Source organism: Citrobacter sp. Marseille-Q3906 (assembly GCF_916618775.1).
Lineage (GTDB): Bacteria > Pseudomonadota > Gammaproteobacteria > Enterobacterales > Enterobacteriaceae > Citrobacter > Citrobacter murliniae.
The window spans coordinates 864,642-913,327 of sequence record NZ_CAKAKA010000001.1 but is presented as its reverse complement, the minus strand read 5'-3'; the positions used below and the strand labels follow the sequence as shown (position 1 = coordinate 913,327).

The following is a 48,686-nucleotide window of genomic DNA, read 5'->3' as shown; positions in this document are numbered from 1 at the left end:
TGGATGTCAAGAGTAGGTAAGGTTCTTCGCGTTGCATCGAATTAAACCACATGCTCCACCGCTTGTGCGGGCCCCCGTCAATTCATTTGAGTTTTAACCTTGCGGCCGTACTCCCCAGGCGGTCGACTTAACGCGTTAGCTCCGGAAGCCACGCCTCAAGGGCACAACCTCCAAGTCGACATCGTTTACGGCGTGGACTACCAGGGTATCTAATCCTGTTTGCTCCCCACGCTTTCGCACCTGAGCGTCAGTCTTTGTCCAGGGGGCCGCCTTCGCCACCGGTATTCCTCCAGATCTCTACGCATTTCACCGCTACACCTGGAATTCTACCCCCCTCTACAAGACTCTAGCCTGCCAGTTTCGGATGCAGTTCCCAGGTTGAGCCCGGGGATTTCACATCCGACTTGACAGACCGCCTGCGTGCGCTTTACGCCCAGTAATTCCGATTAACGCTTGCACCCTCCGTATTACCGCGGCTGCTGGCACGGAGTTAGCCGGTGCTTCTTCTGCGAGTAACGTCAATCACTAAGGTTATTAACCTTAATGCCTTCCTCCTCGCTGAAAGTACTTTACAACCCGAAGGCCTTCTTCATACACGCGGCATGGCTGCATCAGGCTTGCGCCCATTGTGCAATATTCCCCACTGCTGCCTCCCGTAGGAGTCTGGACCGTGTCTCAGTTCCAGTGTGGCTGGTCATCCTCTCAGACCAGCTAGGGATCGTCGCCTAGGTGAGCCGTTACCCCACCTACTAGCTAATCCCATCTGGGCACATCCGATGGCAAGAGGCCCGAAGGTCCCCCTCTTTGGTCTTGCGACGTTATGCGGTATTAGCTACCGTTTCCAGTAGTTATCCCCCTCCATCGGGCAGTTTCCCAGACATTACTCACCCGTCCGCCACTCGTCACCCAAGGAGCAAGCTCCTCTGTGCTACCGTTCGACTTGCATGTGTTAGGCCTGCCGCCAGCGTTCAATCTGAGCCATGATCAAACTCTTCAATTTAAGTTTGATGCTCGTGAATTAAACTTCGTAATGAATTACGTGTTCACTCAGAGACTTGGTATTCATTTTTCGTCTTGCGACGTTAAGAATCCGTATCATTGAGTGCCCACACAGATTGTCTGATAAATTGTTAAAGAGCAGTTGCGACGCGCTTTGGCGCTCTGTCGCGAGGTGGCGTATATTACGCTTTCCTCTTTCAGAGTCAACCCTGAATATCAGGATTTTTCTCTTCAACCGGACCGGCTGTTTGTGTGAAGTGATTCACATCCGCCGTGTCGATGGAGGCGCATTATAGGGAGTCGCCTCAGGAAGACAAGCGGAAAAATGCATTTTTGTTTCAACCGCTCACCTTTTATCCACAACGCTTACTTTTGCTGCTTTTTTATCGCCGATGGCAGGTCAGCCAGACTATTTAGCACTATATCTGCCGCATTTTCTGCTTCCGGGGTGACAGGTTTGCCTGTACGCACTAATACTTTTGTCCCCACATTCGCCGCTGTCGCCGCCTGCATATCTTCTATTTTGTCGCCCACCATATAAGAAGCGGCCATATCAATGTGCAGAAAGTCTCGAGCAGAGATAAGCATGCCCGGATGCGGTTTACGGCAATCGCAGACCTGACGGTACTCTTCTACTGTTCCCTGCGGATGGTGAGGACAATAATAGATACCATCCAGATCAACATCACGATCGGCCAGCGACCAGTCCATCCATTCAGTGAGCGTTTCGAACTGCGCTTCGGTAAATTTACCGCGAGCGATACCAGACTGGTTCGTCACTACAATAAGTGCGTAACCCATACTTTTAAGCTCACGCATGGCATCAATGACACCTTCGATAAACTCGAACTCGTCGATCTCATGTACATAACCGTGGTCCACATTAATGGTGCCGTCACGGTCGAGAAAAATTGCGGGTACAGACTTTGCCACCTTTTATAGCTCCTGAATAAGGCATATCGCTCTAGTATCGCATGTTTCTGCGGGCAAGAAAGTGCTCATCGTGCAAACCCCGATTGATTTAGACGTCTGGATGCCTTAACATCCATCTTGTTAACGGCTTTGACCGTACCAGACAGACGAAAATGCCACGGCTAACTTAATTACGATAATAAATAACCAATGATTAAACTTTCGAATATCACCAAAGTGTTCCAACAGGGGACTCGCTCTATTCAGGCGCTGAACAATGTCAGCCTGCATGTTCCTGCCGGGCAGATTTATGGCGTTATTGGCGCTTCAGGCGCTGGTAAAAGCACGTTAATCCGCTGCGTTAACTTACTCGAACGCCCTACTGAAGGCAGCGTACAGGTCGGTGGCCAGGAGCTAACAACGCTTTCTGAATCCGAGCTGACCAAAGCTCGCCGTCAAATCGGCATGATTTTCCAGCACTTTAACCTGCTGTCGTCCCGTACTGTTTTTGGTAACGTCGCGCTTCCGCTGGAGCTGGATAACACCCCCAAAGAAGAGATTAAACGTCGCGTGTCGGAGCTGTTGGATTTAGTTGGCCTTGGCGATAAGCATGACAGCTTTCCCGCTAACCTTTCAGGTGGGCAGAAACAGCGCGTCGCCATTGCCCGTGCGTTGGCCAGCAATCCTAAGGTGTTGCTGTGCGATGAAGCCACCAGCGCACTCGATCCAGCAACCACTCGTTCGATACTGGAATTATTGAAAGACATTAACCGTCGTCTTGGATTAACCATTCTGCTGATTACCCATGAGATGGATGTCGTAAAACGTATTTGTGACTGCGTAGCCGTTATCAGTAATGGTGAACTGATTGAGCAGGACACCGTCAGCGAAGTGTTTTCACACCCGAAAACGCCGCTGGCGCAGAAATTTATCCAGTCCACGCTACATCTGGACATTCCGGAAGATTATCTGGAGCGCTTAAAAGCAGAGCCCGAAAACGACAGTGTTCCAATGCTGCGGATGGAATTCACAGGGCATTCGGTGGATGCGCCATTGCTCTCTGAAACAGCACGTCGCTTTAATGTGAATAACAATATTATCAGCGCGCAAATGGATTACGCCGGTGGCGTGAAGTTCGGCATCATGCTGACTGAAATGCACGGTACACAAGAAGATACGCAAGCGGCCATCAACTGGCTGCAGGAACACCATGTAAAAGTAGAGGTACTGGGTTATGTCTGAGCCGATGATGTGGCTGCTGGTTCGCGGCGTATGGGAAACGCTGGCAATGACCTTTGTGTCCGGTTTTTTTGGTTTTGTGATTGGCCTGCCCGTCGGCGTGCTGTTGTACGTGACGCGTCCCGGACAAATCATTGAGAACGCGAAACTTTACCGTACGCTGTCTGCACTGGTAAACATTTTCCGTTCCATCCCGTTCATTATTCTGTTGGTCTGGATGATTCCGTTTACCCGCATGATTGTTGGCACCTCTATTGGTTTGCAGGCAGCCATCGTCCCGTTAACCGTTGGCGCCGCACCATTTATTGCCCGTATGGTTGAGAATGCGCTGCTGGAAATCCCTACCGGACTGATCGAAGCATCGCGCGCAATGGGCGCTACACCATTGCAGATCGTACGTAAGGTGTTGCTGCCGGAAGCGTTGCCAGGTCTGGTAAATGCGGCGACTATCACACTGATCACCCTGGTCGGCTATTCTGCGATGGGCGGTGCCGTCGGTGCCGGTGGTCTTGGACAGATTGGCTATCAATACGGTTATATTGGATACAATGCTACCGTGATGAATACAGTACTGGTATTACTTGTAGTTCTGGTTTATTTAATTCAGTTATCCGGCGATCGCATCGTCCGGGCTGTCACGCACAAATAACGTTGCACACAACACAAAAAACTCATTAAGAAAAGGAAATAAGCATGGCGTTCAAATTCAAAACCTTTGCGGCAGTTGGAGCCCTGATCGGTTCTCTGGCACTTGTGGGTTGTGGTCAGGATGAAAAAGATCCTAACCACATCAAAGTGGGCGTTATTGTTGGCGCAGAGCAGCAGGTTGCAGAAGTTGCGCAGAAAGTCGCGAAAGAGAAATACGGTCTGGACGTTGAACTGGTAACTTTCAACGATTACGTTCTGCCTAACGAAGCGTTGAGCAAAGGTGATATCGATGCCAACGCCTTCCAGCACAAACCTTATCTGGATCAGCAGATCAAAGATCGTGGTTACAAACTGGTTGCCGTAGGCAATACATTCGTTTACCCGATTGCTGGTTATTCCAAAAAAATCAAATCACTGGATGAACTGCAGGAAGGTTCTCAGGTCGCAATTCCAAACGACCCGACTAACCTTGGTCGTTCCCTGCTGCTGCTGCAAAAAGTGGGTTTGATCAAACTGAAAGATGGTGTAGGTCTGTTGCCGACTGCCCTGGACGTTGTTGAAAACCCGAAAAACCTGAAGCTGGTTGAGCTGGAAGCACCTCAGTTACCACGCTCACTGGACGATGCGCAAATCGCTCTGGCCGTTATTAACACCACTTATGCCAGCCAGATTGGCCTGACACCGGCAAAAGATGGCATCTTTGTTGAAGATAAAGATTCCCCGTATGTAAACCTGATCGTCACTCGTGAAGACAATAAAGACGCTGAGAACGTGAAGAAATTCGTTGAGGCGTATCAGTCAGACGAAGTTTACGAAGCGGCAAACAAGGTCTTTAATGGCGGCGCTGTTAAGGGCTGGTAATTTTAGGCTGTTTCCAAAATTTGTAATATCATCAGGACGGGCGCTTGCCCGTCTTGTCATTTATGCAAGCACCTGATTCAATATCTGACGTTTAGATCATTCATTGAGGAAACATTATGCGTGCTTTACCGATCTGTTTATTAGCACTCATGCTGAGCGGCTGTTCTATGTTAAGCAGATCCCCTGTTGAACCCGTTCAAAGCACCGCAACCCCGCCTAAAGCGGAGCCGGAAAAACCGAAAGCACCACGCGCAGTGCCGGTGAGAATTTATACCAATGCAGAAGACTTAGTTGGCAAACCGTTCCGCGATCTCGGTGAAGTGAGCGGCGAGTCCTGCCAGGCATCAAACCAGGATTCCCCTCCGAGCATTCCAACCGCACGCAAACGCATGCAGATTAACGCATCTAAAATGAAAGCTAATGCCGTATTGCTGCACAGCTGTGAAGTCACCAGTGGTACACCTGGTTGCTATCGTCAGGCAGTTTGCATCGGTTCTGCACTGAATATTTCGACTAAATGAGTCATTTTCAGTTCGAGCAAATAGGCGTTATCCGCTCTCCTTATAAAGAAAAATTCGCCGTTCCACGCCAGCCTGGCCTGGTAAAAAGTGCCTGCGGCGAACTGCATTTGCTCGCACCGTATAACCAGGCCGATGCTGTTCGCGGCCTGGAAGCGTTCAGCCATTTATGGATTATTTTCGTCTTTCACCAGACGATGGACGGTGGGTGGCGCCCGACCGTACGCCCGCCCCGACTTGGTGGTAACGCCAGAATGGGCGTCTTTGCCACGCGTTCAACCTTTCGCCCTAACCCTGTCGGCATGTCGCTGGTCGAGTTGCAAGGGATTGTCTGCCAGAAAGAGAGCGTCATTCTGAAGCTGGGTAGTCTGGATCTGGTCGATGGTACACCGGTTGTAGATATCAAGCCCTACCTGCCGTTTGCCGAAGCATTACCCGATGCCACCGCCAGCTACGCGCAACATGCTCCAGTTGCCGAAATGGGCGTAAGTTTTACCGCCGAGGTTGAGCAGCAGCTTCTGGCTCTGGAAACACGTTATCCGCAGCTAAAAACATTTATTGGTGAAGTACTGGCACAGGACCCGCGTCCTGCGTATCGTAAGGGTGAAGAGACAGGCAAAACGTACGCCGTCTGGTTACACGATTTCAACGTGCGCTGGCGTGTGACGGAAGAGGGTTTCGAAGTCTTTGCGCTTGAACCCCGGTAATTTCGCGCCCTTCTCTTTTGACATCCCTTTCTCGCTGGTAAACTAAATCACTTTTTTTGTGTCAGGCTCGCATTGAGCCTGTTCGATCGTCCAACTGGAACCGTAACAACATGCGTACTAGCCAATATCTGCTCTCCACTCTGAAGGAGACACCTGCCGACGCCGAGGTTATCAGCCACCAGCTGATGCTGCGCGCCGGGATGATCCGCAAGCTGGCCTCCGGGTTATATACCTGGCTGCCGACCGGCGTGCGCGTCCTGAAAAAAGTCGAAAACATCGTGCGTGAAGAGATGAACAACGCCGGTGCGATCGAGGTGTTGATGCCAGTCGTTCAGCCCTCTGAACTGTGGCAAGAGAGTGGTCGTTGGGAACAGTACGGCCCGGAACTGCTGCGTATTGCTGACCGTGGCGATCGTTCATTCGTACTTGGCCCAACGCATGAAGAAGTCATCACCGACCTGATTCGTAACGAGCTCAGCTCTTACAAACAGCTGCCGCTGAACTTCTACCAAATCCAGACCAAATTCCGTGACGAAGTACGCCCACGTTTCGGCGTAATGCGTTCCCGCGAATTCCTGATGAAAGATGCTTACTCTTTCCATACTTCTCAGGAATCTCTGCAGGAAACCTACGATGCGATGTATGCCGCATACAGCAAAATCTTCAGCCGTATGGGGCTGGATTTCCGTGCTGTACAGGCTGATACCGGCTCTATCGGCGGCAGTGCTTCTCACGAATTCCAGGTGCTGGCACAGAGCGGCGAAGATGACGTCGTATTCTCTGACAGTTCCGATTTTGCCGCCAACATCGAGTTTGCTGAAGCCGTTGCGCCGAAAGAACCTCGTGCAGCAGCTACTCAGGAAATGACGCTGGTTGATACACCAAACGCGAAGACCATCGCGGAGCTGGTTGAGCAATTCAATCTGCCAATTGAAAAAACCGTTAAAACTCTGCTGGTAAAAGCCGTTGAAGGCAGTAGCTACCCGCTGGTTGCTCTGCTGGTTCGTGGTGATCACGAGCTAAACGAAGTCAAAGCAGAAAAACTGCCGCAGGTTGCCAGCCCGCTAACCTTCGCTACCGAAGAAGAAATTCGAGCCGTAGTGAAAGCAGGTCCAGGTTCTCTCGGTCCGGTGAATATGCCGATCCCGGTCGTTATCGATCGTACCGTTGCAGTAATGAGCGATTTCGCTGCCGGTGCCAACATCGACGGCAAACACTATTTCGGTATTAACTGGGATCGTGATGTAGCAACACCTGAAGTTGCAGACATCCGTAACGTAGTGGCAGGTGACCCAAGCCCGGACGGTAAAGGTACATTGCTGATTAAACGTGGTATCGAAGTCGGTCACATCTTCCAGTTGGGTACCAAATACTCTGAAGCGCTGAAAGCCGCAGTTCAGGGCGAAGATGGCCGTAATCAGATTCTGACTATGGGCTGCTACGGTATCGGGGTAACTCGCGTGGTCGCGGCAGCCATTGAGCAGAACTACGACGATCGCGGTATTGTATGGCCGGATGCCATTGCACCGTTCCAGGTAGCGATTCTGCCTATGAACATGCACAAATCCTACCGAGTGCAGGAACTGGCAGAGAAGCTGTACGCTGAACTGCGCGCACAGGGCATCGAAGTGCTGATGGACGATCGTAAAGAGCGTCCTGGCGTAATGTTTGCCGATATGGAGCTTATCGGTGTACCACACACTATCGTACTCGGCGACCGTAACCTCGATAACAATGATATCGAATACAAATACCGTCGTAACGGCGAGAAACAGCTGATTAAAACCGGCGACATCGTCGACTATCTGGTAAAAGCGATAAAAGGCTAATACCAGCAAAAGGCCCTGATTCTTCAGGGCCTTTTTACTTTATCGATTAATTACACGCTTTTCCTGGCACAAACTTCGCGTCTTTATCCGCCATCAGCGTTTTCACTTTCTCGCCTGTATCCGGGTTCGCCTCCAGCGTGAAATGCCCTTCCAGAGTCAACAGAACAGATTGTCCCGTTTCCGCGCGCGCGGCTAAATAGTCGCGTTCAAGCTGGGCATTATTCGCCACCGGCATACGTTTTCCCGTTGCGCAGTCGGTAAATACTGCCGCATCCGCCATGTAGAAATACATACCACGCATCGGCATTGGCGTAACCGGCAAACTGGCTGAAACCGGCTGAAGGGTATAGTTAAACTGCGACTCAATCGGATTACCTTCACGATCGAGCATCTCCAGCGCCTCACCTTTTGCCCGATAGTAAGATTTTTCGCCTTTGCTGTCTGTCAGCACCAGTTTATCGGCAGTACGGGCCCATGTCCCATATGAAGCAAACGAAGAGGGTTCATCCCGCACGCCCTGATAGCGTTCATTCATCACCCATGTTCCGTCTTTTTCGAGGAACAAAGAGGTTTCAATACCTTCGCAGTCCGCACAAGGTAATATACCGCGCCAGCTTTGCTGCATCGGTTTTAATTCTGCCGCCCGTGTCGGCTGTAGTACATCAACTTCAGTACGATTATTACAGCCGATCAAGGCAAAGAGCGTACATGCAGCCGCTACTGACAATATCGCTGTTTTCACCATGAATTCCTTATGATTTTTTTATTCCCGTTCGTCAGTCTTGCGAGCGACGAACCCTACCTCGCAGTGCCTTCACTGTGGATTTCTGCGCCTTTGATGACAACCTACGCTCTTTCGACGCACGCGTAGGGCGAGTTGCCTGTCGGCTTTTTTGCACTGCGGTTAACTCTTTAATGACCGCCACCAGTCGGGATATTGCCGCTTCCCGGTTAAGCTCCTGACTACGGTACTCCTGTGCCTTAATGATAATGACACCATCGCCGCTGATCAGATGATGACTGGCAGCCAGCAGACGTTCCTTATAATACTCTGGCAGGCCAGAGGCCCGAATGTCAAAGCGCAAATGGATAGCCGTCGAAGTCTTATTAACGTGCTGCCCACCTGCTCCCTGAGCCCGGATTGCCGTGATTTCCAGCTCATTATCAGGAATAGAGACATTTCGGGAGATAACAATCATGAAGGTTGCTGCCACGCGCTCAAATGAATTTCCAGATTGTTCTGAGAATCTGACAGCCAGATAGCCCCATCCTGGATAGTCGCCTGAAGCGTCATTGTACGGCCAGCAAAGTCACTCAGTTGCGCCAGTTGCTCATCATCCAGATACCACACGGATAAATTAGCAAACTGAGAGCACTTACTTTGGTTTTGCTGCCACCAGATTTGAGCCGCACGGCTGTTATAGGCAAACAAAGCAACTTCTGCAGACTGAGTACATGCTTTCTTGATACGGCGTTCATCCGGCAAACCGAGTTCAATCCATAAATCGATACCCAGATGATCATTACGCAACCACGCTTCCGGCTCATCTTCAGCGCTTAATCCCCGCGTAAACTGTAACCGTTCGTCAGCATATTTAATCCACGCCAGCAGGCGCAGCATCATGCGTTCCTGGGTTTCTGAGGGGTGACGCGCCAGCGTCAATGCCGCGTCAAGAAACTGGTTGCGGTCAAGATCCGCCACATTGACTACGGCTTTATATATTGTCGCTTTAAGCGCCATGAGAGAACTCCTTTCGAATCAGGCGTCCATTGTAGCGAAATCTGCGCCAAAAGGCTGCTAACCGGTAACGTGGGTGTCCTCTATCAAGGCGCTGATATTGCTTGAATGAGTATGGTATAGTCACCTTGCTAAACAGAGTTTATCTTCGTAGGCTTAGACTTGCATCCACGGTTAAGTCAGAGTGCTGACAGGAGGGCATGTGGAAAAATATTGTGAGTTAATACGCAAGCGGTACGCGGAAATTGCCAGCGGAGACTTAGGGTATGTCCCGGATGCGCTGGGTTGCGTATTGAAGGTACTGAATGAAGTGGCTGCAGACAGCGCCCTTTCAGAGTCGGTCAGGGAAAAGGCGGCATATGCGGCCGCGAACTTACTGGTGAGCGATTATGTCAATGAATGAAACGTATCAACCCATTAACTGTGATGATTACGACAATCTTGAGCTCGCCTGCCAGCACCATTTGTTACTGACGCTGGCGCTAAAAGATGGCGAAGTTCTGCAGGCGAAAGCGAATGACCTGGTTTCCCGCAAAAATGTGGAGTATCTGGTTGCAGAAGTCGCAGGTGAAACCCGTGAGCTTCGCCTCGACAAAATTGCCAGCTTCAGCCACCCGGAAATCGGTACCGTGGTGGTCAGCGAATCATAATCCCCTTTGCCAAATGGCGATGCACACACCTTATCTGGCCTACAATCCGTAGGCCAGATAAGTGCAGCGCCATCATCAGGCATGCCATAGCAGGCGCACACTCTCTTCTTCCTCAGCCATACCTTCACGCGTTACAAATACTCCCGCAGCTGCAATCAGCGTATCGCCGTAAAATAGCAACGGTGTGGTATCTCGTCGCCAGGGAGGGATCCCCTGCTCCTGCCAGATTTTTTTGAGCTTACGCCCGCCGTTACGCCCGACAATATGCAAGAGTCCAGGAGCTTTAAACCGAATACTGACTGTCTCATTCGCTCGCGGTTTTCGTAATTCGCCATCGGGAAGTAACTGCACCGTTCCCAGCCCGACAGGCAACACCAACGGCGTTTTCGTGCATGACCATGGAATCACCGTTTCACTTTGCCCGACAACAGATTTAACCCACCACAACTGTGACTGGTAACGACGAATTTCGTACCCGCCAAAGCACAAACGGGGTACAGCATCTTCCCGCGCCAGCGCGACTTCCTGCCAGATACGCTCCAAAGCATCCCGTGAGGGCATCGGTGCATTCAACCCAGCCAGCCAGCGACGAAGCAGCGCCGCACGCCGCACATCGCTCTTCATCATTAATGGTTCCAGTCGCAGCGCACCTTGAGCGGTGACACAGTCAGCTAAATCTTGAGCAAGTAACTCATCCAGTAAACTCTCCTGCTCGGCGCACAGCGAGGCGCTGCGGGCTGTAGCCTCCGCAAAATGCGGCCAGCGCTGTTGCAGGAGTGGAATAATGCGCAAGCGTAAGAAATTGCGGTCATAAGCATCGACCTGATTGCTTTCGTCTTCAATCCAGCTTAACGCATGCGTCCGCGCCCACTTTTCAAGTTCGTCTCGCGTTTGTGTTAGCAGTGGGCGAATAAGCCGGGTTCCGGCAAACGGCGAACTTTCACCCATCGCAGAAAGCCCAGCGGGGCCACTGCCACGTTTTAGTGCGAGCAAAAATGTTTCGCACTGGTCATCAAGATGCTGGGCGGTCATCAGTATTTCATTCGACAACAGTGTCTGTTCAAATGCCTGATAGCGTGCCCGTCGCGCCTGAGCTTCTATTCCTGACCCATCGTCCTGCAGTTGTACCCGCTCAACCACCAGTGGTACCTGCCATTGCGCACATATCGATTCACAGTGGGTCACCCATTCATCAGCGTGGGGACTTAACCCATGATGGATATGGATAGCGCGCAAGGAGACTTCAGGGTGCTGCGTTCGCCACTGCACCAGTTGATGCAACAGCACGGTAGAGTCCAGGCCGCCGCTAAAAGCGACGAGGATCTGGTTAGCGTTCAGAAGTGAAGTGTTCAGTGTGAGTGTCGTCATGATAGTTGCTTACAATGGCATTGCCCGGCACGTTACCGGGCTAAAGCCACAATAACAAGACTTACAGTTCATACAGTTCAAGAGGCAATCCGTCTGGATCGTTGAAAAACGTAAAGCGCTTACCAGTAAAAGGATCGACGCGTATCGGCTCGCATTTCACATTATGATCTTCCAGATGGGTTATTGCGGCTTCCACGTTCTCAACGCTAAACGCCAGGTGACGTAAACCGCAAGCCTCTGGTCGGCTGGGGCGGCCAGGCGGAAAAGGAAAGGAAAAAAGCTCAATCACATACTGCCCATTCAACGCGAGGTCACCTTTCCAGGAGTCACGCTCTTCACGGTAGGCTTCACTCATCAACGTAAAGCCCAGCACATTACAGTAAAATGCCTTACTGACCGCGTAATCCGTCGCAATAATGGCAATATGGTGAACCTGTTTTAATCCCAGCATAGCGTGTTTGCCTCTTTAGTTTTCTTTTCGCACATTACTCATCCGCAGTCGGTTCAGGCAAGTCGTTATGCCATTTTTAGGACTCTCACACGATACACACCGTCCTCGCCCAGTTTAGCGCCATGAATATCTGTTTCGAATCCGGGGTAATGATGGCCTACTGAACACAGCATCAGCAGGAAATCGAGTACAGCACGGCTTTCTTCAGTGATCATTTCCCCCGGCATCAGCAGCGGTACACCAGGTGGATAAGGCAGGATCATATTGGCAGAAACGCGCCCCACCAGTTGATCGAGCGTCACGGTCTCCACTTCGCCTTTAATTTGTCGCTGCCAGGCCTGATGCGGCGTCATTTTCATTTCCGGCAAGGTGTCAAATGCCCGTAGCATCAACCCGGAGAGATCATGCTGGCGGATCAAATTATGGATCCCTTGCGCCAGATCCTGAATACGCATATTGCGATAAAAATCAGGATCTTCAGCATACAGATCCGGCAGCATGTTTTTAACGCGCAAATTAAGGTCATATGAGCGTTTGAACTCAGTCAGTCCTCGCAGTAAGCCCATTGCCCGGGTTTTATCAATCCCAATGCTGAACAGGAACAACAGATTATACGGACCTGTTTTCTCCACCACGACACCGCGTTCATCGAGGAACTTTGCTACCAGCGCGGCAGGGATCCCTTCTTCGCTCATATTTCCTTGTTCATCCATTCCCGGCGTCAGAATAGTGACTTTTACCGGGTCGAGGAACATGTGGTCAGCGTCAGCATCATTAAACCCATGCCAGCCTTCACCAGGAGCAACGGGCCAGCATTCCGCTTGATCTACTCTTTCCGGCTGCCAGATATCGAAGAACCAACCGTCCGATTCTTCTCGCAGTCGCTGTACTTCTTTACGGAAATGGAGCGCGCGCTCCACCGAGCGGTTAATTAGCCGCTTACCGGGATTACCACGCAGCATCGCCGCCGCTGTTTCAATCGATGCCACAATGGGGTAGCTGGGTGAGGTCGAGGTGTGCATCATAAAGGCTTCATTAAAGGTATCTTCGTCATAATCCCCTTTAATGTGAATCAAAGACGCCTGCGACAACGCGGCCAACATCTTGTGGGTGGACTGCGTTTCAAAGATGACTTTACCTGGAACCCTCTCACCGCTCATGCCACTTTTCCCCTGGTAAATCGGATGGAAATGCGTGTAAGGCACCCAGGCAGAGTCAAAATGAATAGAAGGGACATCCAGCGTTTGTTTAATCCAGTTAGTGTTATACAACAGACCGTCGTAGGTCGAGTTAGTGATAACTGCATGCACCGGCCACTGTGCTTGCGTAGTCTCCTCTACCTTACGTGCAATACTCTCGCGGCAGAATTCGCGGCGCGGAATTCCCCCGAGGATCCCCAGCGCATTACGTGTGGGTTTCAGCCAAATGGGCACCACATCACTCATCATCAATAAATGCGCGAGAGATTTATGACAGTTGCGATCAATTAATAACGTACTTCCCGTAGGGGCGGCATACATCCCAACAATCTTATTCGACGTCGATGTGCCGTTGGTGACCATATAACTTTGCTCTGCGCCAAAGGTGCGAGCGATATACTCTTCTGCTTCCAGGTGTGGACCTGTATGGTCCAATAGCGACCCCAGCTCAGTCACAGAAATGGACACGTCAGCCTTTAACGTGTTGCCGCCAAAGAAATCATAGAACAGGCATCCCACCGGGCTTTTCTGGTACGCCGTTCCCGCCATATGCCCTGGCGTACAGAAGGTATACTTCCCTTCCTTCACATAAGTAAACAGCGCTTTGGTAAAGGGAGGCGTAATGTTATCGAGATATTCACTGGTGTACTGCCGAATACGCGTCGCTATATCTTCGGACTGACCAAGCGCATACTCAAAAAACCACAGCGCCATGCGCAGATCGTGGGCGCTGACATCCATCGTCGAATGGGTATTAATAAAAGCGTACAGTGGGAGATATTCATTTAGCTGATTGATATCGCTACATAGCTCCAGGCTGTATTCATCCCAGTCAAAAATAACACCGCAAATGCGCGGATTGTGTTCGATAAATTTCAGCAGGTCGACGCTATTCTGTGGCCAGATAATCTGAAACCCCTGCTGCTGCAGCGCACGTTCAAGTTCCTTGATGGGCTCATCTTTATAAAAGACGCCATGCGGTCCCATGATGGCAATAATGTTCATGCGTTCCTCCTGGAAAAACCTTAGTTAATCATAGCCTGGTCAAACCGCAGGTAAAAAAAAGGGCCACAGTGTTGTGGCCCTTTTCAGAATAAATACAGTTTACGCGTAACCGTAGTTCATCAGACGCTGGTAACGACGATTTTTGAGCTCTTCCGTACTTAACACGTCAAGATCGGCCAGATCGGCCAGCAATTGCGCCTTCAGCGACGCTGCCATTGCTTCCGGATTACGATGCGCACCACCCAGTGGTTCCGGAACGATGGAGTCGATAAGCTTCAGCTCTTTCAAACGCGTCGCAATAATGCCCATCGCTTCTGCCGCCAACGGCGCTTTGTCTGCGCTTTTCCACAGAATGGACGCGCAGCCTTCCGGGGAGATAACAGAATAGGTGCTGTATTGCAGCATATTCACTTTATCGCCCACGCCGATCGCCAGCGCACCACCGGAACCACCTTCACCGATAACGGTGCAGATAACCGGCACGCTCAGACGTGACATTTCACGCAGGTTGCGCGCAATCGCTTCAGACTGACCACGTTCTTCCGCGCCCACCCCCGGGTAAGCCCCAGGGGTGTCGATGAAGGTGATAATCGGCATCTTGAAGCGTTCGGCCATTTCCATCAGACGCAGCGCTTTGCGATAGCCTTCCGGCGCTGGCATGCCGAAGTTGCGACGAATTTTCTCTTTGGTCTCGCGGCCTTTCTGATGACCAATGATCATCACCGGACGCCCCTCAAGACGCGCAATACCGCCGACAATAGCTTTGTCATCCGCATAGGCACGATCGCCCGCCAGCTCATCAAATTCATCAAACGCCAGGCGGACATAATCCAGGGTATATGGACGCTGTGGATGGCGAGCCAGTTGGGCTACTTGCCATGCGCCAAGATCGGCGAAGATTTTGCGCGTCAGTTCTACGCTTTTTTCACGCAGACGATGCACTTCTTCATCGATGTTAATATCCAGTTTCTCATCCTGACGGCTAACCGCAGTCAGAGAATCGATTTTTGCTTCCAGCTCTGCAATCGGCTGTTCAAAATCAAGGAAATTCAGACTCATAGTATTCCTGTATTAGTCAAACTCCAGTTCCACCTGCTCCGAACCAATAAGGCCACGGAGATCGTTTAGCAAACGATCGCTCGGAGAGACACGCCACGTTGCGCCAAAACGCAATCGCGCACGTGCATCCGCCCTCTGATAGTAGAGATGTACTGGAATTGTCCCCGAGCGGTGGGGTTCCAGAGACTGACGGAGTCGGTTTAAAAGCTGGTCATCAATTTGCCTGTCCGTCAGCGAGATAGCAAGCCCGCGAGCATATTTTTCCCGGGCTTCGTCAATATCCATGACTTCACGGGCCATCATTTTAAGCCCGCCGTTGAAGTCATCAAAGCTGACCTGTCCGCTGACGATAAGTATGCGGTCTTTTTCCAGCAAATGCTGGTATTTATCCAGAGCATCGGTGAATAACATCACTTCCAGACGCCCGGAACGGTCATCCAGTGTGCAGATGCCGATACGATTACCGCGCTTGGTGACCATTACCCGCGCAGCAATAACGAGCCCCGCAGCAGTGGTAACTTTACCACGTTCTGTCGGATGCATGTCTTTCAGCCTGTGGCCTCCGACATAGCGCTCAATTTCTTTTAAATACTGATTGATAGGGTGTCCGGTCAGGTAAAGTCCTAACGTTTCACGTTCACCCTCTAATACCACCTGCTCCGGCCACGGCGTGCAGCTGGCGTAGGATTGTTCAATTTGTTCCGGCTCTTCCGCCAGTACACCAAACATATCGGCCTGACCGATAGCTTCAGCTTTCGCATGCTGATCGGCAGCTTTAAGCGCATCATTAAGCGAATTCATCAACGCAGCGCGATGCGGGCCAAGGCGGTCAAACGCCCCGGACATGATTAGCTTTTCCAACACCCGGCGATTAAGCTTCTTAATATCTGTGCGGGCGCAGAGATCAAACAGCTCGCGGAAGTAGCCACCTTTATTACGCGCTTCAATGATAGCTTCAATTGGCCCTTCACCCACGCCTTTTATCGCGCCGATGCCATACACAATTTCGCCGTCATCATTAACATGGAAATGATACAGCCCGGAGTTGATATCTGGCGGCAGGATTTTTAGCCCCATGCGCCAGCATTCGTCCACCAGCCCCACCACCTTTTCGGTGTTATCCATATCGGCGGTCATTACCGCTGCCATAAACTCAGCGGGGTAATGCGCTTTCAGCCACAGCGTCTGGTAAGAGACCAGCGCATAGGCCGCGGAGTGCGATTTGTTAAATCCGTAACCGGCGAATTTCTCCACCAGGTCAAAGATTTTCATCGCCAGCTCGCCATCTACACCACGCTTTTTCGCCCCTTCTTCGAAGGTGCCGCGCTGCTTGGCCATCTCTTCCGGTTTTTTCTTACCCATTGCACGACGCAACATGTCCGCGCCGCCAAGAGTATAGCCCGACAGCTCCTGGGCTATCTGCATGACCTGTTCCTGATACAGGATAATGCCATAGGTCGGCTCCAGCACCGGTTTCAGGCACTCATGCTGCCACTGTACGTCCGGGTAGGAAATCTCTTCGCGACCGTGTTTACGGTCGATAAAGTTATCTACCATCCCCGACTGGAGCGGGCCGGGACGGAACAGCGCCACCAGGGCGATCATGTCTTCGAAGCAGTCAGGCTGCAGGCGCTTGATCAGATCCTTCATACCGCGGGATTCAAGCTGGAATACCGCAGTGGTTTCCGAGCGTTGCAGCATGTCGAAACTTTTTTTATCATCCAGCGGGATGGCCGCAATGTCTAACGACGGCTCACCGTTGCGCTCACGGCGGGCGTTGATCATCTCCAGCGCCCAGTTGATGATAGTGAGCGTACGCAGGCCGAGGAAGTCGAACTTCACCAGCCCGGCGTATTCCACGTCGTTCTTATCAAACTGAGTAACCGGATGCAGCCCTTGTTCGTCGCAGTACAACGGCGCAAAGTCAGTAATTTTAGTTGGCGCGATGACCACACCACCAGCATGTTTACCGGCGTTACGTGTGACACCTTCCAGCTTACGCGCCATGTCGATCAGCGCCCTGACCTCTTCATCAGCCTCGTAAATTTCAGGCAGTTGCGGCTCAGCCTCAAAGGCCTTCGCCAGCGTCATCCCCGGATCGGGTGGTACCAGTTTAGAAATACGGTCAACAAAACCGTACGGATGCCCCAGCACGCGGCCTACGTCGCGGATAACCGCTTTTGCCGCCATCGTACCAAAGGTAATAATCTGCGATACCGCGTCACGGCCATACATATCCGCTACGTGTTCAATTACCTGGTCGCGCTTCTCCATACAGAAGTCAACGTCGAAGTCAGGCATCGAGACACGTTCCGGGTTGAGGAAACGTTCGAACAGCAGGTCGAATTCCAGCGGATCAAGATCGGTAATTTTTAAAGCATAAGCAACCAACGAGCCCGCACCGGAACCACGTCCCGGCCCAACGGGTACACCGTTATCTTTTGACCACTGGATAAACTCCATAACGATCAGGAAGTAACCCGGGAACCCCATTTGGTTAATAACCTGAAGTTCAATATCCAGGCGTTCATCATAGGGTGGGCGCTTCTCTTGACGCTCGGCTTCGTCCGGGAACAAAAATGCCAGACGCTCTTCCAGCCCCTCTTTGGATTTTTTGACCAGATAGTCTTCCGTGGTCATATCACCAGTCGGGAACTGCGGCAGAAAATATTCGCCCAAACGTACCGTCACATTACAGCGTTTGGCTATCTCGACAGTATTTTGCAGCGCTTCCGGGATGTCGGAGAACAGCTCGCACATCTCCTCTTCGCTGCGCATATACTGCTGCGGCGAATAGTTGCGCGGGCGTTTCGGATCATCGAGAGTGAAACCATCGTGGATCGCAACGCGAATTTCATGCGCGTCGAAATCTCCGCTTTCAAGGAAGCGAACATCGTTGGTCGCCACCACTGGCAGACCACGCGTTTCGGCCAGAGCCACTGCGGCATGCAGATAATTTTCTTCGTCTTGCCTGCCGGTGCGGATCAGTTCCAGGAAGTAGCAATTGGGAAAATGTTCTTCATAAAACGTCACGCACTCATCGACCAGTGCGCTGTTACCACGCAGCAGGCTGCGCCCGACGTCGCCCATGCGACCACCGGAAAGCAAAATTAATCCATCTTTTAAATCGACCAGCCAGTCTTTGTCGATAACCGGCCCTTCAGCACCATAGCCACGCTGATAGGCTTTCGATATCAACAATGTCAGGTTCTGGTAACCCGTGTTATTGGCCGCCAGCACGGTCAGTTGAGTGAGCTCATCACCAAACAGTTCACTACGAACATGAAAATCAGCGCCAACAATTGGCTTAATGCCCGCGCCATGACCCGCTCCGTAAAACTTCACCAGACCACACAGGTTGGTAAAATCGGTGATCGCCAGCGCAGGCATGCCTAATGCGGCCGCCTTTTTTACCAGCGGTCCGGTTTTTGCCAGCCCATCAATCATGGAGTAGTCGCTGTGCACCCGCAGGTGGACGAAACGTGGTTCAGACATCTTCAGATTCCGGTTTACTTATTCTCGACACAAGAATCAGGACGCGAGTCCCAGTGCGCGTTTGACAGGGCCAAAGCTGCGACGGTGGTACTCTGTAGCGCCATGCTCTGCCAGCTTTTCCAGATGAAAAGCGGTTGGGTAGCCTTTGTGCTGTGCAAAGCCATACTGCGGAAAAATAATATCCAGCGCCGCCATTTCAGCGTCACGTGTGACTTTCGCCAGGATAGACGCAGCGCTGATCTCTGCCACGCGGCTATCACCTTTCACTACCGCCATCGACGGCATCGGCAATGCCGGGCAACGATTTCCATCAATCAGTACGTATTCAGGCGTAATATGCAGACCTGCAACCGCACGCTGCATAGCCAGCATGGTGGCATGCAGGATATTCAGCTCGTCAATTTCATGCGGTTCCGCTCGCCCAAGGCTCCAGCTTAACGCCTTGTCCTTGATTTCATCGTAAAGTGCCAGACGACGCTTTTCCGACAATTTTTTGGAGTCGTTGAGCCCGACAATCGGACGAGCAGGATCAAGTATAACGGCCGCAGTCACAACGGCTCCCACCAAAGGACCGCGCCCCACTTCATCCACACCCGCCACTAAATGCGTATGTGGATAAACAAATTCAATCATTGTGCTAACTCCAGGACAGCATCCGCCGCTTGTTCATCGGCATTGCAACGGATCTGCTGGTGCAGTTCACGGAAAGTGTCATGCATCGCATGGCTGGTTTTACCATTGGCGAGCAACGGCAACAGCGCTTGCGCCAATGCATGCGGTTCGCATTCATCCTGCAGCAGCTCTTTAACCAGTTCTCTTCCCGCTAACAAGTTCGGCAGAGAAACATAATCGGTTTTCACCAGACGCTTCGCCAGCCAGAACGTGAAGGGTTTCATACGATAGCCGACAACCATCGGACACTTCGCCAGCATGCACTCCAGCGCAGCCGTACCAGAGGCCAGCAGCGCAGCATCGCTGGCAACCATGGCTTCACGTCCCATTCCATTAAGCATATGTACGGAAAGTTCTGGAGCCACTTCAGCCTTGATGCGTTCAAACTGCTCTCGGCGTTTGGTATTGACCAACGGAACCACAACTTCGAGATCCGGGTATTGTTGACGTAATAGCTGCGCTGTTTTCAGAAAATCAGCGCTGAGCATTTCCACTTCTGCACCACGACTTCCCGGTAGCAATGCCAGGCAGTGCGCATCATGAGGAATACCCAGAACATCACGAGCCGCATTTTTATCAGGATCCAACGGCATGGCATCCGCCATGGTGTGACCGATAAAGCGGCACGGGACGTTAAATTTGTCATAAAACGCTTTTTCGAAAGGCAGAAAGGCCAGCACCATATTGGTGGATCTGCCTATTTTGAAAACGCGTTTCTGTCGCCATGCCCACACGGAGGGGCTGACGTAATGAATGGTTTTAATGCCCTGCTTTTTCAAATTTCCTTCGAGGGTAATGTTGAAATCAGGCGCATCAATACCGACAAAAACATCCGGCTTGAGATCGGTGAAACGGCGAGTCAGATCAGCGCGGATATGCAGCAAACGGCGCAGACGTCCGAGCACTTCAACAATGCCCATTACCGCCAACTCTTCCATTTCGTACCAGGCTTCACAGCCTTCAGCCTGCATTAGCGGACCTGCAACGCCGACAAAACGCGCATTGGGGACGCGAGCCTTGAGTGCTCGAATTAATCCTGCACCAAGAATATCGCCGGAGGTTTCTCCGGCGACGAGGGCAATCGTTAAAGGACGCTGCTCAGTCATTAACGAATCAGACCACGCGTTGAGCGCTCAAAGAAATCGCTAAAGGCCTGAACATCGGGGTACTGCTTCGCCAGTTCGGCGATTTCCGGTTTCGCTTCGTCAAGCGTTTTGCCGCTGCGGTACAACGCTTTATAGGCATTGCGGATCGCAGTAATCGCTTCGCGAGTGAATCCACGACGCTTCAAACCTTCAATGTTGACGCCAAACGGCGTCGCATGGTTGCCCTGGGCAATAACGTATGGAGGAACATCCTGGGCAACGCCAGAACAGCCACCAACCATCACGTGCGCGCCAATGATGCAGAACTGATGCACCGCTGTCATGCCACCGATGATAACAAAATCATCCAGCGAAACATGCCCGGCAAGCGTGGCGTTATTTGCCAGAATGCAGCGGTTACCCACCGTACAATCGTGCGCGACGTGCGCGTTGATCATCAGTAAGTTATCACTGCCCACCTTCGTCAACCCACCGCCCTGCACTGTGCCACGATGAATGGTGACGCTCTCGCGGATGCGGTTACGATCGCCAATTTCCACACGGGTCGGTTCGCCAGCATATTTCAGGTCCTGGTTCACTTCACCGATGGAGGCAAACTGATAGATCTCGTTATCGCGACCAATCTTGGTATGACCATTCACGACTACGTGAGACTTCAGTACGGTACCCTCACCAATTTCAACATGGGGTCCAACAATACAAAATGGGCCAATGTGAGCATTAGCGCCAATGCTGGCACCATCTTCTACAATGGCAGTTGGGTGAATAAAGGCGGATTTATCAATCACGTATCAGGCCTCCCGGCTACGGGCACACATCATTGTTGCTTCGCACACAACTTTACCGTCGACCAACGCAACCCCTTTAAAACGGGTCAGGCCGCGGCGCGTTTTCTCGAAAGTCACTTCCATGATCATCTGATCGCCTGGCACGACAGGACGCTTAAAGCGTGCCTCATCAATTCCTGCGAAGTAATACAGTTCGCCCGGCTCCAGTTTTCCTACGCTTTTAAACGCCAGAATACCCGTTGCCTGTGCCATCGCTTCCAGAATCAGCACACCAGGGAAAATCGGTTTACCCGGGAAGTGGCCCTGAAAGAAAGGCTCGTTAACGGATACATTTTTCACTGCGCGCAGAAAACGACCTTCTTCAAAATCCAGCACACGGTCAACCAGCAGAAACGGAAAACGGTGCGGCAGAAGTTCTAAAATCTCTTCAATATGCAGAGTATGAGTGTTAGTAGTCAAAATACTCTTCCTGTCAAAATATACTAAAAGGCAATAATAACACGGCCTGTCGCAATCGCATGAATGTGACAGGCCGTAAAAGGATGGCACGTACATACACTTTATCTTTCAAGCTGCCGCTTTGTTGGCTGCCTTGGCTCACTCCAGTCACTTACCTGCGCAAGCTCCCGGGATTTCACTCAATTGCCGCTTCAATGCAGCTTGAACGATGTTGTGTACAGGTGGAACGTTAGTCTTGTTGATTAACCTTGCGCTCAATTGCTTTGAGACGCTTGCTCATATCATCAATATTCATCACCAGTGCAGCTGTTTTACGCCATACCTTGTTGGGTTGTAGCGGAATGCCTGAGGAGTAGACGCCAGGTTCAGTAATAGGACGCATCACCATACCCATGCCAGTTACCGTGACTTTGTCGCATATTTCCATATGCCCATTGATCACGCTGGCGCCGCCAATCATGCAGTAACGGCCAATCTTCAGGCTACCCGCCATAATGACGCCACCGGCTACAGCCGTATTGTCGCCAATCACAACGTTATGCGCAATCTGGCACTGGTTATCAATGATAACACCATTGCCGATCACGGTATCGTCCAGTGCGCCACGATCGATTGTCGTACAGGCACCAATCTCGACGCGATCGCCAATAATGACGCGACCAAGCTGCGGGATCTTCACCCAATTACCACGATCGTTTGCATAGCCAAAGCCGTCAGATCCGACGACTGTGCTTGACTGGATCAGGCAATTCTCACCGATCTGAATATCGTGGTAAATCGTCACATTGGCCCACAAGCGTGAACCTGCACCGATTTTTGTGTTTTTTCCGACGAAGCAACCTGCGCCGATAACCACGTTATCGCCCAGCTCTACGCCTGACTCGATGACCGCATTTGCGCCAACAGAGACATTATTACCCAGCTTCGCCGTCGCATCGATCACTGCACTGGGTGCAATATTTTGTGCAGGCTGAGGCGTGGTATCTAAAATTTGTGCCATTCGTGCATAGGTCAGGTAGGGATTCTTCACTACCAGCGCGGCACTCTTAGCAAAAGGAAGATCGTCCTGCGTCATCACAACGGCAGAAGCCTGGCATACGCCTAAATGTTCACGGTATTTAGGGTTTACCATGAATGTGATATTGCCAGTTTGCGCAGATTGCATGGACGCTACGCCGGTGATGACGATATCGCCATCACCGTGTAATTCTGCATCCAACTGCTCTGCTAAATCAGCCAGTCGAATTGAAGGCATTACTTATTTAACCTGTTTCAGTACGTCGGCGGTGATGTCTTTTACATCGCTGCTGTTGTATGCAACGGTGTTCGCGTCAACGACCAGATCGATGCTCTGGCTGCTAGCGACAGATTTCACAGCAGTCTGGATACGAGTAACCAGTTTGCCACGTTCTTCGTTGGAACGACGTTGACGATCCTGCTCAAAAGCCTGCGCTTTCTGAGAGAAAGTCTGGCGCTGTGCCATAACGTCTTTTTCCAGCTTAGTACGATCGGCACCCGCTTTCATAGATTGCAGACGCTGCATTTTAGATTGCAGATCGGATTCCATACGCTGCAGTTCGCTGGCGCGGCCTTTGAACTCGTTTTCCAGCGTATTAGAAACACCAGTCTTCTGTGCAACCTGTTGGAACAGGCTACCCATATTGACGATTGCAATTTTGTCGGCAGCCTGTGCAGACGTTGCCATCGCTAAACCGAGACCTGCAGCTAATAACCACTTTTTCACAATTAACTCCTTACCATCCCATTTGCATCCGAAGATGCAGTTCTTTGCGTGGCCAGGCGATCCCATGCAAGATCGCCTAAAGTCATCGCTACACAACTCTTACATTCCTTTGTGAAGAACAATTACCAGGTTTTACCAATGTTAAACTGGAACTGCTCTTTTTTGTCTCCCTCATAATCCTTAAACGGCTGGGCGTAGGAGAAGACCAACGGCCCCAATGGGGACATCCATTGTAATGCGATACCTGCAGACATACGGATGTTGCTCGGATCGCTGTAGTCTGGATAACCAGAATACTTCGCGGAATCCCAGTTAGTATCCCAAACGGTACCCATATCCCAGAAGAAGGAAGTACGGACCGAGTTGGCATACTTGTCGCTAATAAACGGCGTCGGAGTAATAAACTCCAGGCTGGCGACAGCCATGGCGTTACCGCCCACAGCATCATCCGATTTACACGGTGCAGTATTGGTAGTGTCACACTCGTTGTCATAATCGTCATCATTATTATAACGATTAGCCGGTAAATAGACGGCTTTCGGACCGATAGTGTTCGACTGGAAGCCACGCACAGTGCTGGAACCACCGGCATAGAAGTTCTCATAGAACGGCATCTCTTTGCCGCCTATACCGTCACCGTAACCCCACTTAGTACGACCCAGAACAACCCATTTATGGTCGTCATCGATCGGCACATAGGTCGCAGTATCCAACGTCGCTTTGTAGTATTCGTTATCAGAACCAGGAACCGTCACTTTACCGTTCAGGTTGACACGCGTACCTTCCGTTGGGAAGTACCCACGGTCCAGCTTGTTGTATGTCCAACCGTAGTTGAAGGTGAAATCGTCCGATTTGAAGCTATCAGCGTCAGGATTCTCACCCATGGAAACCAGATATCGCTGCATCGCAACCTGTGGATCCATGTTAGACAGGGAGTTATGCACATAACCCAGACCCGCACGCAACGTATTGTATTCGTTGATCGGGAAGCCCAGCGTTACGTCTGTACCATAACTTTTGTTGGTATAGTCGGACAGATCCGCATCATCCGCTTCAAAGTCGTTATAGAAGACGCGACCACCAAGGCTGACACCATCAACGGTGAAATACGGGTTGGTAACAGACAACTCAGTATAGGTCTGATAGTCGTTTTTGGTGCCGTTAATACCGACCGAATAACCGGTACCTAACCAGTTATCCTGCTGAACGCCCGCCTGGAAGCTAACGCCGCTCTCTGTACCGTAACCGACGCCGAAGTTGAAGCTACCGGTGTTACGTTCTTTCACCTTATAGACCACATCAACCTGATCCGGACTACCCGGAATACGCTGAGTATCAGTGTCCACGGTTTCGAAGTAGCCCAGACGATTCAGACGTTCTTTACCCTGATCGACCAGATCGCTACCCAACCACGCGCCTTCCATCTGGCGCATTTCGCGACGCAGCACGGAATCTTTAGAGGTGTCGTTACCTTCAAAACGGATCTTACGAACATAGAAACGGTTACCCGCATCCACATTTACACGTAATTTTACGGTTTTGTCTGCATCGTTGATTTCAGGTTGCGACTGTACACGCGGGTAGGCATAGCCATAGCGACCCAGAAGCTTCTTGATATCATCTTCCATTTTGGTCACTTTGGTGCCGTTATAGAGTTCGCCCGGCTCGATTTTCGTCAGGGTCTCAATCTCGGCAGAGTGTCCGGCAAGGTTACCGCTCACTTGCACCCCAGAAAGTTTGTACTGCTCGCCTTCTGTGATGTTGACAGTGATATAGATACCTTTCTTATCCGGCGTCAGGCTGACCTGCGTGGAGTCAATGTTGAAACGAGCGTAACCGCGATCCAGATAGTAGCTGCGCAGGGTTTCGAGATCGCCCGCCAGTTTCTGTTTCTGATATTTACGATCGCCTACGACGTTCCACCACGGCACTTCATCACGCAGTTGGAAGTGAGAGATAAGCTCGTCGGTTGTAAAGGCGTGGTTACCGACGATATTGATCTGTTGGATCTTCGCCGATACACCTTCCTGGAACACCAGTTTGAGATCAACGCGGTTACGCGGCAACGGTGTTACCACCGCTTTCACACTGGCGCTGTACTTACCGACGCTATAGTAGAAATCTTCCAGGCCTTTTTCGATATCGGCAAGGGTTGTGCGATCAAGAGATTCGCCAACACGCACGCCAGACGCCTCGAGGTTCTGCTTAAGCATGTCGTCTTTCACCGATTTGTTACCGGAGAAAGTAATGCTGGCAATCGTCGGACGTTCTTTTACCTGAACCAGAAGGGTATCACCATCGCGCAGGACGCGGACATCCTCAAAGTTTCCGGTGGCGAACAGGGCGCGAATGGTATTACTGATGTCTTCATCATTAACCGTGTCGCCTGTACGCACCGGCATACTAAGGAGAGCCGCACCAACGGCGACTCGCTGTAGGCCTTCGAAATGAATGTCCTTCACTACGAACCCTTCAGCACCGTATACGGTGGCGCTGCTAAACAGCAGCGACGCTATGAGCAACTTTTTCATCGCCATCGTTATTATGCGTTCTTCCTAACACTCTCTTACAACCGAGAGAAATCATTGAAAAGTGCAAGCCCCATTAACAACACCAGCAAAATAGAGCCAATGCGATAACTAAAGTCTTGAACCCGCTCGGATACCGGACCGCCCTTCAGCTTTTCAATCGCCAGGAACAGCAGATGCCCCCCGTCAAGAACGGGCAACGGAAACAGGTTGATTATCCCTAAGTTCACGCTGATAAGCGCAAGGAACATCAGGTAATAAATTACCCCGAACTCCGCTGACATCCCAGCCCCCTGGGCGATAGAAATCGGCCCACTGAGGTTGTTCAGTTTTACATCACCGGTAATCAATTTTCCCAGCATACTGACCGTCAGCTTCATCAACTGCCACGTTTTATCCGTGGCTTCGAGGATGGCGCTGAACGGCCCATACTGGCGTACAGTCTTGTACTCATCAGGCAGAGGGATAATTTTAGGCACAACGCCTGCAAAACCTTCCGCCTTTCCATTACCCGGTTTGGTATCCGGGATTAATGTTAAAGACAAGGGACTCCCCTGCCTTTCAATTTCGAGCGCTAACGGCTTACCTGGATTATCGCGCACCAACATCACGAACGTCATCCATTGCGTTAGCGGTTGACCATCGACTTTAACGATCCTGTCGCCAGCTTGCAAACCCGCCTTGCTTGCAGCGGAGTTAACCTGCACTTCTGACAGCACCGGTTCAATCTGCGGACCGCGCGGGCGAATCCCCAGACTAGAGACAGGATCCTCTTTATCCGGCTCAAATGCCCAATCGCGCAGATCCAGCGTTTTGTCCTGTCGCTGGTTGCTGCCAAACTGCGCCACGCTGATGGTCGTATGCTCATCGCCGATTTTGGAGACCAGCTGCAACCGCACAGTATCCCAATCTGGGGTTTCGATGCCATCAACAGCTTTTAGTTCCGTACCAGGCAAAATTTGCGCCTGAGCGGCGATCGAATTAGGTGTGATCTCACCAACAACCGGACGCACACCAGGGACACCGATGATAAAGACCAACCAGTAGGCAAAAATAGCAAAGATGAAGTTTGCAATTGGGCCTGCAGCGATAATGGCAGCACGTTGCCCAACTGTTTTATTGTTGAAGGCGTGGTGGCGCAGCTCCGGTATAACCGGCTCAGCACGCTCATCCAGCATTTTGACGTAGCCGCCGAGTGGGATCAGGGCGATGACGTATTCAGTACCCAGTTTATCGGTACGACGCCAAAGCGCTTTTCCAAAGCCAATGGAAAAGCGCTCGACACGGACTCCACAGCGCCGGGCAACCCAGAAATGACCAAATTCATGCACAGTGATAAGCACACCGAGTGCGACGATGAATGCAGCCAGATTCCAGAGAATACTCAGCATAAGACCATCCGTTAGAGTGTCCTGAATACCAGTAACAACAGGCAAGCAAAGACCGGTACTGCAGCCGTCAGGCTATCAATGCGATCCAGAATACCACCGTGCCCTGGGATTAAGTGACCACTGTCCTTAATACCTGCTTCACGCTTAAACATACTCTCGGTCAAGTCACCCAACACGGAGGCCAGGGCTGCAACGATAGAGCAAATGAGCAAGGTGACAGGCGCAACATCAAGATTCGCCCACATACCATAACCCCATGAGATCACAGCAGCAGTGGCGAGTCCGCCAATAAAACCTTGCCAGGTTTTACCAGGAGAGACCTTCGGCGCCAGTTTATGCTTGCCAAACAGCTTTCCAAACATATACGCACCAGAATCCGCTCCCCAGACGAGGATCATGACATAGAGCAGCCATACCGCGCCACTATAATGATTCTCATCATAATGCCAGGCTCGTAGCGCCAGCATTCCCCAAAAGAAAGGGACAATGGTTAAGATGCCGAAAATTATGCGTAATACCTTTGAATTACGCCAGACTGCCGCTGAACCGGGGTAAAATAACACCAGTAATAGCGCTACAGCCCACCAGCCTAACGACGCCCAAAGCGACAATTCAACCAGCGGCTGGTGAATATTGTGATGATATTCAGGCAGCAAAAACAGCATCAGTGCCAGCAGTAGCCCACACAGAACCGCCAGCCAGACTCGCTGCGTGCGAGTGGCAAAACCGCTTAACTGTCCCCATTCCCAGGCTGCCAGCATACAAACGACCAGCGTAACAATGGCGAACCCCACCGGCGGCAACAAAAACAGCGCCGCGATGACCACGGGTATTAAAACAAAAGCAGAAATCAGGCGATACTTCAGCAAAAGCGACCCCCATCAGGCTTTTTCATCACCGGGTTCGGTGCCGCCGAAACGACGCTCTCGATTAGCAAAGGCATGCAGCGCACCTTCAAAGTCTTGTTCATCGAAATCGGGCCAGAGAACATCCGTAAAGTAAAGCTCGGCATAGGCAATTTGCCACAGCAGAAAATTACTAATGCGGTGCTCTCCCCCAGTCCTTATTACTAAATCCACCGGAGCCAGCTCATGCATGCAAATTTGTTGACCAAGCTTCTCTTCATCAATTTGCTCAGGACGCAGCAGACCTTCCTGCACCTGTTGTGCCAGTTGTCTGACTCCCTGGACAATATCCCACCGTCCACCGTAATTCGCAGCAATATTCAGCGTTAACCCGGTATTTTGGGCGGTAAGCGCTTCCGATTTGCGGATCCGTTCTTGCAAACGTGAGTTAAATCGACTGATATCCCCGATAATACGCAGACGAACGTTATGGCGGTGCAGGTTTTTCACTTCGCTATCAAGCGCCCACACGAACAATTCCATTAACGCGCTCACTTCCTGCGCAGGTCGGTTCCAGTTCTCACTGCTAAAGGCATACAGCGTTAACGCATCAATACCGTTATTGGCAGCAAAAGAGACAGCCCGGCGGACGGATTTTGCTCCGGCCTTATGCCCAAAGGCGCGAATCTTCCCTTGCTTTTTCGCCCAGCGGCCATTGCCATCCATAATAATGGCTACATGGCGGCAGCCATGTGCTGGCAAATTTTCGCTTAATGGTTGAGTTGCAGACAACATAACGCGTTTTTAGTCCCTGAAAGGATTTTACGGTACTCAGGAATACTGAAGCCTTTTGCTCTTCATCCTTCAGGCTGCCTCTTTGTTAGCTGCGCTCATTCGCCCCAGCCACATACTGATTGTATGCTCCTGGGAACTCATTCACTTGCCGTCTTGATGCAACCTGAATGATTTTGTGTATCCACAAAAAAGCCGTGTCAAACCACGGCTTACCCGACCGAAAAAAAGCAAATACCCACAATCGGGTGGCGCAGACTATATCACTGAAGCCCAACGCTAACAAATAGCACGATCCCCCGTAGAGGGATTATCATCAGCTTGAGAGTCGCGTCACTTGTTTTGTGGCAACTTCCCTGGCGATGGCATCGACCCTCAGCACGTCATCAACGCTCTGCGGTTCCTGCAAATCCATCTTATCCAGTACGGATAAATTTAGACGTGCGATATCAGTAAATCGAATCTGCTGCGCCAGGAATGCGGCAACGGTAATTTCATTCGCGGCGTTCAGCGCGGTTGTCGCGGCCTGCCCTTGCTCAAACGCGTCCATTGCCAATTTCAGGCACGGATAACGCTGGTAATCAGGTGCGGAAAAAGTCAACGCACTGAGTTTGCAAAAGTCGACAGGCTTAGCGCCAGACGTCACACGTTCCGGCCATGCCATCGTATGAGCAATCGGTGTACGCATATCAGGCTCACCCAACTGGGCCAGCACACTACCATCCTGATAACGCACCATCGAGTGAATCACCGACTGCGGATGAATCAGCACTTCCATCTGGCTTGCACTGGCATTAAATAACCAACGCGCTTCAATGTATTCCAGACCTTTATTCATCATGGTGGCGGAATCGACTGAGATTTTTCTTCCCATCGACCAGTTCGGATGACGGCATGCTTGATCGGGCGTCATTGAAACCAGATCCTGCAATGGCGTTTCACGGAAAGGGCCACCAGACCCGGTAAGCAGAACGGACATTACGCCATTTTGCTCAAGGTCAGCGTATCCCAGATTGTGTTGGATAGGTTGAGGTAAACTCTGAAAAATCGCATTATGTTCGCTATCTACCGGCAAAAGCTGCGCTTTGTTGCGTTTCACGTCGTCCATAAACAGACGTCCGCAGGTCACTAAAGACTCTTTATTTGCCAACAGAATACTTTTGCCCGCACGGATTGCCGCCAGCGTCGGTAATAACCCCGCTGCGCCGACAATCGCCGCCATCACCTGATCGACGTCATCCAGCGCAGCCATATCACAGGCTGCCTGTTGCCCACTCATCACCTCAGTGCGACTTCCGTACTCCTGAAGTGCGGCTTTCACCAGCACTGCGCTTTTTTCATCGTCCATCACCGCATAGCGGGGAGAAAACTCCAGGCATTGCTCTACCATGCGGGTGACATTTTTACCCGCAACCAACGCAGCAACTCGAAACTTTTCCGGGTTATGGCGTACTACATCCAGCGTACTGCAACCAATAGAGCCGGTTGAGCCCAGAACGGTTAATTGCTTCATCAGACATCCAGAAGAATTGAGACAGGATAAAAAGCAAAACGCCGCCAGTTGATCCTCACAGATCCCCCAAGCGGCGTTTTAAACGTACAGGCGAATCAGAACTGCATCAGTTCCGCTTCTTTCTCTGCCAGCGCCGCATCAACTTTCTTGATTGCTGCGTCAGTCAGTTTCTGTACGTCGTCCTGAGAACGGCGATCGTCATCTTCGCTGATCTCTTTATCTTTCAACAGAGCTTTTACTTTATCGTTGGCATCACGGCGTACGTTACGTACAGCAACACGAGCCTGTTCAGCTTCACCACGCACAACTTTCGTCAGATCTTTACGACGCTCTTCGGTCAGCGGAGGCAGCGGAACGCGGATATCGGTACCCGCAGAACTTGGGTTCAGACCGAGGTCGGAAGCCATAATCGCCTTCTCAACAGCCGGCCCCATTGAACGGTCAAACACGTTGATTTTAAGAGTACGGGAATCTTCAACCGTTACGCTTGCCAGCTGACGCAGCGGAGTTGGTGTGCCGTAATATTCTACGACAATACCGTCCAGCAGGCTGGGAGAAGCACGACCCGTGCGAATTTTGCTGATTTGGTTTTTGAACGCTTCTACGCATTTATCCATGCGCACTTCAGCATCTTTTCTGATATCGCTAATCACGTTACGAATCCTTGAAAACTTGTCTCAGACAGACCAGACGGAAGCACTGATGCGCTAAGTATAGTCTTGTTTAAAATATGCCACCGGGTAAGTGACCCGCTTGATTAAAGCGGAATCTTACCCGTATTTGGCCTCGACGGAAATTATTCCGTGATTAAAGTGCCTTCTTTTTCACCCATAACAACACGGCGCAAGGCACCTGGTTTGTTCATGTTGAAGACACGAATCGGTAATTTGTGGTCACGAGCCAGCGTGAACGCAGCCAGATCCATCACTTTCAGTTCTTTATCCAGTACTTCACTGTAGGTCAGTTGTTCGTACATGGTAGCGGTTGGATCCTGAGCCGGATCGGCGGTAAATACGCCATCAACTTTAGTGGCTTTCAGAACCACATCCGCTTCGATTTCAATACCGCGCAGACAGGCTGCAGAGTCAGTAGTGAAGAACGGGTTACCGGTACCCGCGGACAAAATAACAACGCGGTTGTTACGCAGCAGGCTGATAGCCTCTGCCCAGCTGTAGTTGTCGCACACGCCGTTCAGCGGAATAGCAGACATCAGGCGAGCGTTCACATAGGCGCGATGCAGTGCGTCACGCATTGCCAGGCCGTTCATAACTGTTGCCAGCATGCCCATGTGGTCGCCCACAACGCGGTTCATACCCGCTTTTGCCAAACCTGCACCGCGGAACAGGTTACCACCGCCAATCACTACGCCAACCTGAATGCCCAGTTCAACAAGTTCTTTAATCTCTTGCGCCATACGGTCAAGGATGCTTGCGTCAATACCGAAACCTTCAGTCCCCTGCAATGCTTCGCCGCTCAGTTTAAGCAGAATGCGTTTGTAGACGGGTTTTGCGTTGGTAGCCATTTTCTTTCCTGCGAGTGTCACGAATGGGATGATTTAAATCGGGTGACATCATGTGTTTCCTGCCGTTTGTTGCCTACTGGAACTGGCTGATTTTCACATGACGGGTACAAAAAGGAGCCGCCCTGAGGCGGCTCCGGACAGTACAATTAAGACTGTTTAGACATTGCAGCAACTTCTGCTGCGAAGTCAGCTTCAACTTTCTCGATGCCTTCGCCCACTTCAAAGCGGATGAAGCCAGTCACGTCAGCGTTGTGCTCTTTCAGCAGCTGGCCAACGTTTTTGCTCGGGTCCATTACGAAAGGCTGACCAGTCAGAGAAACTTCACCGGTGAATTTCTTCATACGGCCTTCAACCATTTTCTCTGCGATTTCTTTCGGCTTACCAGACTGCATCGCGATGTCCAGCTGTACCTGGTATTCTTTCTCTACCACTTCAGCAGACACGTCTTCTGGTTTAACGAATTCTGGTTTGCTTGCAGCAACGTGCATCGCCAGGTGTTTAACCAGCTCTTCATCAGCGCCTTTAGCCGCAACCAGAACACCGATGCGCGCACCGTGTTGGTAGTTGCCCAGAACGTCGCCTTCCAGGATTGCAACGCGACGGATGTTGATGTTTTCACCGATTTTAGCAACCAGCGCAACACGCTCTTCTTCGAACTGTGCTTTCAGGACTTCAACATCAGTCACTTTACCTGCTACAGCCGCGTCCAGAACTTTGTCTGCGAACGCCTGGAAACCACCGTCTTTAGCAACGAAGTCAGTCTGGCAGTTAACTTCCAGAATCACACCGAAGTTGCCTTCGATTTTGGTTTTGATCACGCCGTCAGCAGCAACGTTGCCTGCTTTTTTCGCAGCTTTGATCGCACCAGATTTACGCATGTTTTCGATTGCCAGCTCGATGTCGCCATTAGCTTCAGTCAGTGCTTTTTTGCAATCCATCATGCCTGCGCCAGTACGCTCACGCAGCTCTTTTACCAGGGATGCGGTAATTTCAGCCATTCTAAAATCCTCGGAAGATTTGATCTGCCCGGCATTAAACCGCACAGATTTAAAAGTGAAAAAGGGGGCCTAATACAGGCCCCCTAACCAAACGTGATACTACCTGGTCTATAAGGGCTCTAACGAGCGTGCCTTATTATTCAGCTTCTACGAAGCTTTCTTCCGCCTGGGAAGCCAGATCCTGAGAACGGCCTTCACGAACGGTTGTAGCTACAGCGCCCAGGTACAGGGTCACAGCACGGATTGCGTCGTCGTTACCCGGGATAACGAAGTCAACACCGTCCGGATCAGAGTTGGTATCAACGATAGCAAATACCGGGATACCCAGGTTGTTTGCTTCTTTGATAGCAATGTGCTCGTGGTCAGCATCGATTACGAACAGAGCGTCCGGCAGACCGCCCATGTCTTTGATACCGCCCAGGCTGTTTTCCAGTTTCTCAAGCTCACGGGTGCGCATCAGCGCTTCTTTCTTGGTCAGCTTTTCGAAAGTACCGTCCTGAGACTGAGTTTCCAGATCTTTCAGACGTTTGATGGACTGACGAACAGTTTTCCAGTTAGTCAGCATACCGCCCAGCCAGCGATGGTTCACGAAGAACTGGTCGCAGCTGTTAGCAGCTTCTTTCACCGCTTCGCTTGCAGCGCGTTTAGTACCAACGAAAAGGATTTTACCTTTACGAGCAGAGATCTTGTTCAGTTCAGCCAGAGCTTCGTTGAACATCGGTACAGTTTTCTCAAGGTTGATGATGTGAACTTTGTTACGCGCACCGAAGATGAACGGCTTCATTTTCGGGTTCCAGTAACGGGTCTGGTGACCGAAGTGAACACCAGCCTTGAGCATGTCGCGCATGGAAACAGTTGCCATGATTAAAACCTCTATATATAAAAGTTGGGGTTAAGCCTCCACGCATCCCATATTACCGACCCCAAAGGGCACCCCGGAATATGTGCCGATACGTGTGTGTTGTTACACAAAGTGAGATTTGTCGCTTCAGTCCATCTTGTGTATCTGAGAATGGAACGGAAGTCCGGCGCGCTTTATACCACAAATACGCCGCAGACACCAATAATTGTTGGCGGTCTGTGCTGTTAATGATTCTCAATTTGGCAGCAAGTACGCCGGACTGTTACCATTGGCAGCACTTACACAATTATTGTCGAAATCATCGACACTGATGGACAGAATTCATGGCTATCTCAATCAAGACCCCTGAAGAAATCGAAAAAATGCGCGTCGCTGGTCGTCTGGCCGCTGAAGTGCTGGAAATGATCGAACCGTTTATCAAACCGGGTGTCAGCACCGGCGAACTGGATCGCATCTGTAATGACTACATAGTGAATGAGCAGCAGGCTATATCCGCCTGCCTGGGTTATCACGGTTATCCGAAGTCTGTGTGCATCTCTATTAACGAAGTGGTATGCCACGGGATCCCGGATGATGCCAAACATCTGAAAGATGGCGATATCGTCAATATCGACGTGACTGTCATTAAAGACGAGTTCCATGGCGACACCTCAAAAATGTTTATTGTCGGCAAACCGACAATTCTCGGCGAGCGTCTGTGCCGCGTTACGCAGGAAAGCCTGTATCTGGCGCTGCGGATGGTAAAACCAGGCATTCGTCTGCGCACGCTGGGCGCTGCGATTCAGAAATACGCGGAAGGAGAAGGCTTCTCTGTGGTTCGCGAATACTGTGGTCACGGTATTGGCCGCGGCTTCCATGAAGAACCTCAGGTTCTGCACTACGATGCTGACGATGGCGGTGTAGTACTTCAGCCGGGCATGACCTTTACCGTGGAACCGATGCTGAATGCGGGGGATTATCGCATTCGTACCATGAAAGACGGTTGGACGGTGAAAACCAAAGACCGTAGCTTGTCTGCACAGTACGAGCATACTATTGTAGTTACCGAAAACGGCTGTGAAATTCTGACGTTACGCAAGGATGACACCATCCCGGCGATCATCAAACACGACGAATAATTTTTTGCCTGATGGCGATGTCCCCGCATCTTATCAGGCCTACAAATTGCTCTACTTCGTAGGCCGGATAAGACGTTAGCGCCGTCATCCGGCTTTTTAATGGGTGGCGCACAATGAATACTCTTCCTGAACAGCACGCAAATACTGCCCTCCCCACCCTGCCTGGCCAACCGCAAAATCCTGGAACCTGGCCACAGCATGATCTCAACTGTACCGGGATTAAAACGCATATCGATACTTTCCAGCACTGGTTAGGCGAAGCGTTTGACAGCGGTATTTCTGCCGAACAGTTGATTGAAGCCCGCACCGAATTTATTGACCAGTTGCTGCAACGCCTGTGGATTGAAGCTGGCTTCGGCCAGATCGCCGATCTGGCGCTGGTTGCCGTCGGTGGCTATGGGCGCGGTGAACTGCATCCGCTTTCCGATATTGACCTGCTGATCCTGAGTCGTAAAAAGCTGCCTGACGCCCAAGCTGAGAAAGTCGGCGAGCTGTTAACGTTACTGTGGGACGTCAGGCTGGAGGTCGGGCACAGCGTGCGTACGCTGGAAGAGTGTCTGCTGGAGGGGTTGTCAGATTTAACCGTCGCCACCAACCTGATTGAAACGCGCCTGCTGATCGGCGACGTAGCGCTGTTTCTTGAGCTACAGAAACATATTTTTAGCGAAGGTTTCTGGCCGTCTGATAAATTTTACGCCGCCAAGGTGGAAGAGCAAAATCAGCGCCACCAGCGCTATCACGGTACCAGCTACAATCTGGAGCCGGATATCAAAAGCAGCCCGGGCGGCCTGCGCGATATCCACACCCTGCAATGGGTTGCCCGACGCCATTTTGGCGCAACCTCGCTTGATGAAATGGTCGGGTTCGGTTTTCTGACGCTGGCGGAGCGCGCCGAACTCAACGAATGTCTGCACATCCTTTGGCGCATTCGCTTCGCACTGCATCTGGTGGTCAGTCGTTATGATAACCGTCTGCTGTTCGACCGTCAGTTGAGCGTAGCCCAACGGCTTAACTACAGCGGCGATGGCAACGAGCCGGTCGAACGGATGATGAAAGACTATTTTCGCGTCACGCGTCGGGTGAGTGAACTAAACAACATGCTGCTACAGCTGTTTGACGAGGCTATCCTCGCCCTGCCTGCGGATGAAAAACCACGCCCGATTGATGATGACTTTCAACTGCGCGGTACACTGATTGACCTGCGCAACGATGATCTGTTCATCCGTGAACCAGAGGCGATTCTGCGAATGTTTTACACTATGGTGCGTAACAGCGCGATCACTGGAATTTATTCCACAACGTTGCGTCATCTGCGCCATGCCCGCCGCCATTTAACGCAACCGCTGTGCTACATCCCGGAGGCCCGCTCGCTGTTTCTCAGCATGTTGCGACATCCAGGCGCAGTGAGTCGCGGTCTGCTGCCAATGCACCGCCACAGTGTTTTGTGGGCCTATATGCCGCAATGGTCGCACATCGTCGGCCAAATGCAGTTTGACCTGTTTCATGCCTACACGGTGGATGAACACACCATCCGAGTGATGCTAAAGCTGGAAAGTTTTGCCAAGGAAGAGACTCGTCAGCGCCACCCGTTGTGTGTGGATCTCTGGCCGCGCCTGCGCCAGCCGGAGCTGATTCTGATTGCCGCGCTGTTCCACGATATCGCCAAAGGACGCGGCGGCGACCACTCAATTCTTGGTGCCCAGGACGTTCTAAAATTCGCCGAATTGCACGGACTAAATTCCCGCGAAACACAACTGGTCGCCTGGCTTGTACGCCAGCATCTGCTGATGTCAGTTACCGCTCAGCGTCGTGATATTCAGGATCCTGAGGTGATTAAGCAATTCGCAGAGGAGGTGCAAACAGAACATCGTCTGCGCTTCCTGGTCTGCCTGACGGTAGCGGATATTTGCGCCACTAACGAAACCCTATGGAACAGCTGGAAGCAAAGTCTGTTGCGAGAACTGTACTTCGCCACAGAAAAACAGCTACGTCGTGGAATGCAAAACACGCCGGATATGCGCGAGCGCGTACGCCACCACCAACTTCAGGCACTGGCGCTGCTGCGTATGGATAATATTGATGAGGAAGCGCTACACCATATCTGGTCGCGCTGTCGCGCCAACTATTTCGTGCGCCACAGTCCAAACCAGTTGGCTTGGCACGCACGTCATCTGCTACAGCATGATCTGAACGATCCCTTGATTTTACTCAGCCCACAGGCAACACGAGGCGGGACAGAAATTTTCATCTGGAGCCCGGACCGTCCTTACCTGTTTGCTGCGGTCTGTGCAGAACTGGATCGTCGTAATCTTAGCGTCCACGATGCGCAGATTTTCACTACACGTGATGGAATGGCGATGGATACGTTTATCGTGCTGGAACCGGATGGTAGCCCGCTGTCATCAGACAGACACGAAGCGATCCGTTTTGGGCTGGAGCAAGCGATCACTCAGCGTAGCTGGCAGCCGCCGCAGCCACGTCGTCAACCGGCAAAATTACGTCACTTTACCGTCGACACCGAGGTCACTTTTCTGCCGACACATACTGACCGTAAATCATTCCTGGAGCTTATCGCGCTCGACCAGCCTGGACTGCTGGCGCGGGTCGGACAGATTTTTGCCGATCTGGGAATTTCGCTGCATGGCGCCCGAATTACAACCATTGGCGAGCGAGTAGAAGATTTATTCATAATCGCAACAGCCGACCGGCGTGCCCTTAATAATGAGCTGCAACAGGAAGTGCATCAACGGTTGACAGAGGCCCTCAATCCAAACGATAAAGGGTAATGTTTTTTATTTATATGGAAAGAGTTTAACAATGCAGCAGTTACAGAACGTTATTGAGTCCGCTTTCGAGCGCCGTGCCGACATCACTCCGGCAAATGTGGATACCGTAACCCGTGAAGCGGTTAATCAGGTTATTTCTCTGCTGGATTCCGGTGCACTGCGCGTCGCAGAAAAGATTGAGGGTCAGTGGGTCACTCATCAGTGGCTGAAAAAAGCGGTACTGCTCTCTTTTCGTATTAACGATAACCAGGTTATCGATGGTGCGGAAAGCCGCTACTTCGATAAAGTACCAATGAAATTCGCCAACTATGACGAAGCGCGCTTCCAGAAGGAAGGCTTTCGCGTAGTGCCGCCTGCGGCTGTGCGTCAGGGTGCATTTATCGCCCGTAATACGGTTCTGATGCCGTCATACGTCAATATCGGCGCATACGTTGACGAAGGTACCATGGTTGATACCTGGGCTACCGTAGGTTCGTGTGCCCAGATTGGTAAAAACGTCCACTTGTCTGGCGGTGTTGGCATCGGTGGTGTACTGGAGCCATTACAGGCTAACCCAACCATCATCGAAGATAACTGCTTCATTGGCGCACGCTCTGAAGTCGTAGAAGGCGTAATTGTCGAAGAAGGTTCCGTTATCTCTATGGGCGTTTACATCGGCCAGAGTACGCGTATTTATGACCGCGAAACGGGTGAAGTACATTATGGACGTGTCCCGGCCGGCTCCGTTGTAGTATCAGGCAACCTGCCGTCGAAAGATGGTAAGTACAGCCTTTACTGTGCGGTGATCGTGAAGAAAGTTGATGCTAAGACGCGGGGAAAAGTCGGTATTAACGAGCTGTTACGCACCATCGACTAACGGTATTTTGAAAAAGCGGGCCTGGCCCGCTTTTTTTACATCTGCGAGTGGCATAAACAAGGCTTTTCGTTAATTATTCAATGGTTATAGTGAGCTTAAGGGTACCGCTATGTATGACAATCTGAAAAGTCTGGGCATTACCAATCCTGAAGAGATCGATCGTTACAGCCTGCGGCAAGAAGCCAATAACGATATCCTGAAAATCTATTTCCAGAAGGATAAAGGCGAGTTTTTTGCCAAGAGCGTAAAGTTTAAATATCCCCGTCAGCGTAAAACCGTGGTCGCCGATGGCGTTGGCCAGGGTTACAAAGAAGTGCAGGAGATAAGCCCGAACCTGCGCTACGTGATCGACGAACTGGATCAGATCTGTCTGCGCGATCGTAGTGAAGTCGATCTTAAACGCAAGATCCTTGATGATTTACGTCATCTGGAAAGCGTCGTCACCAACAAGATCAGCGAGATTGAAGCCGATCTGGAAAAACTAACGCGTAAGTAAGCAGTTTATTGCCGGATGGCGGCGTCTTACGCCTTATCCGGCCTACAGGTATATCCTCGTAGGCCTGATAAGCGTAGCGCCATCAGGCAACCAATCAATGCTGCTCATCCAGTTGTAACGCCACATACAGCAACAACCTGTCATCAAAATTTCCCAAATCCAACCCGGTCAGCTCAGAGATACGATTCAGGCGATATTCCAGCGTATTACGATGGATAAACAATGCCTTAGATGTCGCCAGCGGCTGCACGTTATGACGAAACCACGCCGCTAATGTCCGCCGCAGCAAGCCGTTGTTATCCATCGCTTTCAGCCTTACCAGTGGGCGCGCCAGCTCATTAGCCTGCCAGCCGCCGCGCAGGCTGTCCAGCAGCACCGGCAGCATCAAATCCTGGTAGAAATAGCTGCGACTTTCCGGCATACGTTGCTTTCCGACCATCATGGTCGTACGTGCCGTTCGATATGAACGGGCAATACTGCCTGGTCCGGTAAAGTAGTTACCCAGAGAAACGCGAAAGCGCAACTGCCCATTCTCTTTCATCCGGGCAATTAACTGCTCGACGCGCTTACGGTGATCTTCCGCATCCCAGCGACCAAACTGATTAAGCGCAGGCTTCAGCACCACCATCTCGGTAAGAGAAACAATCGCAATCAGGTTATTACGCTCAGGCGTAGTCAGGGCATTTTGTAGCTGCTGCAGTTCTGCCATGGCACTGTCAACGCCAAGCTGCCCACTGTCAACTTCCACCACCGCCACCACGCGCGGCTGGTTCAAATCAATGCCTAAACGTTGTGCCCACTCCATCAGCGCCGGAGTATTTTCTTCGGCCTGAATCAGGTTCATCACCAACTCTTCACGCAGACGACTGTCCTGCGCGAGCAGATGCATCAGACGCGACTGTTCCAGCATCATTTCCGCGGTCATACAAACCAGTTCACCATACTTGCGCAGATGTTCCGGTTCGCCGGTTAAACCAATAACGCCAACAATTTCACCTTCGAGCCGTAGTGGCAGGTTTATCCCCTGGCGCACACCGTGCAGATGCCTGGCGACGGCATCATCGATATCCACCACGCGCCCCTGCGAAAGCACCAACAGTGCGCCTTCGTGCAATTCACCAATACGCTCGCGATCGCCGCTGCCGATAATCCGCCCACGGGCATCCATTACGTTGATATTGGTATCAATGATGCGCATCGTGCGTGCCACGATATCCTGCGCCATTTTGGTATCAAGATGCCAGCCAGCCATAAACCCTCCTGTGAGCAGAGCTCAAGCATAAGGAAGATCATACGCAGCAACATTGTGCAAATGCACAAAGCGAAGAAGAGAAGTATGGAGTTGTGGTAAGTATCACAAAAAGAAACCCCTCCCTGGTAACAGGAAGGGGTTTGAGAGGATTACTGCATCAACAGATAGATTGAGGTGTCACCACGCTGAATATTCAGCGCCAGAACAGACGGTTTGCTGTCGAGGATTTTGCGCAGTTCCGCGATATTTTTCACCGGTTGCTGATTGGCACCGATAATTACATCCCCTTTCTTCAGGCCAATCTGAGCCGCCGGAGTATTCGGTTTCACATCGCTTACCACGACCCCTTTGTCCTGGCCTTTGTTGCTCATATCCGCACCTTCAATACCTTTGAAGATGGAGCTGGAATCTACCTGAGTCTGGCTACTCTGCTGCAGTTCCAGGTTCACCGTGACCGGTTTACCGTCGCGCAACAGACCAAGGCTGATTTTGCTACCTACGGGCATCGTGCCGACCTGCGCACGCAGCGCGGCAAAACTGCTGATAGGCTTACCGTTCAGCGAGGTAATCACATCCCCGGCTTTGATACCGGCTTTCGCTGCGGATGAATTCGGCATGACCTGACTGACGAATGCGCCACGCTGTGCGTCAACCTTCATGGCTTTGGCCAGCTCAGAGTTCAGTTCAGTGCCCAGAATACCCAACTCACCACGTTTAACCTGGCCAAACTCAACCATCTGCGAGGTCAGGTTTTTCACCATGTTGCTTGGGATAGCAAAACCGATACCGATATTACCGCCGTCAGGCGCGAGGATCGCGGTGTTAATCCCAATCAGCTCACCGTTCAGGTTGACCAGTGCGCCACCGGAGTTACCCCGGTTAATCGCGGCGTCCGTCTGGATAAAGTTCTCGTAGTTTTCCGCATTCAGACCGCTACGCCCCAGCGCAGAAACGATACCCGAAGTTACCGTTTCACCGAGGCCAAACGGGTTACCAATGGCGACAGTGTAATCACCCACGCGCAGCGCATCAGAGTCTGCCAGCTTGATCGCTGTCAGGTTCTTCGGATCCTGAATCTGGATTAACGCAATGTCAGAGCGCGGATCTTTGCCGACGATCTTCGCGTCAAATTTACGCCCATCGCTCAGTTGTACTTTAATCACCGTGGCGTTATCGACCACGTGGTTGTTGGTAACGACATAACCTTTAGCGGCATCAATAATAACGCCGGAACCCAGCGCCATAAATTTCTGCTGCTGCCCGCCACCATTACCTGCGCCCGGCGCACCGCCCTGGCAGAATGGTGAGCTCTGGAACGGAGAACCATCCTGGCAGAACGGGGAATTATCACCGAAGAACTGCTGGAAATTACGCGGCATACGCGGCGTATTCACCGTCGTGCTCCCCTCGACGTTAATACTCACCACCGATGGCATCACTTTTTCGAGCATCGGGGCCAGGCTTGGCATCTGCTGGGCCGTCACTGCTGAAGACGCTGTCTCAGCCGCCGTTGCAGACAGGGGGGACAACGCCAAACCTAAACTCAGAGCCAGTGCACTCATTGCTAATGTGGTTTTTTTCATGTGTTTCGTTCTCGATTAACAGATAACGCAAAATTGCTGTATACGTCAGAGTCGTTTTATAGCGCGAAGTTCCAGAGTAAAGTTTCAGGAAAAAGTAAAATTTTATTGTCAGTCTTTACAAATGAGTATTTATTGTTCTACCGCCATCAGTCGTCGGTATTCATCCCAGGCATACAAATCCGTCATCCCGCTGATATAATCCTGGATCAGGCGACAGCGATAATAATATTCAAAAACCGGATACTCTGCAGAAACAGACGATATTTTACTAACAGCCTCAACGTAAGCCAACCGATGGCGCGTAGACAGCTTTTGAAATAATCGCGACTCAATCGGAAAGTGTTTTAATCTTTCATTTTCAACCAGCGCGCTAAAGTCTGATTGCGTCATTTTTAATAACGGCTGATAGATTTCCAGTAGCCCACTGATAACCCGATACCCCTGTAATTCCAGTTGTTCAACATCGGGATGGCTAAACACATGTTTCATCGCCACATTTTTATAAACCCCGAGCAATTGGCTGAAGCTACTGGCGTCTTCCAACAGCGCGTGATTAAAGCTACCCTCAAAAATCTGCGGCAAGTTATCAATAAAACGCTGGGCCGCATACGGTACTAGTTTATTCAGCGTGTTGACTCGCAAATACATAAAAAACTGATCTTCCGTACTGCGACTTAATGTATTTGAGCGCGATTTCTCCCAGGCATTCTCAACAACCTGGGTAAACAGGGAACCTTTTTCGTGCTGTCCCCATGCCTCGTACAGATGGTGATAAAGTTGTTCGACACTGAAGATTCTTTTCTCAACGGCATCTTCCAGGTCGGCCACACAATAAGAGATATCATCGGCCGCCTCCATAATCCAGGTTAATGGAAAGCGACTGTAAGGTGCTAAAGATAATTCTTTACGCAACCTCTCAATATACGGCTCCTCGGAAAGGTAATATCCCGGTTTTTTCATTAAATAGTTATGTGTTGTCGGGGCAGCTCCGCGCCACCATGCCGGACGCGTATATTTTAAAATACCCCCAACCTGCGCCCAGGTAAGATTCATTCGCATCAAGGTATGTACCAACCGAATCCCCTGCGCATTACCTTCAAAGTGGCACAAATCCTGCCGCACTTTACGGCGGATATCATTGAGAGACTCTTCGCCTTCACGCAAACGCAGCGCCGCCACCAGGCAGCGGTCATCGCTTAAGGGCTGGCTTTCCGCATCCGCGGGAAAAAGTCGCTGGCGGAACCAGTCGTTAATCGCCGCTTCACCGAAGTGCCCAAACGGTGGATTACCAATGTCATGCATCAGACAGGACATTTCGACAACACTTTCAAAAGGGCCTGTCAGCTCATCCAGGCCATATTGTTCCAGCAACTTTAGCTCTTTTAGTCGGCTGAGGATCTCTTTTGCGATATAGCGTCCCACCTGCTGAACTTCCATCGAATGCGTCAGACGTGTGCGCACCGCTGCATTACGCTCCAGCGGAAAAACCTGGGTTTTTTGCTGCAGCCGGCGGATTGCCGGGGAGTTGATAATACGTCCGCGATCGCTTTCAAAAATTCGCAGGATCTCATGCTCAGATTTCACGCCCTGCGGCGAACGGTAACGACGATGCCAGTTTATTTTTTTTCGGAAATCGATCTGTGCCATGTCCTCTCCCGCCTGAGAAATGCGCTACCCCTTAAGCGCATGATAGACTATGCCCTCAAATCTGGCTTATCGCGAGTAAATCTATGAAAATCGGCATCATTGGTGCAATGGAAGAAGAAGTTACGCTCCTGCGTGACAAAATCGAAAACCGTCAGACTATCTCCCTCGGCGGTTGTGAAATTTACACCGGCCAACTGAACGGTACTGAGGTTGCGCTACTGAAATCTGGTATCGGTAAAGTGGCTGCGGCACTGGGCGCAACGCTTTTGCTCGAACGCTGCAAGCCGGATGCCATCATTAATACCGGTTCTGCGGGCGGCCTGGCCTCTACGCTGACAGTCGGCGATATCGTAGTTTCTGATGAAGCACGTTATCACGATGCTGACGTTACCGCATTTGGCTATGAATTTGGCCAGTTGCCGGGCTGTCCGGCAGGCTTTAAAGCCGATCCCGCACTGATCACAGCGGCTGAGTCCTGCATCGCAGAACTCAACCTGAACGCCGTTCGTGGGCTGATTGTCAGCGGTGACGCCTTCATTAATGGATCTGTTGGCCTGGCAAAAATTAAACATAATTTCCCGCAGGCAGTTGCTGTAGAAATGGAAGCCACGGCAATTGCGCACGTTTGCCACAACTTTAAAGTCCCGTTCGTGGTGGTTCGTGCCATCTCTGATGTCGCCGATCAGCAGTCCCATCTCAGCTTTGACGAATTCCTGGTTGTTGCCGCGAAACAGTCGAGCCTGATGGTTGAAACGCTGGTACAGAAACTGGCGCATGGCTAAATTAATGCCCAGGGCGCTGGCCGCCCTGCTTTTCACTCTTCCGGTGTGGCTCTGTGCCGCACCGCGTGTAGTTTCACTCTCCCCTGCTAACACCGAACTGGCCTTTGCCGCCGGCATTACCCCGGTCGGCGTCAGCAGCTACTCAAACTACCCGCCCGAGGCCAAAAATATTGAAGAGGTCTCAACCTGGCAAGGCATGAATCTGGAACGCATCGTGGCGCTCAAACCAGATTTAGTTATCGCCTGGCGCGGAGGGAACGCCGAACGGCAGGTGAATCAACTGACCGCCCTGGGAATTAAAGTTATTTGGGTGGATGCGGTAACCATTGAGCAAGTCGCAGACGCGCTGCGCCAACTGGCGGCGTGGAGTCCCAGACCTGAACAGGCAAAACAGGCCGCGAAAACCTTGCTTGATGAGTATGCTTCACTAAAATCACAGTATGCCAACAAACCGAAAAAACGTGTGTTTCTTCAGTTTGGCGCAAATCCGTTGTTTACCAGTGGGAAAGGCTCCATTCAGCACCAGGTTCTTGAGGTCTGTGGCGGAGAAAACATCTTTGCCGGCAGCCGGGTCCCCTGGCCGCAGGTCAGCCGCGAACAGGTTCTGGCAAGAGCGCCTCAGGCTATCGTTACCACCGGAAATTCGGGCGAAAATCTTAAAATCGAACAATACTGGGGAAATCAGCTAAAAATCCCGGTTATTACCCTTAATAGTGACTGGTTCGAACGCGCGAGCCCGCGTATTATCCTCGCCGCAAAACAACTCTGTAATGCGCTTTCACAGATAAATGAGACACAAAATCATTCATGATGCCTCGAGGCAGCAAGTTAATGAATCCCCGGAAGCGTACAAATAATACGTGACAGGGGTAACTAACGCAGCCAACAAAGAGGCAGCCTGAAGGGTGATGTGTATTGGGGATTCGACAATGCTCGTCTATTGGCTCGATATTGTAGGCACTGCGGTATTTGCTATCTCTGGCGTATTACTGGCCGGGAAATTGCGTATGGACCCCTTTGGTGTCCTGGTCCTCGGCGTTGTTACCGCAGTAGGCGGCGGCACGATCCGCGATATGGCACTGGATAACGGGCCGGTATTTTGGGTTAAAGATCCTACCGATCTGGTTGTTGCCATGATCACCAGCATGCTCACGATCTTACTGGTGCGCCAGCCAAGACGATTACCCAAGTGGATCCTTCCGGCACTGGATGCTGTCGGTCTGGCGGTGTTCGTCGGCATTGGCGTTAATAAAGCATTTCTCGCCGGAACCGGACCACTGGTGGCAATTTGTATGGGAGTGATCACCGGCGTAGGTGGCGGGATTATTCGCGACGTGTTAGCACGTGAAGTACCGATGATTTTACGTACAGAAATCTACGCAACTGCCTGTATTATTGGCGGGATTGTTCACGCCACGGCGTTTTATACTTTTTCAGTACCGCTGGAAAACGCCAGCATGATGGGGATGATCGTCACATTGCTGATTCGGCTTGCCGCTATTCGCTGGCATTTAAAGCTACCGACGTTTGCGTTAGATGATAATGGTCGATAATTTGACGACGCGGGATACACAGGCCGGATAAGACGTTTACGCCGTTATCCGACAAATTGCCCGGCGGCGCGACGCTTACCGGGCAGACAGAATCAGCTCATCAAATGCTGAAGGAAGAGCCACACCCGCAGGTGCTTTTAGCGTTCGGGTTCGTCACAACGAAGCGGGAACCTTCCAGACCTTCGGTATAGTCAACCGCACCACCCACCAGATATTGCAGGCTCATTGGATCAACCACCAGACCAACGCCTTGTTTCTCAATGGTCATATCACCTTCGTTAACTTGATCATCAAAGGTGAAACCATACTGGAAACCGCTGCAACCACCACCGGTGATATACACGCGTAATTTCAGATTCGGGTTATCTTCGTCAGCGATCAGGCTTTTTACTTTATTGGCTGCTGCTTCTGTAAATTGCAGTGGCAGCGCTACGTCATCACTCATATTTTGCTCCAAACGACATTGGCAATTGGATAAATTTCAACCCAATATTTTGGGCCATTATCTAATACCCTGGTATTTCGTTCAAGTATTCTCGCCAGCAGCTGTACTCTGGCTTTTCGCCGCCTGCTCCGCTTCCTGTTTTGCCAGCGTACGTGCAAGAATAGTCGAGTATAGCGGCTTTCCGCCCATAAATTGGGCTAATAGTGTTGCGCCAAGACAGGTAATAATCATTGGCAAAATGAGCTGGTAGTTATCAGTCATTTCCAGAACCAGCACAATGCCCGTTAATGGTGCACGTACTGAAGCCGCCAGCAACGCCCCCATTCCGGCAATAGCAAACGTCCCGGCTTCCAGATGATACTGCGGAAAAGACGCCGCTGCAGCCATGCCAAATGCGGTGCCGAGCAATGTACCCAGCGCCAGCATCGGTGCAAATATCCCACCGGGCGCACCGGAGGAGAAGCACAGCAGCGTGGTGATGACCCTGGCAACAAAAATAAACAGCAGTATTCCAACACTGAAATTGCCCGCTGCTGCGATAGGGATCAGGTTAAACCCACCACCTGCCGCTTCAGGTTTTATTAAACCGAGGATCCCACACAGACCGCCGATAGCGCCCCCCATCAGCACCCACTTTTTAATTTCGCCGCCGTGGAAGCGTTGAAACATATCCTGGGTCCGCAACACCATCGTATTGAATAACGGTCCGACACAACCAAAAATAATTCCAAGGACGAGATATAACCACAGCGTATTAACCGGTGCATTGGAGAGCTTCCCGACTTCAATGATCGGGGCCTCGCCGTTAAAAATACGGAACACAATGCTGGACATAATAACGCCGGTAAATACGGCTTTAATCGATACGAGGTTGTAACGGAACTGCGGACGCATCTCTTCAAGAATGAACAGGATACCCGCCAGAGGCGCATTAAAAGCGGCCGACAGACCGGCTGCAGCACCGGTAGCCAGCAGAGTATGGCGCGCTTCAGCGCTACGCATACGGAAAACATCAAGCACCATGCGTCCGATATTGCCGCCAATTTGCACCGTCGGCCCTTCTCGTCCAAGCACCATCCCGGCACCCAGCGTTCCCATACCGCCGATAAACTTCACCGGCAATACACGCCACCAACGCACCGGGCGCAACTCTTCCAGTGCACCTTCGATCTCTGGAATCCCCGAACCACCCGCTTCCGGCGCAAATTTACGCACCAGGAAATAACCGACCATTGCCAGCAGCGCAGAGAGAATAAACGCCAGCGGCCACACCAAAATGGCATGATCGGCGACCTGTGCCAGCGTGCCTATACGCAGGTTCTGTACCCAGGACACAGCTTTCTCAAAAGCAACACCAACAAGTCCAGTCACGGTACCGACAACAGCCGCCATAAAGAGGATCGCCAGCGGCGTCTTGTCCCGATCAAGTAGTCGACGGATCTGATCCCTGCGCCGTAAACGCACAATTTGCTGTGCTTCAAAAGAGGGAGAGTCTGTTTTCATTAGATGATCATTAATTGGTAATACAAATACGGAATCGGCATTCTACTCGCACATTTCGTGAAAATCCCCTGCAAATCGTATTGTTTCAAATGCGCAAAACTTTCATAACCTTCTCTGAATAACTAGAATAGCGGGCATTCACTTTTTCTACGAACCAGGACCCCATCCATGAGTAAGTCTGAAAACCTCTACAGCGCAGCACGCGAACTTATCCCCGGCGGCGTTAACTCCCCTGTTCGCGCCTTTACCGGCGTGGGTGGTACTCCGCTGTTTATCGAAAAAGCAGACGGCGCGTATCTGTATGACGTCGATGGTAAAGCCTACATTGATTATGTTGGTTCCTGGGGCCCGATGGTGCTGGGCCATAACCACCCGGCTATCCGCAATGCGGTGATTGAGGCTGCAGAACGTGGCCTGAGCTTTGGTGCGCCAACCGAGATGGAAGTGAAAATGGCGGCGCTGGTCACTGAACTCGTGCCAACCATGGACATGGTGCGCATGGTCAACTCCGGTACCGAAGCGACGATGAGCGCCATCCGTCTGGCGCGCGGCTTCACCGGACGCGATAAAATTATCAAATTTGAAGGATGCTATCACGGTCATGCTGACTGCCTGCTGGTAAAAGCCGGCTCCGGCGCACTGACGCTGGGCCAGCCGAACTCTCCGGGCGTTCCGGCAGATTTCGCTAAGCATACTCTGACCTGTACTTATAACGATCTCGCCTCTGTACGTGCAGCATTTGAACAGTATCCGCAAGACATTGCCTG

46 protein-coding genes and 1 rRNA gene (1 of these 47 only partly in view) are annotated in these 48,686 nt (G+C 51.3%); 16 read left to right on the top strand and 31 right to left on the bottom strand.

What is annotated here, in order from left to right; genetic code table 11:
• Nucleotides 1–1,000 (bottom strand): 16S ribosomal RNA (locus LG384_RS04205); the annotation flags it as partial.
• Nucleotides 1,001–1,365: 365 nt separating this feature from the next.
• Nucleotides 1,366–1,932, bottom strand: a complete 567-nt coding sequence (gmhB, locus tag LG384_RS04200; RefSeq protein ID WP_045440049.1) for a D-glycero-beta-D-manno-heptose 1,7-bisphosphate 7-phosphatase — start codon at nt 1,930–1,932, stop codon at nt 1,366–1,368.
• Between the two features lie 189 nt (nt 1,933–2,121).
• On the opposite strand from gmhB, the gene metN reads away from it, so the two are divergent.
• From metN to proS, 6 genes are all read left to right on the top strand, one after another.
• A complete protein-coding gene (gene metN / locus LG384_RS04195) occupies nt 2,122–3,153 on the top strand; it encodes a methionine ABC transporter ATP-binding protein MetN (RefSeq protein WP_045440046.1) in 1,032 nt (343 codons plus the stop codon).
• Entirely contained in the window at nt 3,146–3,799 is a 654-nt protein-coding gene (locus tag LG384_RS04190; protein WP_003018471.1) for a methionine ABC transporter permease MetI, read from the top strand. Before metN ends, LG384_RS04190 begins: the two co-directional genes overlap by 8 nt.
• A 44-nt stretch (nt 3,800–3,843) precedes the next feature.
• Nucleotides 3,844–4,659, top strand: a complete 816-nt coding sequence (gene metQ, locus LG384_RS04185) for a methionine ABC transporter substrate-binding lipoprotein MetQ (protein WP_045440042.1) — start codon at nt 3,844–3,846, stop codon at nt 4,657–4,659.
• Between the two features lie 116 nt (nt 4,660–4,775).
• A complete protein-coding gene (gene rcsF, locus LG384_RS04180; protein WP_045440039.1) occupies nt 4,776–5,180 on the top strand; it encodes an Rcs stress response system protein RcsF in 405 nt (134 codons plus the stop codon).
• A complete protein-coding gene (tsaA, locus tag LG384_RS04175; protein ID WP_045440036.1) occupies nt 5,177–5,884 on the top strand; it encodes a tRNA (N6-threonylcarbamoyladenosine(37)-N6)-methyltransferase TrmO in 708 nt (235 codons plus the stop codon). The genes rcsF and tsaA overlap by 4 nt, the downstream gene beginning before the upstream one ends.
• Nucleotides 5,885–5,994: 110 nt before the next feature.
• Nucleotides 5,995–7,713, top strand: coding sequence for a proline--tRNA ligase (gene proS, locus LG384_RS04170; RefSeq protein ID WP_225760486.1), 1,719 nt, complete (start codon nt 5,995–5,997; stop codon nt 7,711–7,713).
• 46 nt (nt 7,714–7,759) lie between these two features.
• Here proS and nlpE read toward each other — a convergent pair whose 3' ends face one another.
• The 3 genes from nlpE to LG384_RS04155 are packed head-to-tail and all read right to left on the bottom strand — an operon-like array spanning nt 7,760 to nt 9,454.
• Entirely contained in the window at nt 7,760–8,458 is a 699-nt protein-coding gene (nlpE, locus tag LG384_RS04165; protein ID WP_136345308.1) for an envelope stress response activation lipoprotein NlpE, read from the bottom strand.
• Nucleotides 8,459–8,489: 31 nt separating this feature from the next.
• Nucleotides 8,490–8,912 (bottom strand): alternative ribosome rescue aminoacyl-tRNA hydrolase ArfB, encoded by a 423-nt coding sequence (gene arfB / locus LG384_RS04160; protein ID WP_045440031.1) that lies wholly within the window; start codon nt 8,910–8,912, stop codon nt 8,490–8,492.
• Nucleotides 8,909–9,454: a YaeQ family protein gene (locus LG384_RS04155; RefSeq protein ID WP_045440028.1), complete on the bottom strand. Its 546-nt coding sequence runs from the start codon at nt 9,452–9,454 to the stop codon at nt 8,909–8,911. Before LG384_RS04155 ends, arfB begins: the two co-directional genes overlap by 4 nt.
• A 199-nt stretch (nt 9,455–9,653) precedes the next feature.
• Here LG384_RS04155 and LG384_RS04150 point away from each other — a divergent pair, with 199 nt between their 5' ends.
• Both LG384_RS04150 and rof read left to right on the top strand, forming a co-directional pair.
• A complete protein-coding gene (locus LG384_RS04150) occupies nt 9,654–9,854 on the top strand; it encodes a YaeP family protein (RefSeq protein ID WP_005132083.1) in 201 nt (66 codons plus the stop codon).
• On the top strand, nt 9,841–10,101 hold the full coding sequence (rof, locus tag LG384_RS04145; protein ID WP_045440024.1) for a Rho-binding antiterminator: 261 nt from the start codon (nt 9,841–9,843) through the stop codon (nt 10,099–10,101). The genes LG384_RS04150 and rof overlap by 14 nt, the downstream gene beginning before the upstream one ends.
• Before the next feature lie 75 nt (nt 10,102–10,176).
• Here rof and tilS read toward each other — a convergent pair whose 3' ends face one another.
• The 20 genes from tilS to rpsB form a co-directional block, all read right to left on the bottom strand.
• The gene (gene tilS / locus LG384_RS04140; RefSeq protein WP_225760485.1) at nt 10,177–11,469 is read right to left on the bottom strand and encodes a tRNA lysidine(34) synthetase TilS; all 1,293 of its coding nucleotides are present in this window, start codon (nt 11,467–11,469) and stop codon (nt 10,177–10,179) included.
• 61 nt (nt 11,470–11,530) lie between these two features.
• Nucleotides 11,531–11,920, bottom strand: coding sequence for a VOC family protein (locus LG384_RS04135; RefSeq protein ID WP_225760484.1), 390 nt, complete (start codon nt 11,918–11,920; stop codon nt 11,531–11,533).
• 65 nt (nt 11,921–11,985) lie between these two features.
• Nucleotides 11,986–14,124: a lysine decarboxylase LdcC gene (gene ldcC, locus LG384_RS04130; protein ID WP_200011494.1), complete on the bottom strand. Its 2,139-nt coding sequence runs from the start codon at nt 14,122–14,124 to the stop codon at nt 11,986–11,988.
• Between the two features lie 99 nt (nt 14,125–14,223).
• A complete protein-coding gene (gene accA, locus LG384_RS04125) occupies nt 14,224–15,183 on the bottom strand; it encodes an acetyl-CoA carboxylase carboxyl transferase subunit alpha (protein ID WP_045440015.1) in 960 nt (319 codons plus the stop codon).
• Between the two features lie 12 nt (nt 15,184–15,195).
• The gene (gene dnaE / locus LG384_RS04120) at nt 15,196–18,678 is read right to left on the bottom strand and encodes a DNA polymerase III subunit alpha (RefSeq protein WP_225760483.1); all 3,483 of its coding nucleotides are present in this window, start codon (nt 18,676–18,678) and stop codon (nt 15,196–15,198) included.
• Between the two features lie 36 nt (nt 18,679–18,714).
• Complete coding sequence (rnhB, locus tag LG384_RS04115) at nt 18,715–19,311, bottom strand: ribonuclease HII (protein ID WP_225760482.1); 597 nt, start codon at nt 19,309–19,311, stop codon at nt 18,715–18,717.
• On the bottom strand, nt 19,308–20,456 hold the full coding sequence (gene lpxB / locus LG384_RS04110; protein ID WP_048222027.1) for a lipid-A-disaccharide synthase: 1,149 nt from the start codon (nt 20,454–20,456) through the stop codon (nt 19,308–19,310). The genes rnhB and lpxB overlap by 4 nt, the downstream gene beginning before the upstream one ends.
• The gene (gene lpxA / locus LG384_RS04105) at nt 20,456–21,244 is read right to left on the bottom strand and encodes an acyl-ACP--UDP-N-acetylglucosamine O-acyltransferase (RefSeq protein ID WP_045440007.1); all 789 of its coding nucleotides are present in this window, start codon (nt 21,242–21,244) and stop codon (nt 20,456–20,458) included. The genes lpxB and lpxA overlap by 1 nt, the downstream gene beginning before the upstream one ends.
• Nucleotides 21,245–21,247: 3 nt before the next feature.
• The gene (fabZ, locus tag LG384_RS04100) at nt 21,248–21,703 is read right to left on the bottom strand and encodes a 3-hydroxyacyl-ACP dehydratase FabZ (RefSeq protein WP_003018528.1); all 456 of its coding nucleotides are present in this window, start codon (nt 21,701–21,703) and stop codon (nt 21,248–21,250) included.
• Between the two features lie 229 nt (nt 21,704–21,932).
• Nucleotides 21,933–22,958, bottom strand: a complete 1,026-nt coding sequence (gene lpxD, locus LG384_RS04095) for a UDP-3-O-(3-hydroxymyristoyl)glucosamine N-acyltransferase (RefSeq protein WP_003018531.1) — start codon at nt 22,956–22,958, stop codon at nt 21,933–21,935.
• Between the two features lie 3 nt (nt 22,959–22,961).
• Nucleotides 22,962–23,447 (bottom strand): molecular chaperone Skp, encoded by a 486-nt coding sequence (gene skp, locus LG384_RS04090; protein ID WP_045440005.1) that lies wholly within the window; start codon nt 23,445–23,447, stop codon nt 22,962–22,964.
• A 122-nt stretch (nt 23,448–23,569) separates the two neighbouring features.
• Nucleotides 23,570–25,984, bottom strand: coding sequence for an outer membrane protein assembly factor BamA (gene bamA / locus LG384_RS04085; RefSeq protein WP_045440002.1), 2,415 nt, complete (start codon nt 25,982–25,984; stop codon nt 23,570–23,572).
• 29 nt (nt 25,985–26,013) lie between these two features.
• A complete protein-coding gene (gene rseP, locus LG384_RS04080; RefSeq protein WP_045439992.1) occupies nt 26,014–27,366 on the bottom strand; it encodes a sigma E protease regulator RseP in 1,353 nt (450 codons plus the stop codon).
• An 11-nt stretch (nt 27,367–27,377) separates the two neighbouring features.
• Nucleotides 27,378–28,235, bottom strand: a complete 858-nt coding sequence (gene cdsA / locus LG384_RS04075; protein WP_045439989.1) for a phosphatidate cytidylyltransferase — start codon at nt 28,233–28,235, stop codon at nt 27,378–27,380.
• Nucleotides 28,236–28,247: 12 nt separating this feature from the next.
• Nucleotides 28,248–29,006, bottom strand: a complete 759-nt coding sequence (gene ispU, locus LG384_RS04070; protein ID WP_045439986.1) for a (2E,6E)-farnesyl-diphosphate-specific ditrans,polycis-undecaprenyl-diphosphate synthase — start codon at nt 29,004–29,006, stop codon at nt 28,248–28,250.
• A gap of 313 nt (nt 29,007–29,319) precedes the next feature.
• A complete protein-coding gene (ispC, locus tag LG384_RS04065; protein WP_225760481.1) occupies nt 29,320–30,516 on the bottom strand; it encodes a 1-deoxy-D-xylulose-5-phosphate reductoisomerase in 1,197 nt (398 codons plus the stop codon).
• Nucleotides 30,517–30,611: 95 nt separating this feature from the next.
• Nucleotides 30,612–31,169: a ribosome recycling factor gene (gene frr, locus LG384_RS04060; RefSeq protein WP_045439981.1), complete on the bottom strand. Its 558-nt coding sequence runs from the start codon at nt 31,167–31,169 to the stop codon at nt 30,612–30,614.
• 143 nt (nt 31,170–31,312) lie between these two features.
• The gene (pyrH, locus tag LG384_RS04055; RefSeq protein ID WP_045439978.1) at nt 31,313–32,038 is read right to left on the bottom strand and encodes a UMP kinase; all 726 of its coding nucleotides are present in this window, start codon (nt 32,036–32,038) and stop codon (nt 31,313–31,315) included.
• Between the two features lie 146 nt (nt 32,039–32,184).
• Entirely contained in the window at nt 32,185–33,036 is an 852-nt protein-coding gene (gene tsf / locus LG384_RS04050) for a translation elongation factor Ts (protein WP_045439976.1), read from the bottom strand.
• A 136-nt stretch (nt 33,037–33,172) separates the two neighbouring features.
• Nucleotides 33,173–33,898 carry a 30S ribosomal protein S2 gene (gene rpsB / locus LG384_RS04045; protein WP_003018553.1) on the bottom strand — a complete coding sequence of 242 codons (726 nt, stop codon included), beginning with the start codon at nt 33,896–33,898 and terminating at the stop codon, nt 33,173–33,175.
• A 323-nt stretch (nt 33,899–34,221) separates the two neighbouring features.
• On the opposite strand from rpsB, the gene map reads away from it, so the two are divergent.
• From map to LG384_RS04025, 4 genes are all read left to right on the top strand, one after another.
• On the top strand, nt 34,222–35,016 hold the full coding sequence (gene map / locus LG384_RS04040) for a type I methionyl aminopeptidase (protein WP_045439973.1): 795 nt from the start codon (nt 34,222–34,224) through the stop codon (nt 35,014–35,016).
• Between the two features lie 113 nt (nt 35,017–35,129).
• Nucleotides 35,130–37,802 carry a bifunctional uridylyltransferase/uridylyl-removing protein GlnD gene (gene glnD / locus LG384_RS04035; protein WP_045439970.1) on the top strand — a complete coding sequence of 891 codons (2,673 nt, stop codon included), beginning with the start codon at nt 35,130–35,132 and terminating at the stop codon, nt 37,800–37,802.
• Between the two features lie 31 nt (nt 37,803–37,833).
• Entirely contained in the window at nt 37,834–38,658 is an 825-nt protein-coding gene (dapD, locus tag LG384_RS04030; RefSeq protein WP_198906405.1) for a 2,3,4,5-tetrahydropyridine-2,6-dicarboxylate N-succinyltransferase, read from the top strand.
• Between the two features lie 109 nt (nt 38,659–38,767).
• A complete protein-coding gene (locus tag LG384_RS04025; RefSeq protein WP_045439967.1) occupies nt 38,768–39,154 on the top strand; it encodes a DUF3461 family protein in 387 nt (128 codons plus the stop codon).
• A gap of 94 nt (nt 39,155–39,248) precedes the next feature.
• On the opposite strand, the gene cdaR is transcribed toward LG384_RS04025, so the two are convergent.
• From cdaR to dgt, 3 genes are all read right to left on the bottom strand, one after another.
• Complete coding sequence (cdaR, locus tag LG384_RS04020; protein WP_003018564.1) at nt 39,249–40,406, bottom strand: DNA-binding transcriptional regulator CdaR; 1,158 nt, start codon at nt 40,404–40,406, stop codon at nt 39,249–39,251.
• A gap of 149 nt (nt 40,407–40,555) precedes the next feature.
• Complete coding sequence (gene degP / locus LG384_RS04015; RefSeq protein WP_045439965.1) at nt 40,556–41,989, bottom strand: serine endoprotease DegP; 1,434 nt, start codon at nt 41,987–41,989, stop codon at nt 40,556–40,558.
• A gap of 129 nt (nt 41,990–42,118) precedes the next feature.
• Complete coding sequence (dgt, locus tag LG384_RS04010; protein ID WP_048222031.1) at nt 42,119–43,636, bottom strand: dGTPase; 1,518 nt, start codon at nt 43,634–43,636, stop codon at nt 42,119–42,121.
• Between the two features lie 83 nt (nt 43,637–43,719).
• On the opposite strand from dgt, the gene mtnN reads away from it, so the two are divergent.
• From mtnN to LG384_RS03995, 3 genes are all read left to right on the top strand, one after another.
• The gene (gene mtnN / locus LG384_RS04005; protein ID WP_045439962.1) at nt 43,720–44,418 is read left to right on the top strand and encodes a 5'-methylthioadenosine/S-adenosylhomocysteine nucleosidase; all 699 of its coding nucleotides are present in this window, start codon (nt 43,720–43,722) and stop codon (nt 44,416–44,418) included.
• Nucleotides 44,411–45,229 (top strand): vitamin B12 ABC transporter substrate-binding protein BtuF, encoded by an 819-nt coding sequence (btuF, locus tag LG384_RS04000; protein WP_045439959.1) that lies wholly within the window; start codon nt 44,411–44,413, stop codon nt 45,227–45,229. Before mtnN ends, btuF begins: the two co-directional genes overlap by 8 nt.
• A 118-nt stretch (nt 45,230–45,347) precedes the next feature.
• Nucleotides 45,348–45,971 carry a TRIC cation channel family protein gene (locus tag LG384_RS03995; RefSeq protein ID WP_045439956.1) on the top strand — a complete coding sequence of 208 codons (624 nt, stop codon included), beginning with the start codon at nt 45,348–45,350 and terminating at the stop codon, nt 45,969–45,971.
• 100 nt (nt 45,972–46,071) lie between these two features.
• Here the strand turns inward: LG384_RS03995 and erpA are convergent, their stop codons facing one another.
• Genes erpA through clcA form a run of 3 tightly spaced genes read right to left on the bottom strand, consistent with a single transcriptional unit; the run spans nt 46,072 to nt 47,919 of the window.
• The gene (gene erpA, locus LG384_RS03990) at nt 46,072–46,416 is read right to left on the bottom strand and encodes an iron-sulfur cluster insertion protein ErpA (protein ID WP_008786260.1); all 345 of its coding nucleotides are present in this window, start codon (nt 46,414–46,416) and stop codon (nt 46,072–46,074) included.
• A complete protein-coding gene (gene yadW, locus LG384_RS03985; RefSeq protein WP_136345333.1) occupies nt 46,409–46,474 on the bottom strand; it encodes a small protein YadW in 66 nt (21 codons plus the stop codon). Before yadW ends, erpA begins: the two co-directional genes overlap by 8 nt.
• Before the next feature lie 23 nt (nt 46,475–46,497).
• Nucleotides 46,498–47,919: a H(+)/Cl(-) exchange transporter ClcA gene (clcA, locus tag LG384_RS03980; RefSeq protein ID WP_045439953.1), complete on the bottom strand. Its 1,422-nt coding sequence runs from the start codon at nt 47,917–47,919 to the stop codon at nt 46,498–46,500.
• A gap of 168 nt (nt 47,920–48,087) precedes the next feature.
• On the opposite strand from clcA, the gene hemL reads away from it, so the two are divergent.
• Nucleotides 48,088–48,686, top strand: the beginning of a protein-coding gene (gene hemL / locus LG384_RS03975; protein WP_048222032.1) for a glutamate-1-semialdehyde 2,1-aminomutase. Its footprint extends 682 nt past the window's final position; only the first 599 of its 1,281 coding nucleotides appear in the window; the start codon lies at nt 48,088–48,090; the stop codon falls past the right edge of the window.

What these genes read in the sequence shown, in the direction of transcription:
- glnD (WP_045439970.1), top strand. Translation starts at nt 35,130, where the DNA reads ATGAATACTCTTCCTGAACAGCACGCAAATACTGCCCTCCCCACCCTG.
- cdaR (WP_003018564.1), bottom strand. Translation starts at nt 40,406, where the DNA reads ATGGCTGGCTGGCATCTTGATACCAAAATGGCGCAGGATATCGTGGCA.
- accA (WP_045440015.1), bottom strand. Translation starts at nt 15,183, where the DNA reads ATGAGTCTGAATTTCCTTGATTTTGAACAGCCGATTGCAGAGCTGGAA.
- dnaE (WP_225760483.1), bottom strand. Translation starts at nt 18,678, where the DNA reads ATGTCTGAACCACGTTTCGTCCACCTGCGGGTGCACAGCGACTACTCC.
- tsaA (WP_045440036.1), top strand. Translation starts at nt 5,177, where the DNA reads ATGAGTCATTTTCAGTTCGAGCAAATAGGCGTTATCCGCTCTCCTTAT.
- proS (WP_225760486.1), top strand. Translation starts at nt 5,995, where the DNA reads ATGCGTACTAGCCAATATCTGCTCTCCACTCTGAAGGAGACACCTGCC.
- dapD (WP_198906405.1), top strand. Translation starts at nt 37,834, where the DNA reads ATGCAGCAGTTACAGAACGTTATTGAGTCCGCTTTCGAGCGCCGTGCC.
- btuF (WP_045439959.1), top strand. Translation starts at nt 44,411, where the DNA reads ATGGCTAAATTAATGCCCAGGGCGCTGGCCGCCCTGCTTTTCACTCTT.
- lpxB (WP_048222027.1), bottom strand. Translation starts at nt 20,456, where the DNA reads ATGACTGAGCAGCGTCCTTTAACGATTGCCCTCGTCGCCGGAGAAACC.
- tsf (WP_045439976.1), bottom strand. Translation starts at nt 33,036, where the DNA reads ATGGCTGAAATTACCGCATCCCTGGTAAAAGAGCTGCGTGAGCGTACT.
- metN (WP_045440046.1), top strand. Translation starts at nt 2,122, where the DNA reads ATGATTAAACTTTCGAATATCACCAAAGTGTTCCAACAGGGGACTCGC.
- ldcC (WP_200011494.1), bottom strand. Translation starts at nt 14,124, where the DNA reads ATGAACATTATTGCCATCATGGGACCGCATGGCGTCTTTTATAAAGAT.
- rseP (WP_045439992.1), bottom strand. Translation starts at nt 27,366, where the DNA reads ATGCTGAGTATTCTCTGGAATCTGGCTGCATTCATCGTCGCACTCGGT.
- erpA (WP_008786260.1), bottom strand. Translation starts at nt 46,416, where the DNA reads ATGAGTGATGACGTAGCGCTGCCACTGCAATTTACAGAAGCAGCAGCC.
- rof (WP_045440024.1), top strand. Translation starts at nt 9,841, where the DNA reads ATGTCAATGAATGAAACGTATCAACCCATTAACTGTGATGATTACGAC.
- LG384_RS03995 (WP_045439956.1), top strand. Translation starts at nt 45,348, where the DNA reads ATGCTCGTCTATTGGCTCGATATTGTAGGCACTGCGGTATTTGCTATC.
- rpsB (WP_003018553.1), bottom strand. Translation starts at nt 33,898, where the DNA reads ATGGCAACTGTTTCCATGCGCGACATGCTCAAGGCTGGTGTTCACTTC.
- tilS (WP_225760485.1), bottom strand. Translation starts at nt 11,469, where the DNA reads ATGACGACACTCACACTGAACACTTCACTTCTGAACGCTAACCAGATC.
- bamA (WP_045440002.1), bottom strand. Translation starts at nt 25,984, where the DNA reads ATGGCGATGAAAAAGTTGCTCATAGCGTCGCTGCTGTTTAGCAGCGCC.
- LG384_RS04155 (WP_045440028.1), bottom strand. Translation starts at nt 9,454, where the DNA reads ATGGCGCTTAAAGCGACAATATATAAAGCCGTAGTCAATGTGGCGGAT.
- ispU (WP_045439986.1), bottom strand. Translation starts at nt 29,006, where the DNA reads ATGTTGTCTGCAACTCAACCATTAAGCGAAAATTTGCCAGCACATGGC.
- rnhB (WP_225760482.1), bottom strand. Translation starts at nt 19,311, where the DNA reads ATGATTGAATTTGTTTATCCACATACGCATTTAGTGGCGGGTGTGGAT.
- clcA (WP_045439953.1), bottom strand. Translation starts at nt 47,919, where the DNA reads ATGAAAACAGACTCTCCCTCTTTTGAAGCACAGCAAATTGTGCGTTTA.
- lpxD (WP_003018531.1), bottom strand. Translation starts at nt 22,958, where the DNA reads ATGCCTTCAATTCGACTGGCTGATTTAGCAGAGCAGTTGGATGCAGAA.
- LG384_RS04025 (WP_045439967.1), top strand. Translation starts at nt 38,768, where the DNA reads ATGTATGACAATCTGAAAAGTCTGGGCATTACCAATCCTGAAGAGATC.
- rcsF (WP_045440039.1), top strand. Translation starts at nt 4,776, where the DNA reads ATGCGTGCTTTACCGATCTGTTTATTAGCACTCATGCTGAGCGGCTGT.
- ispC (WP_225760481.1), bottom strand. Translation starts at nt 30,516, where the DNA reads ATGAAGCAATTAACCGTTCTGGGCTCAACCGGCTCTATTGGTTGCAGT.
- metQ (WP_045440042.1), top strand. Translation starts at nt 3,844, where the DNA reads ATGGCGTTCAAATTCAAAACCTTTGCGGCAGTTGGAGCCCTGATCGGT.
- LG384_RS04190 (WP_003018471.1), top strand. Translation starts at nt 3,146, where the DNA reads ATGTCTGAGCCGATGATGTGGCTGCTGGTTCGCGGCGTATGGGAAACG.
- LG384_RS04135 (WP_225760484.1), bottom strand. Translation starts at nt 11,920, where the DNA reads ATGCTGGGATTAAAACAGGTTCACCATATTGCCATTATTGCGACGGAT.
- pyrH (WP_045439978.1), bottom strand. Translation starts at nt 32,038, where the DNA reads ATGGCTACCAACGCAAAACCCGTCTACAAACGCATTCTGCTTAAACTG.
- map (WP_045439973.1), top strand. Translation starts at nt 34,222, where the DNA reads ATGGCTATCTCAATCAAGACCCCTGAAGAAATCGAAAAAATGCGCGTC.
- arfB (WP_045440031.1), bottom strand. Translation starts at nt 8,912, where the DNA reads ATGATTGTTATCTCCCGAAATGTCTCTATTCCTGATAATGAGCTGGAA.
- degP (WP_045439965.1), bottom strand. Translation starts at nt 41,989, where the DNA reads ATGAAAAAAACCACATTAGCAATGAGTGCACTGGCTCTGAGTTTAGGT.
- dgt (WP_048222031.1), bottom strand. Translation starts at nt 43,636, where the DNA reads ATGGCACAGATCGATTTCCGAAAAAAAATAAACTGGCATCGTCGTTAC.
- nlpE (WP_136345308.1), bottom strand. Translation starts at nt 8,458, where the DNA reads ATGGTGAAAACAGCGATATTGTCAGTAGCGGCTGCATGTACGCTCTTT.
- mtnN (WP_045439962.1), top strand. Translation starts at nt 43,720, where the DNA reads ATGAAAATCGGCATCATTGGTGCAATGGAAGAAGAAGTTACGCTCCTG.